Raw genomic sequence first — 55748 nt, 5'->3', positions numbered from 1 at the left:
AGCTGGGTCTGTTGTGCGTTGTAGGCGGTACGCCGCGCATCCAGCAGGGTCACGAAGCTGTCCAGGCCCGCGTCGTAGCGCGCCTGCGACAGGCGGTTGGCCTGTTCGGCCGCTTCCACCAGGCGCTGCTGTGAACGCACCTGCTCGTCCAGGCTGACATTCAACGCCAGCGCATCGGCGGTTTCGCGGAAGCCCACCTGGATCGACTTCTCGTACTGCGCCAGTGCGATATCGCGATCCGCATTGGCGATGGCCAGGTTCGCGCGCAGCTTGCCGCCCTGGAAGATCGGCAGCGTGATCTTCGGCAGGAAGCTCCATACCCGGGTTCCGCTGTCGAACAGGCCGGACAGTTCGCTGGAGCCACTGCCGATGCTGCCGGTCAGCGAAATGCTGGGGAAGAATGCGGCACGCGCAGCGCCGATGTTGGCATTGGCGGCCAGCAGCTGGTGTTCGGCGGCCATGATGTCCGGGCGCTGCAGCAGCACGTCGCTGGGCAGGCCTGCCGGCGGCGGTGCCAGTGCCAGCAGCTGCGGTTCGATGCCGTCCGGCAGCAGTGCCGGATCGAGCTGGCCACCGGCCAGCAGCGCCAGCGCGTTGCGGTCCTGGGCCAGCTGGCCACGCAGGCGCGCAGCATCGGTGCGCGCGGTCTCGACCAGCGTGCGGGTCTGGGTCAGTTCCAGTGCCGAACTGCCGCCACGCTCGTGGCGGGCCTCGGCCAGGCGCAACGAATCTTCGTAGGTCTTCAGCGTGGCCTCGGCGATCTTCAGCTGCTGCGCGTCGGCACCATACGTCAGCCACGCAGTTGCGGTCTCGGCAATCAGGCTCAGCTGCGCGTTGCGGCGGTTGGCAGCCACGGCGAAGTACTGCTGCAGCGCCGCCTCGCTGAGGTTGCGCACGCGACCGAACAGGTCCAGCTCGAACTCGGCCACACCCACGCCCGCGCTGAACTGCTCGGTGACACCGGCATCGGTACCACGGCGGTCCATCTGGCCGGTCACGGCCACGCCGGGCACGCGATCAGCGCGCTGCACACGGTACTGGCCGCGCGCGCGTTCAACGTTGAGCACGGCCACGCGCAGGTCGCGATTGTTCTGCAGCGACTGCTCGATCACCTGCTGCAGGCGCTCATCGGTGAAGAAGTCGCGCCAGCCGACGGCGGCGGCATCGGCCACCTGGCCCTGTACTGCCTCGGCCGGCCACTGCGCCGGGATCGCCGGAGCGACGGCGGTGTTCTTCGGCACCAGGGTGGAGCAGCCGGCGAGCGCGAGCACGGCGGCAATGGAAAGGAACAGGGATGCACTTTTCATGGGAATGACTTCCATCGGTACTGCCGGATGGCAGGAGGTAGTGCCGGCCGCTGGCCGGCAACCTCGTTGGATTCACATCAAGCGATCAGCAGATGCCGGCCAGCGACCGACACTACCGTTACAGGTCACATCGTGGATCTGCGCTTGAACACGCGCTGCACCACCACGAAGAACAGCGGCACGAAGAACACGCCGAGCACGGTGCCGACGATCATGCCGCCGAGCACGCCGGTGCCGATCGCCTGCTTGGCACCGGAACCGGCGCCGGTGGAGATCGCCAGCGGTACCACGCCCATGCCGAAGGCGAGCGAGGTCATCACGATCGGGCGCAGGCGGTCGCGCACGGCGTGCATGATCGACTCGATCAGGCTGGCGCCCTTTTCCAGGTTTTCCTTGGCGAACTCGACGATCAGGATCGCGTTCTTGCTGGTCAGGCCCACCGTGGTCAGCATCGCCACCTGGAAATAGATATCGCGCTCCAGGCCCTTGAAGGTGTTGGCCAGCACCGCGCCGAGGATACCCAGCGGGGCCGCCAGCAGCACCGCGGTCGGTACGCTCCAGCTTTCATACATCGCGGCCAGGCACAGGAACACGATCATCAGCGACAGCGTGTACAGCAGTGGCGTCTGCGAGCCGGCCTGGCGTTCCTGGTAGGACATCGCCGTCCACTCAATGCCGAAGCCCGCCGGAAGCTGCTTGGCCAGCTGCTCGATCTCGGCCATGGCATCGCCGGAGGCGACACCCGGGGCCGGTTCGCCCTGGATTTCCATGGCCGACACACCGTTGTAGCGTTCCAGGCGCGGCGAACCGTAATCCCAGTGCTTGGTAGCGAAGGCGCTGAACGGCACCATCTCGCCCTTGTCGTTCTTCACGGACCAGAGATCGAAGTCCTCCGGGACCATGCGGAACGCCTGGTCGGCCTGCACGAACACGCGCTTGACGCGGCCACGATCGACGAAGTCATCGATGTACGAGCTGCCCCACGCGGCGGCCAGCGTGCCGTTGATCTGGTCGATCGACAGCCCCAGCGAGGTCGCCTTGGCCGCGTCGATGTCGATGCGGAACTGCGGCGTGTCCTCCTGGCCGTTCGGGCGCACGTTGGCCAGCTTCTTGCTGCCGGCGGCCAGGCCGAGCAGCTGGTTGCGTGCGGCGACCAGTGCCTCGTGGCCCTGGCCGCTGTTGTCCTTCAGGAAGAAGGTATAGCCCGAGGCAGTCCCCAGTTCCGGAATGGCCGGCGGCGGGAAGGCAAAGATGAAGGCATCCTTGATCTGGCCCAGGGCAGCCATCGCACGACCGGTGATCGGCATCACGCCATTGTTGGCGTCACGCTCGCTCCAGTCCTTCAGCTTGACGAACGCCATGCCGGCGTTCTGGCCCATGCCGGCGAAGCTGAAGCCCTGCACGGAGAACACCGAATCCACCGCATCCTTCTCGTTCTGCAGGAAGTGGTTCTCCAATGCCGCGATCGATTCCAGCGTGCGCTCCTGGGTGGCGCCGACCGGGGCCTGCACCAGCGCCATCAGCACGCCCTGGTCTTCGTTGGGCAGGAACGAGCTGGGCAGGCGCACGAACAGCACGCCCATCAGCACGAACAGTGCCGCCACGATGCCCATGAAGCGCCACGGACGATGGATGATGCCGCGCACACCACGCTGGTAACTTTCGCTGGTGCGGTCGAAGCCACGGTTGAAACCGTTGAAGAAGCGACCGGCCAGGCCGCGGTGGGCAACATGATGCTCACCCTTCTTCAGCGGCTTGAGCATGGTCGCGCACAGTGCCGGGGTCAGCACGATCGCCACCAGCACCGACAACGCCATTGCAGAGACAATCGTGGCCGAGAACTGCCGGTAGATCACGCCGGTGGATCCGCTCATGAAGGCCATCGGCACGAACACCGCCGACAGCACCAGGCCGATACCCACCAGCGCACCGGTGATCTGGCCCATCGACTTGCGGGTCGCTTCAAGCGGCGACAGTCCTTCCTCGGACATGATGCGCTCGACGTTCTCCACCACCACGATGGCATCGTCCACCAGCAGACCGATCGCCAGCACCATCGCGAACATGGTCAGCATGTTCACCGAGAAGCCCAGCATCGCCAGCACGCCGAAGGTACCCAGCAGCACCACCGGCACGGCGATGGTCGGGATCAGGGTGGCGCGGAAGTTCTGCAGGAACAGGTACATCACCACGAACACCAGCACGATCGCTTCGATCAGGGTCTGCACCACGCCCTTGATCGACACGCGCACGAACGGGGTGGTGTCGTACGGGATCTCCGCCTTCAGCCCGGCCGGGAAGAAGCTCTTCATGTCCTCCAGCGCGGCATCCACGCCGGCGGCGGTATCCAGCGCGTTGGCGCCGGTGGCCAGGGTGACCGCCAGGCCGCTGGCCGGCTGGCCGTTGTAGCGGGTGACGAAGTCGTAGGACTCAGCACCCAGTTCGACGCGGGCGACATCACCCAGGCGCAGCTCAGCACCGTCCTGCGCACCGCGCACGATGATGTTGCGGAACTGTTCCGGGGTCTGCAGGCGCGACTGCGCGTTGATGGTGGCGTTGAGCTGCTGGCCCTTGATCGACGGTGCACCGCCAAGCTGGCCGATGGCCACCTGCGCGTTCTGTGCCTTGATCGCTGCGGTCACTTCCGCAACCGACAGGCCATAGGTATGCAGCTTGTTCGGATCCAGCCAGATGCGCATGGCGTACTTGCCACCGAATACCTGGATGTTGCCCACGCCCGGCACACGGCTGAGGCGGTCGACGACATTGGAACCGACGTAGTCGGCGATGTCGTTGGCGTCCATGCTGCCGTTCTCGGACACGAACGCGATGACGTTCAGGAAGCCCGAGCTGGACTTGGCCACGTTGATGCCCTGCCGCTGCACTTCCTGCGGCAGCAGCGGCATGGCCAGCTGCAGCTTGTTCTGCACCTGCACCTGGGCGATGTCCGGGTTGGTGCCGCTCTCGAAGGTCAGGGTGATGGTGGCCTGGCCGTTGGACGAGCTGTTGGAGGAGAAGTAGATCAGGCCATCGAGGCCCTTCATGTTCTGCTCGATGATCTGCGTCACCGAGTCCTCGACCACCTTGGCCGATGCACCCGGGTAGGTGGCGCTGATTTCCACCGCTGGCGGCGCGACGTTGGGGTACATCGAGACCGGCAGCTTGAACAGGGCCAGGCCGCCGGCGAGCATGATGATGATGGCGATCACCCACGCGAAGATGGGTCGATCGATGAAAAAGCGTGCCATGGGGTTCTCCGCTTACTTCGCGTGGCCGGCCGGGGCGGCAGGCTGGGCGACGGCCGCCGGCTTGGCCGGAGCAGCGCCCTTCTCGGTGGCCTTGACCGGCATGCCGGGGCCGATCTTCTGCAGGCCTTCGACGATGACCTTGTCACCGGCCTTCAGACCCTCCTCGACCAGCCACTTGTCGCCGACCGTGCGGCTGACCTTGACCGGGCGTACTTCGACCTTGTTGTCCTTGCCGACCACCATCGCGGTGGTGTCGCCCTTCGGATCGCGGGCGATGCCCTGCATCGGCACCAGCACCGCATCGCTGCGCACGCCGCCGCCGATCACCGCACGCACGTACATGCCCGGCATCAGCAGGCCGTCCGGGTTGTCCACCTTCACGCGCAGGCCGAAGCTGCCGGTGGCCGGATCGACGCTGACTTCGGAGAACTCCAGCGTGCCCTTGTGCTCGAAGGTGCTGCCGTCTTCCATCAGGATGCTGACCGGCAGGGTCTGGTTGTCCTGCAGGCGGCCGGCAGCCAGTTCGCGGCGCAGCTGCAGCAGCTCGGCCGAGGACTGGGTCAGGTCGACATAGATCGGATCCAGCTGCTGCACGGTAGCCAGTGCATTGGCCTGGCCGGCGCTGACCAGCGCACCCTGGGTAACGCTGGACTTGCCGATGCGGCCGCTGATCGGCGCGGTGATGCGGGCATAGCCGAGGGTGACGTTGGCCGCGTCCAGCGAGGCCCTGGCGGCACCGACATCGGCCTCGGCCTGCTTCTGCGCGGCCACGGCGTTTTCCAGGTCCTGCTGGCTGACCGCGTCGACCTTGGCCAGCTCGGTGATGCGCTTGGCGCTCAGGCGCGCGGCGTTGGCCGTGGCTTCGGCGCGGGCCAGCTGGGCGCGGGCGCTGTTGGCCTGGGCGCGGTAGCTGGCGTCCTCGATCTGGTACAGCGGCTCGCCGGCCTTGACCATGCCGCCTTCGGTGAACAGGCGCTTGGCAACGATGCCGTTGACCTGCGGGCGCACTTCGGCGACCAGGAAGGCGTTGGTACGGCCCGGCAGTTCGCGGGTCAGGCCCACGGTTTCGGACTTCAGCGTGACCACGGTGACGTCACCCGGGCCCTGCTCGGGGGCCTGGGGTTGGCCGCCGCAGGCAGCCACGGCTGCGGCGATCGCCAGCGACAGTGCAAAGGGTCGGATTCGGCTCAGCAACATGACGGAAAGGCTCTTAGGGGAAGGAATCTCAAATCGCGCTGATACAGGCCGAAAGCGCCAGCAGGCAACGCGCACCAGCGGGGAGTGGGAGCCGGACCGGCCTGCCACGCACACGACGGGAATGATGGGAGCGAAATATACATACATGCTTGTTTGTTTGTAAACCGGTACAATTCAGCCACGTTTCACCCGCACTCGTACCTACCCATGGCCCGCAAGACCAAAGAGGACACCCAGGCAACCCGGGAAGGCATCCTTGACGCCGCCGAAGCCTGCTTCCATGAACACGGCGTGGCCCGTACCACGCTGGAGATGATCGGCGCCCGCGCCGGCTATACCCGTGGCGCGGTGTACTGGCACTTCAAGAACAAGAGCGAGGTGCTGGCCGCGATCGTCGAGCGGGTGCACCTGCCCTTCATGCAGGAACTGGAGCGCACCTCCACCGACCAGCGCGACACGCCGGTGCACGACCTGCGCGCGGTGATGATCCACTCGTTCATCGAGCTGTCCGAGGACGAGCGCCTGCGCAAGACCATGGAAATCATGCTGCGCAGCGATGCGTCGGCCGACACCAGGGTCCTGACCGAAATGCAGCAGGCCGGCTTCCGCGATGCGCTGGACCGGATGGAGCGTGCCCTGCGCCGCGCCAAGGACCTGGGCCAGCTGCGCGAGGGCGCCGACCCGAAGATCGCCGCACGCATGCTGCACGCCACCGTGCTGGGCGTGCTGCACGGCGCGATGGTCGAACCGGAACTGATGGACCTCAAGCGCGATGGCATGCTCGCGCTGGACATGACCCTGGCCGCCTACGTGAAGGATGGTGTGTTCGTTCCCGGCACCGTCCCCGAGCCGCTGCCCGAGGCGTGAACGAGGCTGCTCCCATCACTGCGGCACCCCCTGCAAGGGCAGATCGATGATCCTGGACAACGTGGTGTGGGGCTTCATCGGGTGTGGCAGCGTCACCGAGAAGAAGAGCGGGCCGGCCCTGGCCAACACGCCGGGCTCACGGGTAGTGGCGGTCATGCGCCGCAATGCCGCATTGGCCGAAGACTATGCACGCCGCCACGCGATTCCGCGCTGGTACGCGGACGCCGATGCACTCATCGCCGATCCGGAGGTGAACGCGGTCTACGTTGCAACACCGCCCTCCACGCACATGCACTACGCATTGCAGGCGATTGCTGCAGGCAAGCCGGTCTACATCGAAAAGCCGATGGCCATGGACCACGACGAGTGCCAGCGCATCATCGCGGCCAGCGCCCGCAGCGGCGTGCCCGTGTTCGTGGCCTACTACCGCCGTGCCCTGCCCCGCTTCGCACAGGTGAAGCAGCTGCTGGACAGCGGCGCGATCGGTACGCCGCGCAGCGTGCGCGCCACCCTGCATCGGCCACATTCGGCGGCTGCCGCATCGCCGGACTTCTGGCGAACCAACCCCGCCATCGCCGGCGGCGGGCTGTTCGTCGACCTGGGCTCACATACGCTGGACCTGCTCGACCATCTGCTGGAGCCCCTGAGCGACGTGCGCGGCCTGGCCAGTTCGTTGACCGGCGCCTACGCCGCCGAGGACAGCGTCTCGATGTGCTTCCGCACCGGGGCGGGGGCGCATGGCGTCGCGCAATGGAGTTTCTGCGCGTTCCGCCGACAGGACGAGGTCGAGATTACCGGCGACCTGGGGCAGCTGCGCTTTGCCACCTTCGAGGACGTTCCGGTGGTGCTGGAGACCGAAGCGGGCGTGCAGGCATTCGATATCCCGAACCCGCCATCGGTCCAGCAGCCGTTGATCGCCTCCGTCGTGGACGAACTGCGCGGCCACGGGCACTCGCCCTCGAACGGCATCAGCGCCGCCCGCACCAGTGCAGTGATCGACCAGGTACTGCAGGCCTACCGCGCCCGGCAATCGCGCTGAGCGCCAACGCAAAAGGCCGCCCTGCGGCGGCCTTTTCTGTTGCAGCGGATGGAGTCAGGGCCCTCGCCACGGCGAAGGATCCGACCTCGATGCGCATTACAGGATGTAGCGGCTCAGGTCCGGGTCCTGCACCAGCTCACCCAGGTGTGCATCGACGTAGGCGCTGTCGATGGCCAGGGTTTCGCCATCGCGGTCCGGTGCCTCGTAGCTGAGCGAATCCAGCAGGCGCTCCAGCACCGTATGCAGGCGGCGCGCGCCGATGTTTTCCTGGCGCTCGTTCACCTGGAACGCGATCTCGGCCAGGCGCTCGATGGCATCGGCAGTGAAACTGACCTTGACGCCTTCGGTGGCCAGCAGTGCTTCGTACTGCTTGGTCAGCGCGGCCTTCGGTTCGGTCAGGATGCGCACGAAGTCGCCCTTGCTCAACGCGCCCAGCTCAACGCGGATCGGGAAACGGCCCTGCAGCTCCGGAATCAGGTCGCTGGGCTTGGCCAGGTGGAACGCGCCCGACGCGATGAACAGGATGTGGTCGGTCTTGATCGTGCCGTACTTGGTGGACACGTTGGAGCCTTCCACCAGCGGCAGCAGGTCGCGCTGCACGCCTTCGCGGGAGACATCGCCACCGCCCACGTTGTCGCCGCGCTTGGCAACCTTGTCGATCTCGTCGATGAAGACGATGCCGTGCTGCTCGCAGGCCTCGATCGCCGCAGTGCGGATATCGTCCTCGTTGACCAGCTTGCCGGCCTCTTCCTCGATCAGCAGCGGACGCGCGGCCTTGATGGTCAGCGTGCGCTTGTGCGCCTTCGCGCCGCCACCCAGGTTGGCGAACATCGACTTCAGCTGCTGGCCCATTTCCTCCATGCCCGGCGGGGTCATGATGTCCATGCTGACATTGGCCGCCAGGTCGAGCTCGATCTCACGCTCGTCCAGCTCACCGTTGCGCAGCATCTTGCGGAACTTGATGCGGGTCTCGTTGTCCTGCGCCGACGGTTCGTTGCGGGCGACTTCAGGATCGAAACCGATGCCGCCGCTACGACGCGGCAGCAGCGCATCGAGGATGCGGTCTTCGGCGCGTTCTTCGGCCTGGGTACGCACGCGCACCTTGGCCTGTTCGCGATACAGCTTGACCGCGGTGTCGGCCAGGTCGCGGATGATCTGCTCGACGTCCTTGCCGACGTAGCCCACTTCGGTGAAGCGCGTGGCTTCGACCTTCACGAACGGCGCGTTGGCCAACGTAGCCAGGCGGCGCGCGATCTCGGTCTTGCCGACGCCGGTCGGGCCGATCATCAGGATGTTCTTGGGCATCACTTCATTGCGAAGCTCCGGCGCCAGCTGCATGCGGCGCCAGCGGTTGCGCAGGGCGATGGCCACGGCACGCTTGGCGTCGTGCTGGCCCACGATATGCCGGTCCAGTTCCTGCACGATCTCGCGCGGGGTCATGGTGGCGGAGGATACTTCGATCTTCGACATGGATGTGCTCACGAATTCGTTGTCTACGATGCCGGAACCGAACGGCCCCGGACGGTAGCGCCGGGCCATGCCCGGCGAATCTGGAATGTCTGTGACGGGTTCCCCGTCACAGCTCCTCGACCACCACGTTGCGGTTGGTGTAGATGCAGATGTCGCCGGCGATGCCGATCGCTTCACTGGCAATCGTGCGCGCATCCAGTTCGGTATGTGCCATCAGCGCGCGCGCGGCCGAAAGTGCATACGAGCCACCGGAGCCGATGGCGATGATGCCGTCCTCCGGTTCGATCACATCGCCGGTGCCGCTGATGATCAGCGAGGTTTCCTTGTCAGCCACGGCCAACAGGGCTTCAAGCTTTCCGAGGCGGCGCTCGGTGCGCCAATCCTTGGCCAGCTCGACCGCGGCGCGCTGCAGCTGGCCGTGCTTTTCCAGCTTGGCCTCGAACAGCTCGAACAGGGTGAAGGCATCGGCGGCGGCACCGGCGAAACCGGCCAGCACCTGGCCGTCGCGGCCAAGGCGGCGCACCTTGCGCGCGTTGCCCTTCATCACGGTGTGGCCCAGCGTGACCTGGCCGTCGCCGGCAATGGCCACGTGCTCGCCGCGACGGACGCAGACGATGGTGGTGGCGTGGAAAACGTTGGGGTTCTGACTGGGGTCCATGATGCCTCCGGGGTGACAGAACCAGAGGTGGGGCCTGCGCTGCGCCCTTCAAGCCACCCGCGACCGGCCACCGCAGGGGCAACGTTCAGCTTTCTCCGCTGCCCTCGCTGCTGCGTCGGCGCTTCGCGCGCGGATGCGCGGCGTCGTAGACCTTGGCAAGGTGCTGGAAATCGAGGTGGGTATAGATCTGCGTGGTGGCGATGTCGGCATGGCCCAGCAGCTCCTGCACACCGCGCAGGTCGCCGGACGATTCGAGGATGTGGCTGGCGAAACTGTGCCGCAGCATGTGCGGATGCACATGCTTGAACAGGCCCTGGCGCTGCGCCAGCTGGCGGATGCGGATCTGCACCGCGCGCTGGCTGATCGGCCCGTTGCGGCCAGGAAACACCGGCGAGGCCGGGCCGCCACCACTTTCGGCACGCCACGCCTGCAGCGCTTCGCGTGCGGGCCTGCCGAACGGCACCCGGCGCTGGCGGTTGCCCTTGCCCAGCACGTTGACCAGGCCGCTGGCGAAATCCAGGTCGCGCCAGGTCAGTGCGCAGACTTCGCTCAGGCGCAGGCCCGAGGAGTAGAACAGCTCCAGCAGCGCGCGATCACGTCGACCGAGTTCACCTTCCGGTTCAAGCTCGACCAGCTGTACGGCTTCGTCGGCATCGAGCACCTGCGGCAACCGGCGCGGTGCGCGCGGTGCCTTCAGCGTCGCTGCAGGGCTGACCTCGATGCGGCCGTGCTTGAGCAGCCAGGTATAGAAGCTGCGGCAGGCCGACAGGCGGCGCTGCAGGCTCTTGGCCGACAGGCCGCGGCGATGCTCGTCGGCCACGAACTGGCGCAACGCATCGGCATCGAGTGCCTCCACGGCTACGCCACGCGGCTCGGCCCACGCCGACAGTGCGTCCAGGTCGCGGCGGTAGGCGTCGAGTGTGTGCGCCGACATCCGCCGCTCCACCTGCAGATGCTGCAGGAACGCCTGTACCGCGCTCATCGCCGTCGTGCCCTGCTCAGCCCGCGAAGCGCTTCAGGCCAGTGGCCAGGGCATCGCCCATCATGCGCAGGAACAACGTGCCCATGCCCGGGTAGAAACGGTTTGGATCATGGCTGCCGACCGCGATCAGGCCAACCCCCGGCAGCGGCAGCAGCGCGGTGGTCTGCACCTCCTCGCTGCGCGCGCCGTACAGCACGGCGTTCTTCTCCGGCTGCAGGCGGCCGCAGATCGGCTCGCCGTCCTTCAGGCAGTCGCGGAACGGGCCCAGTTGCGGATCATCGGCGGCGATCACCTGCAGCCAGTCGGCCTGTTCCAGCCCGGCCACCGGCGCATGCACCACCAGCCGCACCAGGTCGCCGGCGAAGTCTTCCTGCAACGAAGCGGCCATCGCACGCAGAGTGTCGGCCGCATTGTCCTGCTTCATCAGTGCCAGGGTCAGCTGGTGCGTGCGCACCGCCAGCCGCTCGTTGACCTGGGCGGTCGCGCCCAGGTCGGCCAACCGTCGCGCCAGCTCGCGGTTCTTCTCGCGCAGCACTTCCAGCTGGTAGCTGGCCAGCGATGCGGTCGGGCCGTCATCGCGCGGCACCACCAGGGTCAGGGCCAGGTCCGGGAACTGCTTGAGGAAGCCGGGATGACGCCGCAACCAGGCAGCGACTTCGTGGGCCCCGAGCTTGTCGACGGTTTCGCTCATGCCATCCACTCCCCTTCGAAGACGAATGCGGTCGGGCCGGCCATCACCACAGGCTGGCCATCGCCCGGCCACTGGATGCGCAGGTCACCACCGGGCAGGCTGATGCGGGCATCGCGCTGCAGGCGGCCGCGCTGCATCAGGGTCACCGCAGCGGCGCAGGCGCCACTGCCACAGGCCAGGGTTTCGCCGACGCCGCGCTCGAACACGCGCAGGCGGGCGTGCGCCGGGCCCATCACCTGGGCGAAGCCCACGTTCACCGAGCGCGGGAACGAGGCATGCTGCTGCAGCAGCGCACCGACGCGCTCGACCGGCGCAGCATCAATCAGGCCGACTTCGATCACCGCATGCGGGTTGCCCATCGACACTGCGGCGAAGCGCACGCTTTCGCCCTGCAGCGGCAGCAGGTATTCCTCGCGCGCGTGGGCGAAGCCCATCAGCGGCACGTTGGCCGGCTCGAAGGCAGGCACGCCCATGGTTACGGCGAACTGTCCGTCACCGAGCACCTTCACTTCATGGCTGGCCAGCGGGCTGTCGATGACGAACGCATCGCCCTGCGCACTCCCTTGGCGCACCAGCCACGCCGCGATGCAGCGCGCGCCATTGCCGCACTGCTCGGAATTGGAACCGTCGGCATTCCAGATGCGGTACGAGGCCACCGAGCCTTCCGCACGTGGCGCTTCGATGGTCAGGATCTGATCGCAGCCGACGCCGGTGTGGCGGTCGGCAAGGCGCGCGGCCAGTTCGGGCGTAGGCGGCGCGGTGCCGTCACGCAGGTCGATCACTACAAAATCATTGCCCGCGCCGTGCATCTTGCTGAAGCGCAGCGCCGTGGAACTGGCCTTACTCATCCCCGCTGCCCGCCTTCTTCGCTGGCGCGGTTGCCGGCTGAGTGGTCGTTGCAGCCGGGTCGACCGTCGTGGCGGGGGCAACGGCGCCCTGGGCCTCCGCCGCGGTCGCCTCGGTGGCGGGCTCGGCAGCGGGTTCGACGGTTTCTTCCACCGGCACCGGCTTCTGCGGCAGTACCAGCGGGCCCTTGTTGCCGCAGGCGGCGAGGAGCAGCAGCGAGGCCGCTGCCAGCGGAATCAGGATGGCGTTTCGATGGGGAATCTTCATGCCCCGAGTATAGCCATTGGCGGCTGAGCGGTTGGTGCAGGGAATCGGGTTGCCGGCCAGTGGCCGGCACTACCGCAGGCGCTCAATCCTCGGGAGGCGGAAGCGGCCGCGTCCACAGCCAGATCGCCACCACGGTCATGCTGCCGATCGAGAACCACTTCACCCAGGCAATCGGCACGCACCACAGCATGATGGCGGCGCATACCGCCATGGTGATCGTGGCCATCCACTTGCCGTAGCGGCTGACCGCCCCGTGTGCCTGCCAGTTGGCGATGGCCGGGCCGAAGCGTGGATGCTGCAGCAGCCAGTTGTGCAGGCGCTCGGAGCCACGCGAGGCGGCCCAGGCCGAAATCAGGATGAATACGGTGGTCGGCAGGCCCGGCACGAAGATGCCGACGATGCCGGTGCCGAGGCTGACATACGCCAGCAGCCACCACGCCCAGCGGAAACGCACCACGCGCGGAGGCGTGGTGGCATCGCGAGGGGCGGAAGGATCTGGCGCGCTCATGGCCGCAAGGATACCGGTTCAGGGTGCCAGGCAGCGCCCGGCACCCTGTCGCGATCACGGCTGGGCGATGCCCAGCTGCTGCAGCACGAACGCGTACGACTCGGACAGCTCGCGGTAGCGCTTGAAGCGCCCCGACTTGCCGCCGTGGCCGGCTTCCATGTTGGTGCGGAACAGGATCGGGTAGTGGCCGGTGTTGTCGTCACGCAGCTTGGCCACCCACTTGGCCGGCTCCCAGTACTGCACCTGCGAATCCCACAGGCCGGTACCCACGTACAGCGCCGGGTACGCCTGCTGCTTCACGTTGTCATAGGGCGAGTAGGACAGCATGTAGTCGTAATACGGCTTCTGCTCCGGGTTACCCCACTCGTCGTATTCGTTGGTGGTCAACGGAATGGTCGGGTCGAGCATGGTGGTGACCACGTCGACGAACGGCACCTGCGCCACCATCACCCGGTAATCCTGCGGCGCCTGGTTGGCCACCGCGCCCATCAGCAGGCCGCCGGCGCTGCCACCGGACGCGGCCACGCGATCCTTCGCCGCCCAGCCCTGTGCTACCAGGCCACGGGTGACGTCGATGAAGTCGTTGAAGGTGTTCTGCTTGTGCAGCAGCTTGCCGTTCTCGTACCAGTCGCGGCCCATTTCCTGGCCGCCGCGGATGTGGGCGATGGCATACACCACGCCGCGGTCGAGCAGGCTTACCGCGGTCTGGTTGAAGTACGGGTCCATCGACATCCCGTAGCTGCCATAGGCGTACTGGAACAGCGCGCCCTTGCCGTCCTTCTGGTAGCCCTTGCGGTAGACCAGCGACACCGGCACCTTCACGCCATCGCGCGCGGTGATCCAGACGCGGTCGGTTTCGTACTTCGACGCGTCATAGCCGATCACCGGCTGCACCTTCAGCTGGCGGCGTTCGCCGGTGGCGGTGTTCAGCTCGAACACGGTGGTCGGGGTGGTCATCGAGGTGTAGACGTAGCGCAGCCAGGGCGTATCGGCCTCGGTGTTGTCGCCCAGGCCCATCGAGTACGCTGGCTCATCAGCCTTCACGTAGTCGCTGCGGCCATCCTTGAACAGCAGGCGGATGCGCTCCAGGCCCTCGGAACGTTCGGCGATGGCGGTGTAGCTGTCGAACAGCTCGAAGCCTTCGATGAACACCGCATCGTCATGCGCGATCCAGTCCTTCCACTGCGCACGCGAAGTGGCATCGGTCGGTGCGGTGACCAGCTTGAAGTTCTTCGCGCCGTCGTTGGTGCGGATCACCCAGCGGCCGTCGTAGTGGTCGGCATCGTACTCGACGTCACGCTGGCGAGGGGCCAGCACGGTGAACGTGGTCGGGTCGCTGGCCGGTGCGTAGCGCTCTTCCGAGGACACGGTGCTGTGCACGCCGATGGTGATGAAGCGATCGTCGCGGGTGCGGCCGATGCCCATGTAGAAGCTGTCGTCCTTCTCTTCGTAGACGACGGTGTCGGCGCTGGCCGGGGAGCCCAGCACGTGCTTCTTCACGCGCACGGTGAGCAGCGTTTCCGGATCGTTCTCGACATACAGCACGGTACGGTTGTCGTCGGCCCAGACCAGGTCGCCGGAGCTGCCGGTGATCACATCGGGCAGCACCTTGCCGGTGGCCAGATCCTTGAAGCGGATCGTGTACTGGCGGCGGCCCACATCATCCTCGGCCCAGGCCAGCAGCTGGTTGTCCTGGCTCACTTCCATCGAGCCGACGCTGAAATAGCCCTTGCCGGCGGCCATGGCGTTGACGTCCAGCAGGATCTCCTCGGCGGCCTCCATGCTGCCCTTGCGGCGCGCGTGGATCGGATAGTCCTGGCCGGTCTCGAAGCGGCTGTAGTACCAATAGCCGCGCTCACGCGCCGGCACGCTGGAATCGTCCTGCTTGATGCGGCCGACGATCTCCTTGTACAGGGTGTCTTCGAGCGGCTTGAGCGGCGCCAGCACCTGGTCCGCGTAGGCATTCTCGGCCTGCAGGTAGGCCAGCATGTCCTTGTTCTCGCGCTTGTCGTCGCGCAGCCAGTAATAGTCATCGTTGCGGGTCGCGCCGAACGGCGCCTTGACCACATGCGGATGCTTGGCGGCATCCGGCGGAACAGGCGGAGTGGCGGCGGTGGCAGTAGTGGTCATCAGGCTGGCGAGCAACAGGCAGAGATTGGATTTCATGTAGTGGGGTTCCTTGAACTGCAATGCAATGGCGTCCTTGTGCCCGAGTCTGGGTTGCAGGAGGGCTGCGGGCAACCCTGCGGATCGTCATGGGGAGTGCCGGCCGCTGGCCAGCAACCTCACGAACCCGGAGACGGTCGGAATGCCGGCCGGCGGCCGGCACTACCAGAACGCATGACCCAGACGCGCGGCGTACCATGGGCACATGAACACCCTGCCCCACACGCCGGGCTACAGCCGGCGCAGCCATGAAATCGCTCCATTCCACGTGATGTCCCTGCTGGCCCGCGCACAGGCGCTGGAGCAGGCCGGCCACGATGTGATCCACCTGGAAATCGGCGAACCGGACTTCACCACCGCCGAACCTGTCGTGCGCGCCGGCCAGGCCGCATTGGCCGCCGGTCATACCCGCTACACCGCCGCACGTGGCCTGCCGGCTCTGCGTGAGGCCATCAGCGGCTTCTATCGCAGCCATTACGGGCTGGATATCGACCCTGAACGCATCCTGGTCACACCGGGTGGGTCCGGTGCGCTGCTGCTGGCCAGCAGCCTGCTGGTCGATCCCGGCCGCCACTGGCTGCTGGCGGACCCCGGCTATCCGTGCAACCGCCACTTCCTGCGCCTGGTGGAAGGCGGTGCGCAACTGGTACCGGTCGGGCCGGAGACCGCCTACCAGCTGACCCCGTCACTGGTGGAACAGCACTGGAATGCCGACAGCGTCGGCGCGCTGGTCGCCTCACCGGCCAACCCGACCGGCACCGTGCTTTCCGCCGACGATCTGGCCGCACTGTCGCAGGCCCTGCACGCGCGGGGCGGCCACCTGGTGGTGGACGAGATCTACCACGGCCTCACCTATGGCCTGGATGCGCCCAGCGTGCTGCAGGTGGATGACAGCGCGTTCGTGCTGAACAGCTTCTCCAAGTATTTCGGCATGACCGGCTGGCGGCTGGGCTGGCTGGTGGCACCGCCGGCCGCGGTACCGGACCTGGAGAAGCTGGCGCAGAACCTGTACATCAGCGCCTCGAGCATCGCCCAGCATGCCGCCCTCGCCTGTTTCAGCGAGGAATCGATGGCGATCTTCGAACAGCGCCGCGAAGCGTTCCGCCAGCGTCGCGACTTCCTGCTGCCCGCACTGCGTGAGCTGGGCTTCCGTATCGAGGTCGAGCCGCAGGGCGCGTTCTACCTGTACGCAGACGTCAGCGCGTTCACCGACGATGCGCAGGCGTTCTGCGCCCACTTCCTGGAAACCGAGCATGTGGCATTCACGCCCGGGCTGGATTTCGGCTTCCATCGTGCCAACCAGCACGTGCGCCTGGCCTATACCCAGGAAGTGCCGCGATTGCAGGAGGCGGTGGAGCGGATCGCGCGTGGGTTGAAGCGCTGGCAGGGATCACGTTGACGGTAGTGCCGGCCGCTGGCCGGCAACCCGGGAATGCGTGAATGATGCAGTTGCCGGCCAGCGGCCGGCACTACCGGCAAAGAAAAACGCCGCCCTCGGGCGGCGTTTTCCGTTCTGCTTACTTGCCGCCCAACCGCTCCCACAGGAAGCTGTAGGCCAGCGCCGACATGTGTGCGGCCTGCGCGTTGTTGGCGGCGCCGCCGTGGCCACCTTCGATGTTCTCGTAGTAGGTCACGTCCTTTCCGGCGTCGATCATCTTCGCCGCCATCTTGCGGGCATGGCCCGGGTGCACGCGGTCATCGCGGGTGGAGGTGGTGAACAGCACCGGCGGGTAGTTCTTCTTCGCGTCGAACAGGTGGTACGGCGAGAAGGTCTTGATGAACTCCCAGTCGCTGGTGTCCGGGTTGCCGTACTCGGCCATCCACGAGGCGCCGGCCAGCAGGTGGCTGTAGCGCTTCATGTCCAGCAGCGGCACCTGCACCACCACCGCACCGAACAGCTCCGGGTACTGGGTCAGCATGTTGCCGGTCAGCAGGCCACCATTGCTGCCGCCCTGCACGCCCAGGTGCCTGGCGCTGGTGATCTTGCGCTTGACCAGATCGCGCGCCACCGCGGCCATGTCTTCATAGGCCTTGTGGCGGTTCTGCTTCAGTGCCGCCTGGTGCCAGCGCGGCCCATACTCGCCACCGCCACGGATGTTGGCGACCACGTACACGCCGCCCTTTTCCAGCCAGGCGCGGCCCATGCCACCGGAATAGCTCGGGGTCAGCGAGATCTCGAAGCCACCGTAGCCGTACAGCAGGGTCGGATTGGAACCGTCCAGCTTCATCGCCCGATCGTGCACAACGAAGTACGGCACGCGGGTGCCATCCTTGCTGGTGGCGAAGTGCTGCTCGATCACCTTGCCCTTGGCATCGAAGAAGGCCGGCATGGTCTTCAGCGTTTCCGGGGCCTGGCCGATCTCGGCCAGCGCCAGCGTGGTCGGGGTCAGGTAGTCGGTGGCCGTCAGCCACACCGCGTCGCTGTCATTGCTGTCGACCGCAGCCACGCCCAGCGTGCCGAAAGCCGGTGCACCAACGAAGCGGCTGGTCTGCCAGCCATTGGCGCCCGGCGTCAGCACCGACAGGCGGTTCTTGACGTCATCCAGCACGTTCAGCACCAGATGGTTCCTGGTCCAGGTGGCGCTGGCCAGCGAGGTGGTCGCGGTCGGGGTGAACAGCACGTCGAACTCGCGCTTGCCGGCCAGGAAGTCGTCCAGCTGGGTGGCCAGCAGCGAACCGGAGGCATAGGTCTTGCCGCCCACGGTCCACGGATCGCGCAGTTCCAGGGTCAGCCACTGCTTGTGCAGGCCCTTCTCGGCCGAATTCGGCGCATCGATTTTGGTCAGCGTGCCGTCGTCGCCACGCAGGTAAAGCTCGTTGTTGTAGAACGCCAGCGTGCGGCTGACCAGGTTGCGCTCGAAGCCCGGGGTGTCATCGTGCATCGCCGCGATGTACATGTCTTCCGGCTTGCCTTCGTACACCACGGTGGCCGAGGCCATCGGCGTGCCACGCTTCCACAGCTTGGCCACGCGCGGGTAGCCGGAGGTGGTCATCGAGCCGGCACCGAAGTCGGTGTAGACGAACACGGTATCGCGGTCGATCCAGTTGAGGCCGCCCTTCGACTCCGGACGGAAGAAGCCATCCTTGATCCAGGTCTTGTTGGCCAGGTCGAATTCGCGGGTGACGTCGGCATCGGCGCCGCCGCGCGACAACGCGATCAGGCAACGGCTGTAGTCCGGGCGCAGGCAATCGGCGCCGTGCCAGACCCAGTTCTCACCCTCGGCCTTGTTCAGTGCATCCAGGTCGAGCACGGTTTCCCACTGCGGCGAGGCCTTGCGGTATTCGGCCAGGGTGGTGCGTCGCCACAGGCCACGCTCGTGCTGCTGGTCCTTCCAGAAGTTGTAGTAGTAGTCGCCGATCTTCTGCACGGCGGGAATCTTGGCATCGGAGTCGAGCACCTCGCGGATGCTGGCTTCCATCTGCTTGAAGGCCGGGGTCTGCGCAAGGCGCGCCTCGGACTTGGCGTTCTGTTCCTTGACCCAGGCCAGCGGCTTGTCGCCGGTTACGTCTTCGAGCCAGGCGTAACGGTCGGTGTCTTCAGCGGCCACGGCGGTCCCCACCGAGGCAGCGGTCATCATGCCAGCCAACAGGCAGGCGGAAGCGAATCGTGACATTGCAGCTCCAGGCAGTCATAAGCCTTGGAACGCTAGCATGGATCACCGCTGTCGCCCCCGTGTCGAAGGTCAGGCCGCGGCGGTGGCGCCGCGACGGCGGCGGGGCGCACCGCCACCGCGTCGGTCCGCCTGTCCACCGGTGTGGCGCGCCCGCCGCAGCCACGACAGGCGCGGCAACGGGAAGCGCAGCAGCGCCCACCAGGCCACCAGCGGCATGCCCACCAGCCACATCGGCAACCAGCCCAGCCACGCGCTGCTACCACGCGCGGCCGGCCAGACCAGGACCAGTGCCACACCGGCCAGGGCCAACTGCCGCACGCTGCGCAGCAGGCGCGGGTCGGCACGTTCAAGGCTGACGCGTTCAGCTGCAGGGCGACGGACGGAACGTGCGTTCATGGGGCTTCTCCGGTAGACAGTGCAACACAGCTTGGTCAATGCCCTTCTCAAAGGCTGCGACACCATTGACGGATCGCGCACGCTCAGTCGACCATGCTCACGCAAAGCCCTCCTGAGCCCGCTCCCGCATGACTTCGATCCGCCCGCTCTGCGCCATGCTCTTGGCCCTGTCCCTGGCGGGCCCCGCCGTGGCCGCCAGCGAGCCGCCATCGCCCCGTGCCAGCGCCCCACGCGTCGTCGACCCGGATGCGCCGATCGACCTGAAGCGCTTCATGGGTACCTGGTACGTGATTGGCCGCGTGCCGAACTTCGTCGAGCGCGGCCATGTGGCCAGCGTCAACGAGTACGAACTGCGCGACGCGCACAAGGTCGGCATCACCTACCGCTATCGTGATGGCTTCGGCGAACCCCTGCAGGAGATCCGCGCACGCGCCAGTGTCGACCCGGACAGCGGCAATCACGGCTGGCGCACCTGGTTCTATCGCGTGGTGCCCACCCATTCACGGGTGCTGGAAGTAGCACCAGATTATTCCTGGGCACTGATCGGCTACCCGGGCCGCGAGATGGCCTGGATCTTCTCGCGCACACCGGACATGGACAAGGGCCTCTACAAGGAACTGGCCGAGCGCCTGCGTGACGAATACGGGGTGAACACCGACAAGCTCAAGCGTGTGCCACAGCGCCCGGAGCAGGTCGGCAAGCTGGGTTACGAAGTACCCAACGTGCGTTGAGAGAGCGCCGGGCGCAGATATAGTGCCGGCCGCTGGCCGGCAGCTCCGGCATACCTGGGAGCAGCGCATCGTTGCCGGCCAGCGGCCGGCACTATCTGAGGCGGGCTACTTGCGGGTGTAGTGCGCGACCAGGCGGTCGCCGAGCATCTGCAGCAGCTGCACCAGGATCAGCAGCACCACCACGGTAACCAGGGCCACGTCGGTGCGGTTGCGCTGGTAGCCTTCGCGCAGCGCCAGGTCGCCCAGGCCGCCGGAACCGATCGCGCCGCCCATGGCAGTGAAGCCAACCAGAGCAACGGTAGTGACCGTGGCGGCGGCAATCAGGCCCGGCCGCGCCTCGGGAAGCAGCACCCGGGTGACCAGTTGCCAGGTGGTGGCACCCATCGACTGCGCGGCCTCGACCACGCCGCGGTCCACTTCGCGCAGCGCGGTTTCCACCAGGCGCGCGTAGAACGGCGCCGCACCGATGACCAGCGCCGGCAACGTGCCGAGCACGCCGATCGACTGGCCCATCAACCACAGCGACACCGGGATCAACACCACCATCAGGATGATGAAGGGTACCGAACGCAGCAGGTTCACCACGATCGCCAGCGCGCCATAGACCAGTGGCCGGCGTTTCATCTGCGGCGCGCCGAACACGTACAGCAGCACGCCCATCGGCAGGCCGATGGCCAGGGTAAGCGGCAGCGAGCCGGCCATCATCAGCAGCGTCTCGAGGGTGGCCTTGCCGATATCCACCCACTTGTCCGCATCCAGGTGGCGGAAGAAGCCGCCGGCAGTAGCGATGATCATCGACGCAGTTCCTCAACGTGCACGCCGGCGGCCACGAACGCGGCCTGCGCGGCGGACTGGTCACCGCCCACCAGGGCGACGACCAGCTGGCCATACGGGGTGTCCTTGATCCGGTCGATACGGCCGGACAGGATGTTGTAGTCGACCCCGGTCTGCCGCGCGACGCTGCCGAGCAGGGGTTCGTAGGTGTCGCCACCGAGGAACGTCAGCCGCACGATGCGGCCACCGACGGCATCGAAATCGCGATGCAGCGCACCTTCGTCCATGTGCTCCGATTCGCTGACGAAACGGCGCGTGGTCGGATGCTGTGGATGCAGGAACACCCGGGTGACCGGCCCGGTCTCGACCATCTGGCCGGCGTCGAGCACGGCGACGCGGTCGCAGACGCGGCGGATCACGTCCATCTCGTGGGTGATCAGCACGATGGTCAGGCCCAGCTCGCGATTGATCTTCGACAGCAGCGACAGCACCGATGCCGTGGTCTGCGGATCGAGCGCACTGGTGGCCTCGTCGCACAGCAGGATCTGCGGACGCGTTGCAAGTGCGCGGGCAATGCCGACGCGCTGCTTCTGGCCACCGGACAGCTGCGCCGGATACTTCTGCGCATGCGCTTCCAGGCCAACGGTCTGCAGCAGCTCGACCACGCGTGCGTCGATCTCCGCCTTCGGCGTGCCGGCCAGCTCCAGCGGGAAGGCGACGTTGCCGGCCACCGTGCGCGAAGACAGCAGGTTGAAGTGCTGGAAGATCATGCCGATGCGCCGGCGCAGCGAGCGCAGGCCGTCCGCGTCCAGTGCGGTGACATCCTCGCCACCGATCAGCAGACGCCCGCCACTGGGTTCTTCCAGGCGGTTGATCATGCGGATCAGCGTCGACTTGCCGGCGCCGGAATGGCCGATGATGCCGAATACCTCACCGGCCTCGATGGTCAGGTCCAGCAGCTGCAGCGCGCTCACTGCGCGGCCGGCAACGGCATAGGATTTGTGCAGGCGCTGGAACTCGATCACGGGCGTGGCTCACCGGCTGGGTGACGGAAGGGGGCGTGCAGCCTACCAGCGCAGGCGGTCGCGCGCCCGCGCCATGGGCCAGAATGTTATTCCTTTTGGTTCTAAGCCGCTGCCCACGGTAGCGCCGGCCGCTGGCCGGCACCTGCAGCGGTCCCTCCGGCGCGAGGGGTTGCCGGCCGCCGGCCGGCCCTACCCCGGCTCAGGGGTGGTCCAACGGCTTCGGCGGCTCCTGCCGGTTCACCCGCTCGCGATGCAGCAGGTACAGGCCGGACGCAACGATGATCGCCGCCCCACCCAGGTATAGCCATCGGGCAGCTGGCCCCAGAACGCCAGGTCCCAGCCGATCACCCAGACCAGCCCGCTGTACTCGAGCGGCGCGATCATCGAGGCCTCGCCCAGCTGGAAGGCCCTGGTCAGGGCGATCTGGCCCAGCGCCCCGGCCAGGCCCATGCCGCCGATCAGCGGCGCATGTGCCAGTTGCAGTGGCACCCAGCCGGGAAGGGCCAGCAGGCCGGCACCGATGGCCATGATCACCAGGAACCAGACCACCATCGACTGCGAGGTATCGGTGCGGGTCAGCAGGCTGACCGTGATCGCAGCTACGGCATAGGCGGTGGCCGCGGCCAGCACCATCAGCCCAGGCACCGAAATGAAGCCGTCCACGCCCGGCCGCAGCACCACCAGCACGCCGACCAGGCCGATGCCGATGGCGACCCAGCGCCGCGGCCCGACCCGTTCGCCCAGCAGCGGCACCGACAGCGCAGCGATCAGCAGCGGGGCAACGAAATAGATGGTGTAGGCAGTGGACAGCGGCAGGTCGCGCAGGGCGAACACGAAGCAGCCGATCATCGCCATGCCCAGCGCACCACGCAGCAGGTGCAGCCCCCAGCGGCGCGGCACCAGTGAACGCGGCCCGGCGCTGGCCAGCACCCAGACCAGCACGAACGGCAACGAGGCCGCGCCGCGCAGGAAGGTCACTTCCAGGGTGGGGTAGCTGGCCGACAGCTGCTTCATGCCGGCGTCCATCAGCGAGAAGCAGGCGACCGCAGCGACCATCCAGGCCACCGCGCGCGAGGGAGAGCGTTGCACGTTCATGGCCCATTATCGCCCGGTCGTCGCTTTCTGTAGAGCCGAGCCCACGCTCGGCTGCTCTTCACAAAGCAGCCAAACGTAGGCTCGGCGCTACAAAGGGCGGGCATAGGGCCCTCGCGATAGAATGGCTGTCACTGAATCCTGCGGAGCATCGCCCATGCCTTCCTTCGACGTCGTGTCCGAAGTCGACACCCACGAACTGACCAACGCCATCGACCAGGCCAACCGCGAACTGGCCACCCGCTTCGATTTCAAGGGCGTGGATGCCAAGTTCGAGCGCGATGGCGATGTGATCAACCAGTTCGCGCCGACCGAGTTCCAGCTCAAGCAGATGAACGACATCCTGCGTGCACGCCTGGCCGCGCGCGGCATCGATGTGCTCAGCCTCGAATTCGGCGACATCGAGACCAACCTGGCCCAGGCCCGGCAGAAGATCACCGTCAAGCAGGGCATCGAGCAGAAGGTCGCCAAGAAGATCGCCGCTGCGCTGAAGGAGGCCAAGCTGAAGGTCGAAAGCCAGATCAACGGCGACAAGCTGCGCGTGCAGGGCAAGAAGCGCGATGACCTGCAGGACGCCATCTCCGTGCTCAAGGCCGGCAAGTTCGAGCTGCCGCTGCAGTTCAACAATTTCCGCGATTGATCTGGCCGCCGGGCATGGCCCGGCGCCGGCACCTGCGGTACGACGGCGCGTTGCAATCGACGCGCCTACAATGTCCGCCCCGCCAGCCGACGTGCCCGCCATGACCGACGCCCAACTGCCCACCGAGGACCCGATCGCCGCCACCCGCCTGTGGCTGGAACGCATCGTCATCGGCCTGAACCTGTGCCCGTTCGCCAAGGCGGTGTATGTGAAGGACCAGGTCCGCATCGTGCTCAGCGATGCGACCACGACGGAAGCCCTGGTTGAGCAGCTGGCCGAGGAACTGGTCCTGCTGCGCGATACGCCGGCCGAGCAGATCGATACCACGCTGATCGTGCATCCGCAGGTGCTGACCGATTTCCTCGACTACAACGACTTCCTCGACAACGCCGATGCGGCGATCGAGGCACTGGACCTGCAGGGCATCCTGCAGGTGGCCAGCTTCCATCCGGACTACCAGTTCGAAGGCGTGGCGCCGGGCGATGCCAGCAACTACACCAACCGTGCGCCCTTCCCCACCCTGCACCTGCTGCGCGAAGACAGCGTGACGCGCGCGGTGGACGCGTTCCCTGATCCGGACGTGATCGTCGAGCGCAACATCCAGACCCTGGACCGTATCGGCGTGGACGGCTGGCATCGCCGCCTGCGTGGCGAAGACCTGTCGTGAGCACGGTGCCGCCGATTGCCGCTTGGCCGGCCGCGCCGCTGTCGGGCAAGGTGGTGCTGGTCACCGGCGGCGCCAACGGCATCGGCCGTGGCATCGCCCAGTGCGTGCTCGGTGCAGGTGGCCGCGTGTTGATCGGCGACCTGGACGTGGAAGCCGGCCAGGCCTGCCTGCGCGAGTGGCAACGCGGTGAGGACGCCGCATTCCAGCACCTGGACATTACCGACGAAGCCAGTGTGCGCGACTTCATTGCCACGGCCCTGCAGTGTTTTGGTCGCATCGACGGGCTGGTCAACAACGCGGGCATCGCCGGTGCGCACGGCTCGCGGCTGCAGGACATGGACTGGGATGAATGGCAGCGCCGCCTGTCGTCGCTGCACGGCGCTTTCCTGTGCAGCAAGCACGCGTTGCCGGCGCTGACAGCCAGCGCCGCCGGCGCCATCATCAACATCGCCTCGACCCGCGCCTGGCAATCCGAAGCGCACAGCGAGGCCTATGCGGCGGCCAAGGGTGGCCTGGTGGCCTTCACCCATGCGCTGGCGATCAGCGCCGGCCCGGCGGTGCGGGTGAACAGCATCAGCCCGGGCTGGATCGGCACCAGCGAGTGGCAGGCACCCTCACGGCGACACGCGCCGGAGTACTCGGCCATCGACCACGCACAGCATCCGGTCGGCCGGGTCGGCCACCCCGAGGACATCGGCGCGCTCGCGGTATACCTGCTGTCGTCGCTGTCCGGCTTCAGCACCGGCCAGGATTTCATCGTCGACGGCGGCATGACCCGGAAGATGATCTACGCCGAATGACCCACCACCGGTAGTGCCGGCCGTTGGCCGGCGTTCCGGTAGATCCACGCCATGCGTGGAGGGCGGTGAAGTGCCAACCAAGGTTGGCACCTACCCGACGCCTTACGCCATGCCCGAGTGACGCAGCAGCGCGTCGATCTGCGGTGCACGGCCGCGGAAAGCCCTGAAGTTCTCCGCCGCCGGGCGGCTGCCACCGCGCGACAGGATCTCATCACGGAAGCGTGCACCGGTTTCCGCCAGTGCCTGCGGCGCTTCCTCGAACGCGGCATAGGCGTCGGCGCTGAGCACCTCGGCCCACTTGTAGCTGTAGTAGCCCGCGGCGTAACCGCCCGCAAAGATGTGGCTGAACTGGTGCGGGAAGCGGTTCCAGGCCGGCGGGTGGTTCACCGCCACTTCCGCGCGCACGCGGTCGAGCAGCGCCAGCACGCTGTCCTGCGCTGGCTCGAACTGGCTGTGCAGCAGCATGTCGAACAGGCCGAACTCCAGCTGGCGGACGGTGGCCATGCCGCTGTGGAAGTTGCGCGCGGCCAGCATGCGCTCGTACAGCGTGCGCGGCAGCGGCTCGCCGCTGTCCACGTGCGCCGTCATCGCCTGCAGGTGGTCCCATTCCCAGCAGAAGTTCTCCATGAACTGGCTGGGCAGCTCAACCGCATCCCATTCCACGCCGTTGATGCCGGCCACGCCCAGTTCGCCGATGCGGGTCAGCAGCTGGTGCAGGCCGTGGCCCATCTCATGGAACAGCGTGGTCACTTCGTTGTGGCTGAAGGTGGCCGGCTTGCCGTTGGCGCCCCGGCCGAAGTTGCACACCAGGTAGACCAGCGGCGTCTGCACGCTGCCGTCGGCGCGCACGCGACGGTTGCGGCAATCATCCATCCACGCCCCGCCGCGCTTGCCCTCGCGTGCGTACAGGTCCAGGTAGAACTGGCCGACCAGCGCGCCCTGCGCATCGACCAGGCGGAAGAAGCGCACGTCTTCGTGCCAGACCGGCGCGCTGTCCTCCTGCACATGCAGGCCATACAGCTGCTCGATCACCGAGAACAGGCCGCCCAGCACCTTCGGCTCGGTGAAATACTGCTTCACCTCCTGCTCGGAATAGCTGTAACGCGCCTGCTTCAGGCGGTCGGCGGCGAACGCCAGGTCCCAGGCCTGCAGGGCATCGATGCCCAGCTGCTCGCGTGCGAACTGCTCCAGCTCGGCGCGGTCCCTGGCGGCGAACGGCTTGGCGCGCGAGGCCAGGTCACGCAGGAAACCGAGCACTTCGGCCGGGTCCTGCGCCATCTTGGTCGCCACCGAGTAATGGCCGTACGAATCGAAGCCGAGCAACGCAGCCAGTTCGGCGCGCAGGGCCAGGATGCGGTCGATGTTGCCGCTGTTGTCCAGTGCGTCATCGCCGAATTCGGACGCACGCTGGGCGCTGGCGCGGTACAGGATCTCGCGCAGGTCGCGGTCCTCGCCCCAGGTCTGCACTGGCAGGTAGCACGGCATCTGCAGGGTCAGTTTCCAGCCGGCCTTGCCGTCCTTCCGTGCTGCGGCATGCGCGGTGGCCTTCACGTCTTCCGGCAGGCCCTTCAGCCGCGCTTCGTCTTCGATGATCAGCGACCAGGCATCGGTAGCGTCGAGCACGTTCTGCGAGAACTTCGCCGACAGCGCCGACAGTTCTTCCTTGATCGCAGCAAAACGCTGCTGGGCCTCGGGCGCCAGCTCGGCGCCGCCCAGGCGGAAGTCGCGCAGGGTGTTGTCCAGCACCTTGCGCTGGGCTTCATCGAAATGCGCAGCCTCCGGGCTGGCGGCCAGCGCCTGGTACTGCCGATACAGCGCCAGGTTCTGCCCCAGCGCACTGGCGAAGCGGGTCACCCGCGGCAGGTTGCTGTTGTAGGCCTCGCGCAGTTCCGGGGTGTTGACCACGCCCTGCAGGTGGCCGACCAGGCTCCAGGCGCGCCACAGTCGCTCGGTCGCGTCGTCCAACGGGGTGACGAAGGTCTCCCAACGCACCGGCTGCACCTGCTCGGCCGCGCTGACGGCGGCTTCGGCCTCGGCCAGCAGCACATCCAGCGCCGGCGCGACGTGCTCGGGGCGGATCGCCTCGAAGCGCGGCAGGCCGGAAAAATCGAGCAGGGGGTTGGCAACGGTCACGGCAGATCTCCAGGATACGGGCCCGGCACCCGGGCAGCCCTCCAGATATGGCGCTGCCGGGCGCGGCTGACAAGGGGGCGCGGCATTCACATCGGCCTTACGCGCGCCCCCCGAAGCTCTGGATGCGGGGGAGTCCGCAGCGGCACGTACCGAACGAGGCCCCACATGGAAGGTCTGGCTGCAGTTGCATCCGCCTCACCGGCGCGGTCGCTGGCACTGTCTGCCAGCGCGGCCGAACTGGCCTGGATCGCCGCGCTGTGCGATGCCGGCGACGACGCCCCGCGCCACCTGCAGCAGTTGCAGGCGGTGCTGCAGCAGGGCGGCACGTTCAATGAAAGCCAGGAGTGGTACCCGTTCGAAGTGGTCGAGCGCGGCGCCAGCCAGCTGCAGCTGGGCCATGAGCGCGAGTTCGTGATCTGCGTGCTGCTGTGGTTGCAGGCATTGGCCCAGGGCCGCGCCAGCATCCTGGATCCCACCCTGCACCTGGATGACCGCGCGATGGACATCGAGGCCTTGCCCGATGCACTGCGCGACGCGGTGCTCGACGCCTTCACCGCAGCGGGTTACTGAGACACCGTCGCGGACGCCGACATGGCCCGGCGCGAGCGTCGTCCGTGCTACAGCGCTTCCAGGCTGCACCACGGCAGCTCGGGCAATCCCTGCCCGGCCACCGCAGCGGCCAGCTGTGCGTCGGCGCCGTCGACATCAATGCCCTGGCGCGCGTACCACGCCGGATAGTAGTAGCTCTGCGCATAGCGCTCGCCGCTGTCGCACAGGATGCTGACGATGCTGCCCTGTTGGCCCGCCTCGCGCATCCACTGCGCCGCCTGCAGTACGCCGATGAAGTTGGTGCCGGTCGAGCCACCGACACGGCGGCCGAGCTGGCGGCTGACATGGCGCATCGCAGCCAGGCTCAGCGCGTCGGGTACCTTGACCATCGCATCGACGCTGGTCGGGATGAAGCTCGGCTCCACCCGTGGCCGGCCGATGCCTTCCACGCGCGAACCACCACTGCAGGTCAGGTCGCGCCAGTCCTGTTCACCGGCCACGGCGGCCCGGTAGCCGTCGAAGAACACCGACACTTCCGGGTCCGCGCACAGGATGCGGGTGTCGTGGCGGCGGTAGCTGACATAGCGGCCCAGGGTGGCGGCGGTGCCGCCGGTGCCGGGGCTGCACACGATCCATTCCGGAACCGGGCTGGGCTCTTCGGCCATCTGCTTGAAGATGGACTCGGCGATGTTGTTGTTGGCACGCCAGTCAGTCGCGCGCTCAGCGTAGGTGAACTGGTCCATGAAGTGGCCACCGGTTTCACGGGCCAGCTTTTCCGAATCACAGTTGAGGTCGCAGGCGCGTTCGACCAGGTGGCAGCGGCCGCCCTGGAACTCGATCGCGGCGATCTTTTCAGGCGAGGTGGTGGCCGGGATCACCGCAATGAACGGCAGGCCGAGCAGGCGCGCGAAATAGGCTTCGGACACCGCCGTCGAGCCGCTGGACGCTTCGATCACCGGTCGCCCTTCGCGCAGCCAGCCATTGGCCAGCGCATACAGGAACAGCGAGCGCGCCAGCCGGTGCTTGAGGCTGCCGGTGGGATGGCTCGACTCATCCTTCAGGTACACATCGATGCCCTCGAACCCGGGCAGCGCCAGCGGGATCAGGTGGGTATCGGCGGAGCGGTTGAAATCGGCTTCAATCTTGCGGATGGCGGCGGCCACCCATTCACGCTGCGACATGGCGGGCAATCGTTGTCAGGACGGAACGGTGCGATCCGGCCATTGTACGTCGCGGTACCGTCAGGTGCTGGCCGGTAGAATGCCCCCATCCGGCCGGCAACGGCCCTGTCTGAAGGACCTCCCCCCATGACCATTCCCGCCCTGCGCGATGTCCCCGGCGTCGCCGCCCAGGCCCCGGCCGAAACCACCGGCTTCGTGTTCAACCACACCATGCTGCGGGTGAAGGACATCACCGCCTCGCTGGACTTCTACACCCGCGTGCTCGGCTACCAGCTGATCGACAAGCGCGACTTCCCGGAGGCCCAGTTCAGCCTGTACTTCCTGGCCTACCTCCCGGCCGGCGTGGTGGTACCGGAAGACGACAGCCAGCGCCGCCTGTGGATGGCCGGCCTGCCGGGCGTGCTGGAACTGACCCACAACCACGGCACCGAAACCCAGGACGGCGCGGTCTACCACGACGGCAACAGCGACCCGCGCGGCTTCGGCCACATCTGCGTGTCGGTGCCGGACATCGAGGCGGCCTGCCAGCGCTTCGAGGACCTCGGGGTAACCTTCCAGAAGCGGCTGACCGACGGCCGCATGAAGAACCTGGCCTTCATCAAGGACCCGGACGGCTACTGGGTCGAGATCATCGCCAACGTCTGACCCGGAAAGGGGCACAATTCCGGTAGCGCCGGGCCATGCCCGGCGGCCTTGAGCAGGCCGCGCTGCGCGCTCGCCGGGCACGGCCCGGCGCTACCGACTCCGTCCCCTTTTTGAAGAGGTACGCATGGAAACGATGGAACTGCACCGTGGCCGCCTGATCGACCACATCCAGCTGGTAGTGCGCGACCTGGCCGCCAGCCGCCGCTTCTACCAGGCAGTGTTCGATACGATCGGCATCCCACTCGGCGGCGAAGGGCCGGACTTCTTCTGGGCCGACGAGCTGTTCATTTCCAGCGCCAGCAGCCGTGCCGCCGCCGGCCAGCTGACCGGCCGCCATCATCTAGCCTTCCAGGCCCGCGACAGCGCCACGGTCGATGCCTTCCACACCGCTGCCATCGCCGCCGGTGGCACAGACAACGGCGCACCGGGCGAGCGCCCCTACCACCCGGGCTACTACGGCGCCTTCGTGCTCGACCCCGATGGCAACAACATCGAAGTGGTCTACCACGGCCCGGCGAACTACAGTGCCGACTCGGTGAAGGTGACGTTCTGACTTCACCGACGCCGTGAACGAAGAAGCCGGGCAATGCCCGGCTTCTCTGATTCCAGCGCTGCAGCCCTCAGTGGGCGGCCATGTAGATGTCCTGCAGCACGGCCTTTTCCAGTTCCAGCTCGCCCAGCAGGTTCTTCACGATATCGCCCAGGCTGAGGATGCCGACCAGCTGGTTGCCGTCGGTCACCATCAGGTGACGGCGACGCGAGTACGTCATCAGCGACATGGCCTGCTTCAGCGTGGCGTCCGGCGCAATGCCCTCCAGGCCCGTGGACGGCAGGCTGGAAATCACCCGGCGGCCGGCCTGCGGGCCATCGTCGGCCAGGGTGCGCACGATGTCCTTCTCGGAGATGATGCCGACCGGGGCATCGTCCTTCATCACCACCAGCGCAGCGATCCTGTTCGCGCTCATCTTGTGGGCGGCGGCACCGATGGTGTCTTCGGCATCGATGGTGATGACAGCTTCTTTCTTGGATTGCAGGAGTTCGCGGACGTTCATTCTTGTTTCCTGGTGCAGGTCACTGAAGTCAAAAAAGTGTGCTCTTCCGATACGCCCCCTCCCCGGGAACAGACCTTTCAGCGCACGTCTGGCGCACCCGTCTGCCGCATGGGAGGCATCGGCAGACGACGTGCTGCAACGCGAACGAGGTGGGGGTTCAACCGCTCAACCCGGACCTCGGTCAAATCGATTCTACGACTGCGACCATCGGTCACTACCGGCATCGATAGGACAGTTCGTCGTGGGAACCAGCTGACGATCCAGAGAATGGCACCGCGGCTGAAACCGCCGCTGAATACAAGCGCAGTTGCGCATTAAAGATTGATTGCCCGCTGCCGACAGCGGACAGAACACCCGGCGGCAATCCCACTTCGCACTGTCCGGCCAAACGAAAGGGCCCACGCGGGGCCCCTTCGCTTGCAGCATCCAACCGGAGCGATGGGTATTACTCCACCGTCACGCTCTTGGCCAGGTTGCGCGGCTTGTCCACGTCGGTGCCGCGTGCCAGCGCAGTGTGGTAGGCCAGCAGCTGCACCGGGATGGTGTGCACGATCGGGCTGAGCACGCCGGCGTGGCGCGGGGTGCGAATCACGTGCACGCCTTCGGACGCGTTGAAGTTGCTGTCCTGGTCGGCGAACACGAACAGCTCGCCGCCACGCGCGCGCACTTCCTGCATGTTCGACTTCACCTTTTCCAGCAGGCTGTCGTTGGGGGCGATCACCACCACCGGCATGTCCTCGTCCACCAGCGCCAGCGGACCATGCTTCAGCTCACCTGCCGGGTAGGCCTCGGCGTGGATGTAGGAAATCTCCTTGAGCTTGAGCGCGCCCTCCAGCGCGATCGGGTAATGCAGGCCACGGCCCAGGAACAGCGCATTGGACTTGCGCGCAAAGCGTTCGGCCCACGCCGCGATCTGCGGTTCCAGGTTCAGCGCGTGCTGCACGCTGCCCGGCAGGAAGCGCAGCTGCTCCAGGTAATCCGCTTCCTGCGCCGCGTCGATGCGGCCATGCAGCTTGCCCAGCACCACGGTCAACTGGAACAGCGCGGCCAGCTGGGTGGTGAAGGCCTTGGTCGAAGCCACGCCGATCTCGGCGCCGGCACGGGTGTAGCAGACCAGCTCGCTGGCGCGCGGAATTGCGCTTTCCGGCACGTTGCAGATCGACAGCGTGTGCTTGTGGCCAAGCGCCTTGGCGTACTTCAGTGCCTCCATCGTATCCAGCGTTTCGCCGGACTGGGAAATGGTCACGACCAGATGCTTCGGGTTCGCATAAGCGGCGCGGTAGCGGTACTCGCTGGCAATCTCCACGCTGCACGGCAGGCCGGCGATGGCCTCGATCCAGTAGCGCGCGGTCAGGCCTGCGTAGTAGCTCGTGCCGCAGGCAATGATCTGCACGCCCTCGATGCCCGACAGCACCGCCTCGGCGTTCTTGCCGAACAGCTCGGCCGGGAAGCCACCGGCGTCGATCGCCGCTTCGATGGTGTCGCCCAGCGCACGCGGCTGTTCGTGGATTTCCTTCTGCATGAAGTGGCGGTACGGACCCAGCTCCAGCGAGGCCAGCGACACATCGGACAGATGCACGTCGCGCTCGACCGGCTGGTCATGCTCGTCGAAGATGCGCACGCCATCGCGACGGATCTCGGCGGTGTCGCCCTCTTCCAGGAAGATCACCTTGCGTGTGGCCGAGATCACCGCCGAGACGTCGGAGGCGACGAAATTCTCGCCCTCGCCCAGGCCGATCAGCAGCGGGCAGCCCATGCGCGCGCAGACGAAGCGCTCCGGCTCGGCGCGGCTGACCACGGCCAGCGCATAGGCACCGGTCAGCTCTTTCACCGTGTGCTGCAGCGCCACCAGCAGGTCATCGCCGTCCTTCAGGTGATGGTGGATGAGGTGGGCGATGACTTCGGTATCGGTCTGCGACTCGAAGGTGTAGCCCAGCGCACGCAGCTTCTCGCGCTGCTCCTCATGGTTCTCGATGATGCCGTTGTGCACCAGCGCCACGCCATGGCTGATATGCGGATGCGCGTTGGCCTCGGTGACACCACCGTGGGTGGCCCAGCGGGTGTGGCCGATGCCCAGCACCGCATTGAAGCCCTCTGCCTCGGCCGCAGTGGCCATTTCCGACACACGACCGGTACGACGCACGCGGCGTACATCGCGGCGCTCACCCTGGTCGACTACCGCAATACCCGAGGAATCGTAACCACGGTATTCAAGACGCTTCAGCCCCTCGATCAGTACCGGCACCACGTCGCGATCAGCGATCGCACCCACGATTCCACACATGTCACGCGTTTCCTTGAAGACGATCGGCGCATTCTAGCCCGCGCGTCCGGCGTCGCCCTCCTGTCCGCTTAATGAAAGTGTCCGGAAAGGTGTCCGCGGACACCCGGACACTTCGCCTCCTCATCCAACCTGTTGAACCAAAAGGAAATAAAGTTGGCACGCAACCTGCTTGGTACTGGTTACCACCGTCAGGCACGCATCCGATGATCCGCGACACCTCCGCACAGGACCAGATCGTTTCCACCGCCCCGGCCGGCACCTCCCGCGCGGCCTGGCACCGCTATCGCTGGCCGGCGCTGGGTGCCATCGCGCTGCTGGCCGGCATCGGCTGGGCGGTACATGCCTGGTCCAATGCCAGCCGCTCCTTTGACAGCAGCCGCGTGCGCATCGCCGAAGTGAAGCGCGGCGACCTGGTGCGCGACATCGCCGCCGACGGTCGCGTGATCGCCGCCAACAGCCCGATCCTGTATGCCATCTCGGCCGGTACCGTGGACCTGAAGGTGGTCGCCGGTGACGTGGTCAAGAAGGGCCAGGAGCTGGCGATCATCGACAGCCCGGAACTGCGCAGCAAGCTGGCCCAGGAACAGGCAACGCTGGCCGGGCTGGAAGCCGAGGCCAGCCGCGCCGCGCTGGACGCCACCCTGGCCCGCGCCAAGTCGCGCAAGGAAACCGACCAAGCCACCATCGAGCGTCAGGCCGCCGACCGTGACCTGCAGCGCTACCAGCGCGGCTACGACGGCGGCGCGGTACCGCAGATCGACCTGGCCAAGGCCAAGGATTCGCTGAAGAAAGCCGACATCGCCCTGGCGAACGCCACCACCGATGCGCGCCTGCAGAGCCAGGGCGCCGACTTGGATGCCCGCAACAAGCGCCTGCTGGCCGACCGCCAGAAAGCTGTGGTGGCCGAAGTGCAGCGCCAGGTCGATGCGCTGACGCTGCGCGCGCCCTTCGATGGCCAGGTTGGCCAGGTGCAGGCCGTGCAGTCCACCAACCTGGCCGCCAACGCGCCGGTGCTGGGCGTAGTCGACCTGTCCAAGTTCGAGGTCGAGATCAAGGTGCCGGAGAGCTTCGCCCGCGACCTGGCGATCGGCATGCCGGCCCAGCTGACCGGTGGCAACGGCCAGCCGTTCCCGGGCGAGATCAGCGCGGTATCGCCGGAAGTGGTCAACGGCGAGGTCAACGCCCGCGTGCGCTTTGCCAGCGCGCAGCCGGAAGGCCTGCGCCAGAGCCAGCGGATGTCGGTGCGCGTGCTGCTCGATACCCGCAGGAACGTGCTGAAGGTCGAGCGCGGCCCGTTCGTCGAACAGGGCAACGGCATGGCCTACGTGATGGATGGCCGCACCGCCGTGCGCCGTCCGGTGGAACTGGGCGTCAGCAGCCTGGGCGAAGTGGAAATCAAGTCGGGTGTGCAGCCAGGCGACCGCATCGTGGTCTCCGGCAGCGACCTGTTCAAGGACGCCGAACGCGTCTCCGTCAACTGACACCTGAAACCTGAATCCTGGAGAGAGGACACCCCATGTACATGCTCGAAATGCGTTCGGTCGCCAAGGTCTTCCGTACCGAACAGGTGGAGACCCACGCTCTGCGCTCGCTGGAACTGCAGGTCAAGGAAGGCGAGTTCGTCGCCGTCACCGGCCCGTCCGGTTCCGGCAAGACCACGTTCCTCAACATCGCCGGCCTGCTGGAAACCTTCACCAGTGGTACCTACCTGCTGGACGGGCAGGATGTGAGCACGCTGGGCGACGACGCACGCAGCCGCCTGCGCAACCAGAAGATCGGCTTCATCTTCCAGGGCTTCAACCTGATTCCCGATCTGAATCTGTTCGACAACGTCGACGTACCGTTGCGCTATCGGAAGATGAGCGCCAACGAGCGCCGCGAGCGCATCGAGAAGGCGCTGACCCAGGTCGGCCTGGGTTCGCGCATGAAGCACTACCCGAATGAGCTGTCCGGCGGCCAGCAGCAGCGCGCGGCCATCGCACGCGCCCTGGCCGGCAGCCCGCGCCTGCTGCTGGCCGACGAACCGACCGGCAACCTGGATACGCAGATGGCGCGCGGCGTGATGGAACTGCTGGAGGAGATCAACGCCGCCGGCACCACCATCGTGATGGTCACCCATGATCCGGAACTGGCCGCGCGTGCGCAGCGCAACGTGCACATCGTCGATGGCCAGGTCACCGACCTGGTGCGCGAACCGGTGCTGGCCACCCCGCCGCGCCACATCGTCGCCGTCAACGAGTGAGGGGCCGGCCATGTTCGCCTACTACGCCCGACTGGCGGTGCGCAGCTTCCGCCGCAACAAGGTCCTGACCGCGCTGATGGTGGTGGCCATCGCCCTCGGCATCGGTGCCTCGATGACCACCCTGACCGTGTTCCATGTGCTGTCCGGTGACCCGATTCCCGGCAAGAGCGACCGGCTGTTCTACGTGCAGCTCGATGCCGCGACCGGCGCCTATGTCGCGGGCGAGGAACCGGAAACCCAGTTGACCCGCTTCGACGGTGAAGCGCTGCTGCGCGAGGCCAAGGGCGAGCGCCAGGCGCTGATGAGCGGCGGCGGCGGCACCATCGAACCGGACAACAGCACCCTCAAGCCCTTCAGCATCGACACCCGCTGGACCTCGGCCGATTTCTTCCCGATGTTCGAGGTGCCGATGCAGTACGGCCGCCCCTGGACGCGCGAGGACGATGAAGGCCGCGCACGCGTGGTGGTCATCTCCAAGGCGCTCAACGACAAGCTGTACCAGGGCGCCAACAGCGTGGGCCGCGACCTGCGCATGGAAGGCCAGAGTTACCGCATCGTCGGCGTGATGAAGGAATGGAGCCCGGAGCCGCACTTCTACGACCTGACCACCGGCAGCTACGGCAAGAACGAAGACCTGCTGCTGCCGATCTCCACCTCGTTCGACCTGAAGCTGGGCAGCAACGGCAACATGAACTGCTTCGGCGAGAATCCCGATGGCAACAGCTACTCGCTCAACGCGCCCTGCGCGTGGCTGCAGTACTGGGTGGAGATGGACCCGGCCAAGGCCACCGACTACCGCCGCTACCTGGAGAACTATTCGAGCCAGCAGCGCCAGGCCGGCCGCTTCAAGCACCCGCCGAACGTGCGCCTGCGCACCGTGATGGAATGGCTGGACTTCAACGGCGCGGTGCCCAGCGACGTGCGCCTGCAGCTGTGGCTGGCACTGGGTTTCCTGGGTGTCTGCCTGGTCAACACGGTGGGCCTGCTGCTGGCCAAGTTCCTGCGCCGCAGTGGAGAGATCGGCGTGCGCCGCGCACTCGGTGCCAGCCGTGGCCAGATCTTCCTGCAGTGCCTGGTGGAAGCCGGCGCGGTCGGCGTGGTCGGGGGCGTGCTGGGCATCGGCCTGGCCCTGCTCGGCCTGTTCGCGGTGCGCCAGCAACCGGTGGAGTACGCAAAGCTGGCCCACTTGGACGGCAACATGCTGCTGCTCGCGCTGGGCCTGACCCTGTTCGCCAGCCTTGCCGCCGGTTTCCTGCCTGCCTGGCGCGCCATGCAGGTCACTCCGGCCATCCAGCTCAAGTCGCAGTAAGCAACCGAACGAGGACTCCCATGGACATCCGCCCCATCCTCAGCACGCTGCGCCGGCACAAGACTGCCGCTGCCCTGATCGTGCTGGAAGTCGCACTGACCTGCGCCATCGTCTGCAACGCGCTGTTCCTGGTCAGCCAGCGCGTGGAGAAGATCAGCATGCCCAGCGGCATCGCCGAGAACGAACTGGTGATGCTCCGCGTCAGCGGCATCGGCAAGCAGACCGATGCCATGGCCCGCACCCGTGAGGACCTGGCGTCATTGCGTGCGCTTCCCGGCGTCAGCAACGTCACCATCATCAACCAGGTGCCTTTCCGCAACGGCTCGTCCAGCAGCAGCATCTCGCGGGAGATCGACCAGGAACGGCCGACCACCAACGCTTCGATGTACACCCTGTCCGAGAACGGGCTGGCCACGATGGGCATCAACCTGATCGCCGGCCGCGATTTCCTGCCCGGCGAGTACCAGAACTTCGAAGACGCCAGCAAGGGGGGCGCCAAGGAAAACGCCATCCCGGTCATCCTCACCCAGGCCACAGCCGCCAAGATGGAACCCAACGGCAGCGCGCTGGGCAAGACCTACTACATGGGCAAGCAGCCGCTGCACGTGGTCGGCATCGTCGACACGCTCAGCACGCCCAACGGCTGGAATGACAACTGGACGAACTCCATGCTGCTGCCCATGCGGCGCACCTTCGACGAGGGTGGCACCTATGTGCTGCGCACTTCGCCGGAACGCCGCCAGGAGGTGCTTGATGCGGGGGCTGCTGTACTGGAGCGCAACGACCCCAACCGGCTGATGCGCGACAAGCTGACCTATGAAGACCAGCGCAAGGACTTCTTCAAGAACGACCGCGCGATGGTTGGCCTGCTGATCACCGTCAGCGTCTCGCTGCTGGTGGTCACCGCACTGGGCATCATCGGCCTGGCCAGCTTCTGGGTGCAGCAGCGCAGCAAGCAGATCGGCATTCGCCGCGCACTCGGTGCCACCCGCGGGCAGATCCTGCGCTACTTCCAGACCGAGAACTTCCTGCTGGCCTCGCTGGGCATCGTGCTGGGCATGCTGGCGGCCTACGCGATCAATCTGGCACTGATGAACCTGTACGAGCTGCCACGCATGCCCCTGTACTACCTGCCGCTGGGCGCGCTGCTGCTGTGGGTGCTGGGCCAGGTCGCGGTATTCGGGCCGGCCCGGCGCGCGGCAGCGGTCCCGCCCGCAGTTGCCACGCGGGGCGCGTGAGATGCGTGCCTGCCGGATGCTGTTGATGGCACTGCTGCCACTGCCGGCGCTGGCCGGCGGTGGCAGCTCGCAGACGCTGGAATGGCGCCAGGATGATGCCCGCCTGGCGCTGCGCTCGACCGAGGGCCAGGTACGGGTGGAAGCCGCGCGTCCGGAAGCCCGCTTCGGCGTGCGCAGCGGCGACCGCATCCTGCGCCTGGACGATACGGCTGTGCGGCGGATCGAGCATCTTGCCGATGCGCTGCGGCATTCCAGTGCCCCGACTGCGTACCTGTTGCTGCGCCGCGACAAACGCGAGCTCACCGTCCCGGTGGACGCCACCTCGTGGCGGCTGGCGCTGGCCACTCCGCCACCGCCGGCACCACCGCCTCCACCAGCGCGGCACTGAAACCAGCCTGCCCTCGTCGCCACGGCTTTGGCTATGCTTGATGGGTGGCGCCGGGCTCTCCCGGCGTATGGATACGAACACGGCTCCATCGGCGCCGCCCATCCCTTTCTGCAGAACTGCTTGATGCCTTCGATCCTGATCATCGACGACAACGCCAGCGTGGGCACCGCGCTGGACGTGCTGTTCTCCCTGCATGACATCGGCACCCTGCAGGCGCAGAGCCCGGCCGAAGGGCTGGCCCTGCTCGAGTCGCAGCCGGTCGATCTGGTGATCCAGGACATGAATTTCAGCGAGGACACCACCTCCGGCGAGGAGGGCGAAGCGCTGTTCGCACAGATCCGCGCGCGCCACCCGGACCTGCCGGTGATCCTGCTCACCGCCTGGACCCACCTGAGCAGCGCGGTGGACCTGGTCAAGGCCGGTGCCGCCGACTACCTGGCCAAGCCGTGGGACGACCGCAAGCTGCTGACCACGGTCAACAACCTGCTCGAGCTGTCCGAGGCGCGGCGCGAGCTGGACCGGCGGCGCGCGCGTGAGCTGCGGCAGCGCAACGCGCTGGAAGAGAAGTACAAGCTCTGTGGCGCGGTCTTTGCAGATCCGGCCAGCGAGCGCGTCATCGCGCTCGCCTGCCAGGTCGCGCGCTCGGAGCTGCCCGTGCTGATCACCGGCCCCAACGGCGCCGGCAAGGAAAAGATCGCGCAGATCATCCAGGCCAACTCGCTGGTGGCCAAGGGCCCGTTCATCACGGTCAACTGCGGCGCATTGCCGTCGGAACTGATCGAGGCCGAACTGTTCGGCGCCGAGGCCGGTGCGTACACCGGCGCCAACAAGGCACGCGAAGGCAAGTTCGAGGCCGCCGATGGTGGCACCCTGTTCCTGGATGAGATCGGCAACCTGTCGCTGGGCGGGCAGATGAAGCTGCTGCGTGTGCTGGAAACCGGCCGCTTCGAGCGTCTTGGCTCCAATCGCGAGCGCCAGGTCAAAGTCCGCGTGGTCAGTGCGACCAATGCCGACCTGCCGGCGATGATCCGCGACGGCACCTTCCGCGAAGACCTGTACTACCGCCTCAATACGGTGGAACTGGTACTGCCACCATTGGCCGAACGCCCGGGCGACATCGTGCCGCTGGCCGAGCGCTTCCTGACCGCCGGCAAGCCGCTGTCCAGCGCCGCCACCGCGGCCCTGCAACGGCATCCCTGGCCCGGCAACGTGCGCGAACTGCGCAACGTGATCCAGCGCGCCGAGCTGCTGGCGACCGGCAACCGCATCGAAGTGGCCGACCTGAACCTGCCGCGTGCCGCACCAGCTTCGCGACCGGCACCCGGTGCCGGCAATGATCCTGACCGTGCGCGCATCGAGGATGTGCTGGCGCGCAACCACGGCGTCATCGCCCAGGCCGCCGCCGAACTCGGCCTGAGCCGCCAGGCGCTGTACCGGCGCATGGACCGGCACGGCATCCCACGCGAATGAAGCGGCGTTCGTTCACCTTCCGCCTGTTCCTGCGCCTGCTGCCGGTGCTGGCGCTGGCCGCCGCGTTGCCGTGGCTGCTGGCGTACTGGATGGACCATGGCTGGGTTGTGACCACCGTGTCGGCACTGATCCTGCTGTCGCTGATGTGGTGGACGCTGCGCCGTGCCACCGCCCCCGTGCGGTCACTGATGCGGGCCCTGGCGGGCACCACCAGCAGCTATCGCGACGGCGAATACAACTTCGGCGTGCACTGGCCCGGCAATGACGAGCTCGGCGACCTGGTGCAGGCACACCGCGAACTGGGTGATGTACTGCGTGCACAGCGGCAGGGCCTGGTGCAACGCGAACTGCTGCTGGACACAATGGTGCAGAACACGCCGGTGGCCATGCTGCTGATCGCCTCCGGCGGCGATGGCATCGCCCGCGTGGTGTTCTCCAACTTGGCCGCGCGCAAGTTGCTGCATGGCGGCTGGAAGCTGGAAGGACAGCGCCTGGAGGACGTGCTGGAACAGGTGCCGGTGGAACTGCGCGATGCCATCGCCCGCGGCGGCGACAGCCTGTTCGCGGTGCATGCGGAAGGCGAAGACAGCGACGAGGATGACGAACAGGTCTATCACCTCTCACGTCGTTCTTTCCACCTCAATGGCCGTCCGCACGACCTGTTGCTGGTACGCCTGCTCACCGCCGAGCTGCGCCGCCAGGAAGTGCAGACGTGGAAGAAGGTGATCCGGGTGATCAGCCACGAGCTCAACAACTCGCTGGCACCAATCGCCTCGCTGGCCCATTCCGGCGGCGTGCTGGTGCAGCGCGAGCGCTTCGATCGGCTACCGGAGATCTTCACCACCATCGAAGACCGGGCGCGCCATCTGGAAGGTTTCATTCGCGGCTATGCGCGTTTTGCCAAGCTGCCGCAGCCGCAGTTGCAGACCGTGCACTGGGCCCCCTTCCTGTCCAGCCTGCGCCAGCAGATTCCGTTCACCATGGAGCGCGAGCCGGACGAGGAACTGAGCAGCCGCATCGACATCGCGCAGTTTGGGCAGGCGTTGTTGAACCTGTTGAAGAACGCGCATGAGGCCGGCGCCGAAGCCGATCCGCCCAATGATGACGTGCAGGTGCAGCTGACGCGGTTGCCGCAATGGCTGCGCCTGGATGTGCTGGACCGTGGCAAGGGCATGAACGAGCAGGTGCTGCAGAACGCGCTGATGCCGTTCTATTCCACCAAGCGCAACGGCACCGGGCTGGGGCTGGCGTTGACCCGCGAGATCGTGGAGGCGCACGGCGGGCGTGTGTCACTGCAGAATCGTGGCGATGGCGGGTTGTGCGTCTCGATCCTGCTGCCGGTGGGGTGAGTTGCCGACTTGGCTCGGTCTGCCAGTAGATCCACGCCATGCGTGGATGTGCCGACCAGGGTCGGCACCTACCAGACCCGCCGCATCGCCACCCGCAGGTGCATCGGAAACCCGAGCGCAGCCTCTTCGGCCATCACCGACTGCAGCCCGGCACCCCACTCCGCCTCCGGCACTTCAACGAATCCTTCGCTGGCATAGAAAGGCGCATTCCACGGTACGTCGATCAACGTTGTCAGCACCGCTGACGCGTAGCCGTCGGCCCTGGCCTGTGCCAACGCATGGCGCAACAACGCGCGGCCATGGCCTTGCCGCCCGTGTGCAGGATCCACATCCATCTGCAGCACATGGAACTCACCTGCCAATTCTCCCGCCAGCACGTAGCCGGCAATGCCACCGCCGGCCGCATCCACCACCCACAGCTGCCCGCGCTCAAGGCCGTACTGCAGTGTCGCCAGGTCCAGGCCGTGGCCGGCGAACACCCGATAGGCTTCGTGGTCCCTGAGCAGTTCGCCAGCCCGCTGTTCAATGCCCGGCAGCAGGCCGAGCTCGTCGGCGTGCGGAATGCGTGCCTCAGGCCTTCTTGAGCGGGCGCTTCCAGCCATCGATGGTTTCCTGCCGTGCACGTGCCAGTGTCAACTTGCCATCAGGCGCGTTGCGGGTAATGACCGAGCCGGCGGCGATGGTCGCGCCTTCGCCGATCAGTACCGGCGCGACCAGCGAACTGTTGGAGCCAATGAATGCGTTGTCGCCGATGGTGGTGGTCGACTTGTTTACGCCGTCATAGTTGCAGGTGATGGTTCCTGCACCGATGTTGACCTTGCTGCCGATCACCGCGTCGCCCAGATAGGTGAGGTGGTTGGCCTTGCTGCCCACACCGAGGGTGACCTTCTTGGTCTCGACGAAGTTGCCGACGTGCACGCCATCGGCCAGCACGGTGCCCGGGCGCAGCCGTGCGAACGGGCCAATCTGCGCAGCGCCTTCGGTGACCACGCCGTCCAGATCACAGTGCGCACGCACTTCGGTGCCTGGCCCCAGGTTGACGTCCTTCAGCCTGTTGAACGGGCCTACGGTGACGCCGTCACCGAGCACGATGTTGCCTTCAAGGACAACGTCGACATCGATCAGCACATCGCTGCCCACGGTGACGGTGCCACGGATATCCAGGCGTGCCGGGTCGCGCACGCGCGCGCCCTGTGCGCACAGTGCACGCACCGCACGGCGCTGCCAGGCGCGCTCCAGCTGCGACAGCTGCCAGGGATCATTTGCCCCCTCGGCCTCCTGCGCATCGGCGACCAGCGCCATCTCGGCCGGGGTGTACTCGTTCGCGGCGAACGCGAACACGTCAGTGAGGTAATACTCGCCCTGGGCGTTGCTGTTGGACAGCTGCGACAGCCAGCGGCGCAGCGCGGTCGACTCGGCGGCGATGATGCCGGTATTGATCATGCGCACGCGCAGCTGGTCGTCAGTGGCGTCCTTCTGCTCGACGATGGAGCCGACCTTGCCCTCCGCATCGCGCAGCACGCGGCCGTAACCGGTCGGGTCATCGAGCTCGGCCACCAGCACGGACAAGCGGCCTGGCTGGGCCAGCAGGTGGCGCAACGTGTCCGCACGGATCAGCGGCACGTCGCCGTACAACACCAGCACCTGCGCCGCATCTGGCACTTCCGGCATCGCCTGCGCCACCGCATGGCCGGTGCCCAGCTGCTGCACCTGTTCGGCCCACTGCAGGTCGGGCTGGTCGGCGAAATACTGCCGCACCGCCTCGCCACCATGGCCATGGACCACGTGGATCGCCGTAGGCTGCAACTCGCGGGCCACATCGATCACATGCGCCAGCATCGGCTGGCCGGCGATCGGCTGCAGCACTTTCGGCAGCACCGACTTCATGCGCTTGCCCGCGCCAGCGGCGAGGATGATGACGTGCAGGGGTTGGGTCATGGAAAAGGCGGTCCGTGGTTCGTTGCAGATGATTCTAGAGCGTGGGCCGTTAACATGGGCATCCCGCCTCCTTCACCACGCTGATGGGCCTCGTCCGCCAGGGAAGCACCTATCTCGTCATCGGGCTCGTGCAGCTGCTGGTCGATTGGCTGGTGTTCGTGGCCGCCAGCGCGCTGGGCATGCCGGTCGCGCCGGCCAATATCACCGGCCGCTTCGCCGGCATGCTGCTGGGCTTCTGGCTCAACGGCCGCTACACCTTTGCCGAGGCCGGCACCCGCAAGCTGGGATGGAAGCGCTTTGCACGCTTCTTCGGGCTGTGGCTGCTGCTGACGGCAGCGAGCACGCTGCTGGTCAGCCTGGTCGACCAGGCGTTGGGCCTGCAGTACACGTGGCTGGCCAAGCCGCTGGTGGAAGGCGGGCTGGCCTGCGTGTCGTTCCTGTTGATGCGCTACGTGGTGTATCGCTGAGACGGGGCGGGATCCGGGATGCCGGATCGGGATCGGGATCGGCATCGGCATCGGCATCGGCATCGGTAGAGTCGACTGTCAGTCGACTGCGCTTCCATCAGGCCGCGAAATCCCGCGCTGCGCGCGGTAGTCGACTAACAGTCGACTCTACCCAGTCGGCGCTGCCCCGCCAGCACAAACAAGAACGCCGGCACGGGGCCGGCGTTCTCGTGGGTGCAGCGCGAATCTCAGTGCTTGAGATTCTTGCGCAGGCGCTCCAGCGCCTGCAGCTGGACGACGGCTTCGGCCAGCTTCTGCTGGGCTTCAGCCACTTCCATCGCTTCGCCGCGGTTGGCCAGGATGCGTTCGGCTTCTTCCTTGGCCTTGCGGACCGAGGCTTCGTCGATGTCCTGCGCGCGGATCGCGGTGTCGGCCAGCACGGTCACCACCTGCGGCTGCACTTCCAGGATACCGCCGGAAATGGCGAAATCCAGCTGCTCGCCGTTCGGCGTGGTCACCACCACCTTGCCCGGCTTCAGGCGGGTGATCAGCGGCGCGTGCTTGGGCGCGATGCCCAGTTCGCCCAGCTCACCGGTGGCCACGACCAGGGTCGCTTCGCCACGGAAGATTTCCTGCTCGGCGCTGACGATGTCGCAACGGATCGTGCTCATGCAAATCTCTTCGCTGTTCGCGGCGGCGCAATGCCACCGTGGGGGTCCACCGGCGCGGGCGGTTGCCCGGCGCCGGCGTCAGGTCGGGCAGGATCGCTCCCGCCCGTCCCGGATCAGGCCTTCTCGGCCATCTTCTTGGCCTTCTCGACCGCTTCTTCGATGCCGCCGACCATGTAGAACGCCTGCTCCGGCAGGTGGTCGTACTCGCCATCGACGATGGCCTTGAAGCCACGGATGGTGTCCTTCAGCGGCACGTACTTGCCCGGCGAACCGGTGAACACTTCGGCCACGTGGAACGGCTGGCTGAAGAAGCGCTCGATCTTACGGGCGCGCGACACGGCCTGCTTGTCCTCTTCGGACAGTTCGTCCATGCCCAGGATCGCGATGATGTCCTTCAGTTCCTTGTACTTCTGCAGGGTCTGCTGGACGCGCTGGGCGGTGTCGTAGTGCTCGTGGCCGATGACCAGCGGATCCATCTGGCGGCTGGTGGAGTCCAGCGGATCGACGGCCGGGTAGATACCCAGCGAGGCGATCGAACGCGACAGGGTGACGGTCGAGTCCAGGTGGGCGAAGGTGGTCGCCGGCGACGGGTCGGTCAGGTCGTCCGCGGGAACGTAGACGGCCTGGATCGAGGTGATCGAACCGTTCTTGGTCGAGGTGATGCGCTCCTGAAGGACGCCCATTTCCTCGGCCAGGGTCGGCTGGTAACCCACCGCGGACGGCATACGGCCCAGCAGTGCCGACACTTCGGTACCGGCCAGGGTGTAACGGTAGATGTTGTCGACGAACAGCAGGACGTCCTTGCCCTTGCCGTTTTCGTCCTTCTCGTCGCGGAAGTACTCGGCCATGGTCAGGCCGGTCAGCGCGACGCGCAGACGGTTGCCCGGCGGCTCGTTCATCTGGCCGTACACCATCGCCACCTTGTCCAGGACGTTGGAGTCCTTCATTTCGTGGTAGAAGTCGTTGCCCTCACGGGTACGCTCACCCACGCCGGCGAACACGGACAGGCCGCTGTGCGCCTTGGCGATGTTGTTGATCAGCTCCATCATGTTGACGGTCTTGCCGACGCCGGCGCCGCCGAACAGGCCGACCTTGCCGCCCTTGGCGAACGGGCACATCAGGTCGATGACCTTGATGCCGGTTTCCAGCAGCTCGGTGGCCGGGGACTGGTCTTCATACGACGGCGCAGCGCGGTGGATTTCCCAGTTATCGCTGGCAGCGACCGGGCCGGCTTCGTCGATCGGACGGCCCAGCACGTCCATGATGCGGCCCAGGGTGCCGGCGCCGACCGGCACCGAGATGCCACGGCCGGTGTTGACGGCAACCAGGTTGCGCTTCAGGCCGTCGGTGGAACCGAGGGCGATGGTACGCACCACGCCGTCACCCAGCTGCTGCTGGACTTCGAGGGTGATCTCGGTGTTTTCCACCTTCAGTGCGTCGTACACCTTCGGCACCGATTCACGCGGGAATTCGACGTCGACGACCGCGCCGATGATCTGAACGATCTTGCCCTGACTCATTGCTGCATCCTCTAATGTGTGCTTTGAACGAACGCGGTCAGACTGCTGCCGCGCCGCCGACGATTTCGGAGATTTCCTGGGTGATCGCTGCCTGGCGCGCCTTGTTGTAGACGAGCTGCAGGGTGCCGATCAGCTTGTTGGCGTTGTCGCTCGCCGCCTTCATCGCAACCATGCGTGCGGCATGCTCGGAGGCGACGTTTTCCAGCAGTGCCTGGTACACCAGCGACTCGATGTAACGCGTCATCACGTGCTCCAGCACGGTCGCGGCATCGGGTTCGTACAGGTAATCCCAGTCGTGGTGAGCGACCTGCTTCTCAGCCGGCGGCAGCGGCAGCAGCTGATCGAAGCTGGCCTTCTGCACCATGGTGTTCACGAAGCGGTTGTACACCAGGTACACGCGGTCGATCTTGCCTTCGGTGAAGGCGTCGAGCATGACCTTGATCACACCGATCAGCGATTCCAGCTTCGGCACGTCGCCGATGTGGGTCACGCTGCCGACCATGTTGACCTTCACGCGGCGGAAGAAGGTCGAAGCCTTCTGGCCGATGGTCACCAGGTCCACTTCGGCACCCTTGTCCTGCCATGCTTTGGCTTCGCCCAGCATCTTGCGGAACAGGTTGTTGTTCAGGCCGCCGGCCAGGCCGCGATCGGAGGAGATCACGATGAAACCGACCCGCTTGACCTGCTCGCGCTCGACCAGGAACGGATGCTGGTAGTCGGTGCTGGCCTGGGCCAGATGACCGATCACCTGCTTCATCGCCTGCGCGTACGGACGCGAGGTCTTCATCCGATCCTGCGCCTTGCGGATCTTGGAGGCCGAGACCATTTCCAGGGCGCGCGTCACCTTGCGGGTGTTCTGCACGCTCTTGATCTTGGTTTTGATTTCGCGTCCGCTTGCCATCTCTTGTTTCCCGTGGCGCGGGGCTGATGCCCCGCGTTGTTCAACCGTTTGTCATCTGGTCCAGCGGAGCCGGAGGCTCCGCTCTACAGGACCGCGATTACCAGCTGCCGGTGGTCTTGAACTCGGCGATGCCCTTCTTGAAGGCACCTTCGATGTCGTTGTCCCAACCGCCGGTGGCGTTGACCTTGCTGATCAGCTCGCCCTGGGTGTTGGCGAAGTGGGCGTGCAGGCCTTCTTCGAACGCCAGCAGCTTGTTGACCGGCACGTCGTCCAGGTAACCCTCGTTGACGGCGTAGATCGACAGCGCCTGGTTGGCGATCGACATCGGCGCGTACTGCTTCTGCTTCATCAGCTCGGTGACGCGCTGGCCACGCTCCAGCTGCTTGCGGGTCGCTTCGTCCAGGTCCGAGGCGAACTGCGCGAAGGCAGCCAGCTCACGGTACTGGGCCAGCGAGATACGGATACCGCCCGACAGCTTCTTGATGATCTTGGTCTGGGCCGAGCCACCGACGCGCGACACCGAGATACCGGCGTTCACGGCCGGGCGGATGCCGGCGTTGAACAGGTCGGTTTCCAGGAAGATCTGGCCGTCGGTGATCGAGATCACGTTGGTCGGAACGAACGCGGACACGTCGCCGGCCTGGGTTTCGATGATCGGCAGCGCGGTCAGCGAACCGGTCTTGCCGGTGACCTTACCTTCGGTGAACTTCTCGACGTACTCCTCGGACACGCGGGCAGCGCGCTCGAGCAGACGGGAGTGCAGGTAGAACACGTCACCCGGGTAGGCTTCGCGGCCCGGCGGGCGCTTCAGCAGCAGCGAGATCTGGCGGTAGGCGACGGCCTGCTTGGACAGATCGTCGTACACGATCAGCGCGTCTTCGCCGCGGTCCATGAAGTACTCACCCATGGTGCAGCCCGAGTAGGCGCTGATGTACTGCATGGCAGCCGATTCGGAAGCGGTCGCGGCCACCACGATGGTGTGGGCCAGCGCGCCGTTCTCTTCCAGCTTGCGCACGATGTTGGCGATGGTCGACGCCTTTTGGCCGATCGCAACGTACACGCACTTGATGCCGGTGCCCTTCTGGTTGATCACCGCATCGATCGCCATGGCGGTCTTGCCGGTCTGGCGGTCACCGATGATCAGCTCGCGCTGGCCACGGCCGATCGGGATCATCGAGTCGACCGACTTGTAACCGGTCTGCACCGGCTGGTCGACCGACTTGCGCCAGATCACGCCCGGAGCAACGCGCTCCACCGGAGCGGTCAGGTCGGTGCCCAGCGGGCCCTTGCCGTCGATCGGCTCGCCCAGCGCGTTCACGACGCGGCCCAGCAGTTCCGGACCGACCGGCACTTCCAGGATGCGACCGGTAGTCTTGGCGACGTCGCCTTCGCGCAGGTGCTCGTAGTCACCCAGGACCACGGCGCCGACCGAGTCGCGCTCCAGGTTCAGGGCCAGTGCGAAGGTGTTGTTCGGCAGTTCGATCATTTCGCCCTGCATCACGTCGGCCAGACCGAAGATGCGCACGATGCCGTCGGACACGCTGGTCACGGTGCCTTCGTTGCGCGATTCCGCGGCCAGCTTGACCTTCTCGATGCGGTTCTTGATCAGTTCGCTGATTTCGGAGGGGTTGAGCGTGGTTGCCATCGTCAAGTCCTAGTGCCGGCAGCGGGGCCGGACGTTAAATGAATTCAGTTAGCGAGCGCGGTCTGCAGACGGGCCAGCTTGCCCTTCAGCGAACCATCGATGACCACGTCGCCGGCGTCGATCACGGCGCCGCCGATCAGCGAGGCATCGACCGCGGTGGTCACGTCGACCTCGCGGTTGAAGCGCTTGCGCAGCGCGACCTTGATCGCATCCAGCTCAGCGGCCGACAGTTCGGCGGCCGAGGTGACGGTGGCCTTGACCACGTGCTCGGCTTCGGCGCGCAGGGCGTCGAACATGCCGGCGATTTCCGGCAGCAGCGGCAGACGGTGCGACTCGGCCAGGACGGCCAGGAAGCGCGAGTAGGTCTCGCCGTGCGACACCGGCGCCAGCAGGGCGACGGCGTCGTCACGACCCAGCTCCGGGTTGGCGAGCAGGGCCGCCACGCGCGGGTCGGCGGCGACGTGGGCGGAGAACGCCAGGGCGTCCGACCACGGCGCGAACGCGCCTTCGTCGCGCGCGGTCGCGAACGCGGCGCGGGCGTACGGGCGGGCAAGCGTGAGGGCCTGGCTCATCCTTAGATCTCCGAGGCCAGCTCGTCGAGCAGCGCCTTGTGGGCGTTGGCATCGATTTCGCGCTTGAGCAGCTTTTCGGCACCGGTCACGGCCAGCGCGGACACCTGCTTGCGCAGATCTTCACGGGCACGGTTGGCGGCGGCGTCGATTTCAGCCTGGGCCAGTTCCTTCTGACGGGTGGCTTCGGTGATCGCTTCGTTACGGGCAGCATCAACGATCTGGTTGGCACGCGCGTGGGCCTGATCGATGATCTCGTTGGCCTTGGTGCGGGCTTCCTTCAGCGCTTCGTTGACCTTCTCCTGCGCCTGGGCCAGATCTTTCTGGCTGCGGTCGGCAGCAGCGAGGCCCTCAGCAATCTTCTGCTGGCGCTCCTCGATCGCGTTCATCAGCGGCGGCCAGATCTTGGTCGCGATGATCCAGATCAGACCAGCGAAGGCCAGCGCCTGCGCAAGAAGGGTGAAATTGATATTCATGGTTAGCTCGATCGCTGGTTTCGGGGTGGACGCGCCGCCGTAGCGGCACATCCGGCCTTCATCCGAAACCGGGTGCATCAGCACCCGGTCGTCTCAAACCGCTGTATCAGCCGGCCAGAGCCTTGGTGACGGCGCCAGCGAAGGCAGCCGACAGCGGGTTGGCGAAGGCCAGCAGCAGGCCAACGGCGACCGAGATGATGAACGCGGCGTCGATCAGGCCGGCGGTGATGAACATGCGGACCTGCAGGACCGGGATCAGTTCCGGCTGGCGGGGGGCCGACTCCAGGAACTTACCAGCCATGATGGCCAGACCCAGACCGGCGCCCAGCGCGGCCAGGCCGATCATGATGCCGACGGCAAGGGCGGTGGAGCTCTGAATCTGCGCGAAGTTGGTCAGGACGGCGAAGTACATGGTTATCTCCAGGAACTTAAGTTGCTAAGGGTGATGAAACGGATGAAGGTTGAAACGCGTTGAAGCTTGAAACTCAGTGAGCGTCTTCCGACAGGCTCAGGTACACGATCGACAGCATCATGAAGATGAAGGCCTGCAGCGGGATCACCAGCAGGTGGAACAGCATCCAGCCGAGGCCGAACACACCACCGGCAATGGCACCGAAGAATCCGGCACCACCCAGCACCCAGATCAGCAGGAACACGATTTCGCCGCCGAACATGTTGCCGAACAGTCGCATCGCCAGCGAGATCGGCTTGCTCAGCCACTCGACGATGTTGAGGATCAGGTTGAACGGCATCATCCACTTGCCGAACGGCGCCGTCAGGAATTCCTTGATGAAGCCGCCCAGGCCCTTGGACTTGAGCGCGAAGAACAGCATCAGGAAGAACACGCTGATGGCCATGCCCAGGGTGGCGTTGACGTCAGCGGTCGGGACCGGCTTCCAGTAGTGCACGCCCGCCCATTCCAGCGGCTTGGCGATGAAATCGGCCGGGATCATCTTCAGCAGATTCATCAGCAGAATCCAGAAGAAGATCGTGATGGCGATCGGCGTGACCAGCTTGCTCTTGCCGTGGTAGGTGTCCTTGGCCTGGCGGTCGACGAACTCCAGGCAGATCTCGACGAAGGCCTGCCACTTGCCCGGCACGCCGGCGGTGGCCTTGCGGGTCCCCAGCCAGAACGCGACCACGATCACCAGGCCCATCAGGACGGCGGTGAGGAAGGTATCGACGTGGATATGCCAGAACATACCCTCACCCTTGCCGACCGGCGCGGTCAGGTTGTGCAGGTGATGCTGGATGTAGCTGGTAGGGGTTAGAGCCTCGCCCGCCATGTGTCCGGAACCTTCAGTTAATTGAATTCTGTCAACGCCTGGCCATCGCCAGGACCTGGAACATCAAGCCGACGGCGATACCGGCCAACAGCGCCAATGCAGGCAGCTTGAAGACCAGGAACCCCACCAGCAGGACGCCGAAAACCACGACCCACTTGGCCACGATCGCAATGATCAGGCGAGCCATCGCCGATCCTGCGGCCACCGCACCGCCCCCCAGCGCCATCCTTGCCGCCACCCAGCCACCGGCCGAAATGGCCACACCGGACGCCAGCGCGCCGAGGGCATATTTCGGACCCACCAGCAGGAAGGCCAGGGCCAGGACAGCGACCGCGGCCAGCGGGTAGACCGCGGCGCGCAGCATCAGTCGCCGACCCGCGTCAACGGAGTTCAGCACAGGACGTCCCGCGTGGTTGCATGTGGAGGGTTGAGGCGGCTACAGCAGGGGGGGCCTCATCGAGCCGCCAAATTATAGCAATGGGACAATTTGCGAGACAACCGCTGCCTGTTCATCCCGGGAAGGCGCAAGTTGCGGTAACGGTTACATTTTTGCGTACCACCGGGGGGACAATGACGTCCGCACGATGTTGCACCGCAGTATTGAACTTTGGTCGCAGTCGACGGAACTTTCACCGGATGCGCCGGTCCGATTACTCGACCTGCCTGCAGCATCCTCGTCGGCTCCACCCCGCAGGTCCCACGATGGCCCCGAAGCCCGTCTCCGGGGCCATCTCTTTGCATCGTCGTGACAGCGCTGAATCGTGCACACGCCGTGGACCATACGTTCACGGATGGTGGACGGGCCCGTCCCGCACAGTGGTCTTCATTCTGATGAACCACTGCAAGGACTCTTCGATGCGCCCCGTACCCACTCTGCTCGCCCTCTCCCTGCTCGCTGCCGGCGCCTCGTTCGCCAATGCCGCCCACGCCGCCGAAGGCGACGACCGTTTTGCCCTGCGCCTGGGTGCGATGAACATCGACTCGGACAACACCCTCCGCGGCAACACCAACGTGGCCGGCCAGGACATCGGCTTCTCCGAGGACTTCAAGCTGGGTGGCAAGGAGTGGGAGCCGCGCATTGACGGCATGTTCCGCATCAGCGACCGCCAGCGCCTGCTGTTCAACTACTTCAAGTACGACAAGGACCGCCGCGAAACCCTCGGCCAGGACATCTCCTTCGGTGACGTCAGCGTGCCGTCCGGCAGCTTCGTCAAGGGCGAACTGAAGTACCAGGTGGCCAGCCTTGTCTATGACTACTCGGTGGTGGACACCGACACCTTCGACCTCGGCCTGCAGCTGGGTGCCGAGTACGCCAAGGTCAGCACCAAGGCCTACGCCGATCTGGGCACTGTCTATGAAGGCCAGTTCCTCAACGAGAAGACCGACGGCGTGGCGCCGGTGGTCGGTGCACGCTTGAGCTTCACCCCGTCCGAGAAGTGGATGATCACCCTGCAGGGCCAGTACCTCAACACGCGCTGGGGCAGCTTCGATGACTACAAGGGCGACCTGAGCCGCGCCAACGCCATCGTCGACTACCGCTTCACCAGGAACTTCGGCGTGTTCGCCGGCTACGACTGGTTCAAGCTTGATGCGGACAAGAAGGGCAGCGATGGCACCATCGGCCTGAAGCAGGAATTCAAGGGCCCGGTGGCCGGTATCAGCTTCGTGTTCTGACACCCGCCCCTTCCACGGCATTCTCTCTCCTGGCGCGGCCTCCGGAACATCGGGGCCGCGCTTTTTTGTTTGCACGGTCAAGCAGAAGCGGGTTGGTCGAGCGCGGGGGGAGAGGGGCTTACGTGCGAATGTCCCCCGGCGCCGGCCTGCGGCCGTCACCTCCTCCTTTACTTCGCACGCAAGCCCCTCTCCCCCCGCGTGTCAGGCATCCGGGCGGCTTTGGCACTGGCTCTTACTATCCGCAAGCCGAGCCGCTGCGTGGGTGGCAGGCGTTTGGACAAAGTAAAGGAGGAGGCGACCGCCGCAGGCGGGTGACGGGGGACATTTGTCCAAATGCCTGCCACCCGCGCGGCGGCCCGAACGCTCGCAATGAGAGTGATCGAGGCTCAACAAAAAAACCCCGGCAAACGCCGGGGCTTTTCATTTGGAACGGCGCGGGCGCCTTACTTCTTCTTCGGCATGTACAGATCGGTGATCGTGCCGTCGTAGATTTCCGACGCCATCGCCACCGACTCGCTCAGCGTCGGGTGGGCGTGGATGGTGTGGCCGATGTCCTCGGCTTCCGCACCCATCTCGATCGCCAGGCCGATCTCGGCCAGCAGGTCACCGGCATGCACGCCGACGATCGCGCCGCCGATGATGCGGTGGGTCTCCTCATCGAAGATCAGCTTGGTGAAGCCCTCGGTGCGACCGATGCCGATCGCGCGGCCGCTGGCGGCCCACGGGAACTTGGCCACGCCGACCTTCAGGCCCTTGGCCTTGGCTTCGGTCTCGGTCACGCCCACCCAGGCGATTTCCGGGTTGGTGTAGGCCACCGACGGAATCACACGGGCGACCCATTCCTTCTTGTGGCCAGCAGCCACTTCAGCAGCCAGCTTGCCTTCGTGCGTTGCCTTGTGCGCCAGCATCGGGTTGCCGACGATGTCGCCGATGGCAAAGATGTGCGGCACGTTGGTGCGCATCTGGCGATCCACCGGGATGAAGCCACGCTCGGTGACCTGCACGCCGGCCTTCTCGGCATCGATCTTCCTGCCGTTCGGCGAACGCCCGACGGCCACCAGCACGCGGTCGAAGGTGCCCTGCGCCAGCGCAGGCGCCTGGCCTTCCTCGGCAGCTTCAAAGGTCACGGTGATGCCCTTGGCATCGGCGGTGACGCCCGAGGCCTTGGTCTTCAGGTGGACTTCGATGCCCTGCTTCTTCAGGCGGTCGGCCAGCGGCTTGACCAGGTCCTTGTCGGCGCCCGGCATCAGCTGGTCCATGAACTCGACCACAGTGACCTTGCTGCCCAGTGCGCTGTACACGGTGGCCATTTCCAGGCCGATGATGCCGCCGCCGACGACCAGCAGCGAGCCCGGCACTTCGGCCAGCTCCAGCGCATCGGTGGAGTCCATCACGCGCGCGTCGTCCCACGGGAAGTTCGGCAGCTTCACCGCCTGCGAACCGGCAGCGATGATGCACTTCTGGAAGCGCAGCAGCTGGGTGCTGCCGTCAGCGGCGGTGATCTCCATCTCGTTGGCCGAGATGAACCTGCCGACGCCCTGCACGTTGCGGACCTTGCGCTGCTTGGCCATGCCGGCCAGGCCCTTGGTCAGCTGGTTGACGACCTTTTCCTTGTACTGGCGCAGCTTGTCCAGGGTGATGGTCGGCTTGCCGAACTCGACGCCGAAATCACCGGCATGGGCCACTTCGTCGATTACCGCGGCGGCGTGCAGCAGCGCCTTGGACGGAATGCAACCGACGTTGAGGCAGACGCCGCCGAGGCTGGCGTAGCGCTCGACCAGCACCGTATCCAGGCCGACGTCGGCGGCGCGGAAGGCGGCGGTGTAGCCGCCCGGGCCGGAGCCCAGCACGACCATTTCGCATTCGATGTCGGCCGGCTTGCCGCTGGACAGCGCCGGCTTCGGCGCAGCCGGTTCAGCCGGGGCGCGGTGCGATGGGGTCACCGGCGGCTTGCTGGCCGGAGCGGCCGCAGCCGGAGTCGGCGCAGCGGCCTTGGCCGGGGCTTCGGCGGCGCCTTCAGCGTCCAGCACCACGACCACGGCGCCTTCGGACAGGGTGTCGCCCAGCTTGACCTTGATTTCCTTGACCACGCCGGCAGCCGAGGACGGCACTTCCAGGGTGGCCTTGTCCGATTCCAGGGTCACCAGACCCTGATCCTTCTTCACCGTGTCGCCGACGGCGACCAACACTTCGATCACCGGCACATCGCTGTAATCGCCGATGTCGGGAACCTTGACTTCAATCGTGGCCATGGTGGGTTTTCCTCGTGCCCGACCGGCATGGCCGGTGGGCTGTCACTGCATCTGTTCACGCGGCCGCGCCAGGGGCCGCGGCCGCACGGTGGGGGCGAAGCGGTGCTTTACAGCAGCACGCGGCGCATGTCGGCCAGTACCTGGGACAGGTACGTGGTGAAGCGTGCGGCCAGGGCGCCGTCGATGACGCGGTGGTCGTAGCTCAGCGACAGCGGCAGCATCAGCTTCGGTGCGAATTCCTTGCCGTTCCAGACCGGCTGGATGGACGACTTGGAGACACCGAGGATGGCCACTTCCGGTGCATTGACGATCGGGGTGAACGCGGTGCCACCGATGCCGCCCAGCGAGCTGATCGAGAAGCAGCCGCCGCTCATGTCGGCCGGGCCGAGCTTGCCGTCGCGCGCCTTCTTGGCCAGTTCGCCGGTTTCCTGCGCGATCTGCACCACGCCCTTCTTGTCCACGTCGCGGATCACCGGCACGACCAGGCCGTTCGGCGTGTCGGCGGCGAAGCCGATGTGGAAGTACTTCTTCAGGGTCAGGTTTTCGCCGCTGGCATCGAGCGAGGCGTTGAATTCCGGGAACTTCTTCAGCGCCGCGGCGCTGGCCTTGATCAGGAAAGCAAGCATGGTCAGCTTGATGCCGGCCTTCTCGTTCTCCTTGTTCAGCGCCACGCGCAGCGCTTCCAGGTCGGTGATGTCGGCCTGGTCGAACTGGGTGACGTGCGGGATCATCGCCCAGTTGCGGGCCAGGTTCGCGCCGGAGATCTTCTTGATGCGCGACAGCGGCTGGACTTCGGTCTCGCCGAACTTGCTGAAGTCGACCTTCGGCCACGGCAGCAGGTTCAGGCCACCACCGGCAGCGACGGCAGCACCGCCGGCAGCCGGCACGCCACCGCTGAGCGCGGCCTTGACGAACTTCTGCACGTCAGCCTTGGTGATGCGGCCGCCCTTCTCGGTGCCGTTGATCTGCAGCAGGTCCACGCCCAGTTCGCGGGCGAACACACGCACCGCCGGGGTGGCATACGGCACCTTGGCCGGCAGCACGCCATCAGCGTTGAACTGCACCGGCGGGCTGGACGGGGTACCGGCCGAGGCGATCTCGCGGGCCGCAAGCTTGTCCGGCTGCGCCGGCACGGCGACCGGCTCGACCTTGGTGGCTGTCTCAGCGGCTGCAGGCGCGGCGGCAGCGGCGGCCTTGGTCGGTGCCGGCGCGGCAGCGCCCTCGGCCTCGATGATCGCAACCACATCGCCCTGCGACAGGTTGTCGCCGACCTTGACCTTGATCTCCTTGACCACACCGGCCACCGAGGACGGCACTTCCATGGTGGCCTTGTCGCTTTCCAGCGTGACCAGGCCCTGGTCCTTCTTGACCGTGTCGCCAACGGCGACCAGGACTTCGATGACCGGAATGCCGGCGTAGTCGCCGATGTCCGGCACCAGCGCTTCAACGGCACCACCGCTGGCAGCCGGGGCAGCTGCGGCCGGGGCAGCGGCCTTGGCCGGCGCCGGAGCGGCAGCCGCCGGCTTGGCGGCTTCCGCTTCGCCT

Annotated in this window: 51 protein-coding genes and 1 pseudogene (1 of these 52 running past the window's edge); 19 read left to right on the top strand and 33 right to left on the bottom strand. The window is 66.4% G+C overall.

All coding sequences use genetic code 11. The features are described from left to right. The 3 genes from smeF to smeD all read right to left on the bottom strand — a co-directional run. Positions 1-1322, bottom strand: the 5' portion of a protein-coding gene (smeF, locus tag BN1263_RS09220; RefSeq protein WP_144435335.1) for a multidrug efflux RND transporter outer membrane subunit SmeF. 79 nt of this gene lie to the left of the window's left edge; only the first 1322 of its 1401 coding nucleotides appear in the window; the start codon lies at positions 1320-1322; its stop codon lies beyond the left edge, outside the window. 110 nt (positions 1323-1432) lie between these two features. Continuing rightward, positions 1433-4555, bottom strand: a complete 3123-nt coding sequence (smeE, locus tag BN1263_RS09215) for a multidrug efflux RND transporter permease subunit SmeE (protein WP_058980643.1) — start codon at positions 4553-4555, stop codon at positions 1433-1435. 12 nt (positions 4556-4567) lie between these two features. Then, entirely contained in the window at positions 4568-5752 is a 1185-nt protein-coding gene (gene smeD, locus BN1263_RS09210; protein ID WP_058980641.1) for a multidrug efflux RND transporter periplasmic adaptor subunit SmeD, read from the bottom strand. Positions 5753-5959: 207 nt separating this feature from the next. On the opposite strand from smeD, the gene smeT reads away from it, so the two are divergent. Both smeT and BN1263_RS09200 read left to right on the top strand, forming a co-directional pair. Continuing rightward, complete coding sequence (gene smeT, locus BN1263_RS09205) at positions 5960-6619, top strand: efflux transporter SmeDEF transcriptional repressor SmeT (protein ID WP_019660698.1); 660 nt, start codon at positions 5960-5962, stop codon at positions 6617-6619. 46 nt (positions 6620-6665) lie between these two features. Continuing rightward, positions 6666-7658, top strand: a complete 993-nt coding sequence (locus tag BN1263_RS09200) for a Gfo/Idh/MocA family protein (RefSeq protein ID WP_058980639.1) — start codon at positions 6666-6668, stop codon at positions 7656-7658. Positions 7659-7754: 96 nt separating this feature from the next. On the opposite strand, the gene hslU is transcribed toward BN1263_RS09200, so the two are convergent. The 8 genes from hslU to BN1263_RS09160 form a co-directional block, all read right to left on the bottom strand. Next, positions 7755-9128: an ATP-dependent protease ATPase subunit HslU gene (gene hslU, locus BN1263_RS09195; protein ID WP_026347094.1), complete on the bottom strand. Its 1374-nt coding sequence runs from the start codon at positions 9126-9128 to the stop codon at positions 7755-7757. 106 nt (positions 9129-9234) lie between these two features. Continuing rightward, the gene (gene hslV / locus BN1263_RS09190) at positions 9235-9786 is read right to left on the bottom strand and encodes an ATP-dependent protease subunit HslV (protein ID WP_005411093.1); all 552 of its coding nucleotides are present in this window, start codon (positions 9784-9786) and stop codon (positions 9235-9237) included. An 85-nt stretch (positions 9787-9871) separates the two neighbouring features. Then, positions 9872-10768, bottom strand: coding sequence for a tyrosine recombinase XerC (gene xerC, locus BN1263_RS09185; protein ID WP_058980637.1), 897 nt, complete (start codon positions 10766-10768; stop codon positions 9872-9874). 16 nt (positions 10769-10784) lie between these two features. Continuing rightward, a complete protein-coding gene (locus BN1263_RS09180) occupies positions 10785-11459 on the bottom strand; it encodes a DUF484 family protein (RefSeq protein WP_058980634.1) in 675 nt (224 codons plus the stop codon). After that, entirely contained in the window at positions 11456-12307 is an 852-nt protein-coding gene (dapF, locus tag BN1263_RS09175; protein ID WP_058980632.1) for a diaminopimelate epimerase, read from the bottom strand. The genes BN1263_RS09180 and dapF overlap by 4 nt, the downstream gene beginning before the upstream one ends. Next, positions 12300-12572, bottom strand: a complete 273-nt coding sequence (gene lptM, locus BN1263_RS09170) for an LPS translocon maturation chaperone LptM (protein WP_058980630.1) — start codon at positions 12570-12572, stop codon at positions 12300-12302. Before lptM ends, dapF begins: the two co-directional genes overlap by 8 nt. 82 nt (positions 12573-12654) lie before the next feature. Then, positions 12655-13080: a YbaN family protein gene (locus BN1263_RS09165; RefSeq protein WP_058980628.1), complete on the bottom strand. Its 426-nt coding sequence runs from the start codon at positions 13078-13080 to the stop codon at positions 12655-12657. Positions 13081-13134: 54 nt separating this feature from the next. Continuing rightward, positions 13135-15246, bottom strand: a complete 2112-nt coding sequence (locus BN1263_RS09160) for a S9 family peptidase (protein WP_058980626.1) — start codon at positions 15244-15246, stop codon at positions 13135-13137. A gap of 205 nt (positions 15247-15451) precedes the next feature. Between BN1263_RS09160 and BN1263_RS09155 the strand changes: the two genes are divergently transcribed. Beyond that, positions 15452-16645, top strand: coding sequence for a pyridoxal phosphate-dependent aminotransferase (locus tag BN1263_RS09155; RefSeq protein ID WP_058980624.1), 1194 nt, complete (start codon positions 15452-15454; stop codon positions 16643-16645). Between the two features lie 118 nt (positions 16646-16763). On the opposite strand, the gene BN1263_RS09150 is transcribed toward BN1263_RS09155, so the two are convergent. Further along, entirely contained in the window at positions 16764-18860 is a 2097-nt protein-coding gene (locus tag BN1263_RS09150; protein WP_058980622.1) for a prolyl oligopeptidase family serine peptidase, read from the bottom strand. Positions 18861-18929: 69 nt separating this feature from the next. Next, complete coding sequence (locus BN1263_RS09145; protein WP_058980620.1) at positions 18930-19256, bottom strand: hypothetical protein; 327 nt, start codon at positions 19254-19256, stop codon at positions 18930-18932. A gap of 128 nt (positions 19257-19384) precedes the next feature. Here BN1263_RS09145 and BN1263_RS09140 point away from each other — a divergent pair, with 128 nt between their 5' ends. After that, on the top strand, positions 19385-19987 hold the full coding sequence (locus tag BN1263_RS09140; RefSeq protein ID WP_058980618.1) for a lipocalin family protein: 603 nt from the start codon (positions 19385-19387) through the stop codon (positions 19985-19987). A gap of 105 nt (positions 19988-20092) precedes the next feature. Here BN1263_RS09140 and BN1263_RS09135 read toward each other — a convergent pair whose 3' ends face one another. The 3 genes and pseudogenes from BN1263_RS09135 to BN1263_RS09125 all read right to left on the bottom strand — a co-directional run bounded on the left by BN1263_RS09135 (position 20093) and on the right by BN1263_RS09125 (position 22881). Continuing rightward, a complete protein-coding gene (locus BN1263_RS09135; RefSeq protein ID WP_019660710.1) occupies positions 20093-20782 on the bottom strand; it encodes a methionine ABC transporter permease in 690 nt (229 codons plus the stop codon). Then, positions 20779-21786 carry a methionine ABC transporter ATP-binding protein gene (locus BN1263_RS09130; RefSeq protein WP_058980616.1) on the bottom strand — a complete coding sequence of 336 codons (1008 nt, stop codon included), beginning with the start codon at positions 21784-21786 and terminating at the stop codon, positions 20779-20781. Before BN1263_RS09130 ends, BN1263_RS09135 begins: the two co-directional genes overlap by 4 nt. Before the next feature lie 199 nt (positions 21787-21985). Then, positions 21986-22881: pseudogene (locus BN1263_RS09125) on the bottom strand (EamA family transporter). 154 nt (positions 22882-23035) lie between these two features. Between BN1263_RS09125 and BN1263_RS09120 the strand changes: the two are divergent. From BN1263_RS09120 to BN1263_RS09110, 3 genes are all read left to right on the top strand, one after another. Beyond that, complete coding sequence (locus tag BN1263_RS09120; protein ID WP_019660713.1) at positions 23036-23518, top strand: YajQ family cyclic di-GMP-binding protein; 483 nt, start codon at positions 23036-23038, stop codon at positions 23516-23518. Between the two features lie 100 nt (positions 23519-23618). Further along, positions 23619-24185: a DUF1415 domain-containing protein gene (locus tag BN1263_RS09115; protein ID WP_058980656.1), complete on the top strand. Its 567-nt coding sequence runs from the start codon at positions 23619-23621 to the stop codon at positions 24183-24185. Further along, positions 24182-24985: an SDR family oxidoreductase gene (locus tag BN1263_RS09110; RefSeq protein WP_058980614.1), complete on the top strand. Its 804-nt coding sequence runs from the start codon at positions 24182-24184 to the stop codon at positions 24983-24985. The genes BN1263_RS09115 and BN1263_RS09110 overlap by 4 nt, the downstream gene beginning before the upstream one ends. A gap of 102 nt (positions 24986-25087) precedes the next feature. Here the strand turns inward: BN1263_RS09110 and BN1263_RS09105 are convergent, their stop codons facing one another. After that, on the bottom strand, positions 25088-27118 hold the full coding sequence (locus tag BN1263_RS09105) for a M3 family metallopeptidase (RefSeq protein WP_058980611.1): 2031 nt from the start codon (positions 27116-27118) through the stop codon (positions 25088-25090). Between the two features lie 165 nt (positions 27119-27283). Here BN1263_RS09105 and BN1263_RS09100 point away from each other — a divergent pair, with 165 nt between their 5' ends. Beyond that, positions 27284-27688 (top strand): hypothetical protein, encoded by a 405-nt coding sequence (locus BN1263_RS09100; protein ID WP_005419475.1) that lies wholly within the window; start codon positions 27284-27286, stop codon positions 27686-27688. 47 nt (positions 27689-27735) lie between these two features. On the opposite strand, the gene BN1263_RS09095 is transcribed toward BN1263_RS09100, so the two are convergent. Beyond that, positions 27736-28848, bottom strand: a complete 1113-nt coding sequence (locus BN1263_RS09095; RefSeq protein ID WP_058980609.1) for a PLP-dependent cysteine synthase family protein — start codon at positions 28846-28848, stop codon at positions 27736-27738. A gap of 126 nt (positions 28849-28974) precedes the next feature. On the opposite strand from BN1263_RS09095, the gene gloA reads away from it, so the two are divergent. Continuing rightward, the gene (gene gloA / locus BN1263_RS09090) at positions 28975-29493 is read left to right on the top strand and encodes a lactoylglutathione lyase (RefSeq protein ID WP_019660718.1); all 519 of its coding nucleotides are present in this window, start codon (positions 28975-28977) and stop codon (positions 29491-29493) included. Between the two features lie 124 nt (positions 29494-29617). Further along, on the top strand, positions 29618-30046 hold the full coding sequence (locus tag BN1263_RS09085; protein ID WP_019660719.1) for a VOC family protein: 429 nt from the start codon (positions 29618-29620) through the stop codon (positions 30044-30046). Between the two features lie 67 nt (positions 30047-30113). Here the strand turns inward: BN1263_RS09085 and BN1263_RS09080 are convergent, their stop codons facing one another. Both BN1263_RS09080 and glmS read right to left on the bottom strand, forming a co-directional pair. Beyond that, positions 30114-30545, bottom strand: coding sequence for a CBS domain-containing protein (locus BN1263_RS09080; protein ID WP_014648481.1), 432 nt, complete (start codon positions 30543-30545; stop codon positions 30114-30116). A gap of 445 nt (positions 30546-30990) precedes the next feature. Beyond that, positions 30991-32829 (bottom strand): glutamine--fructose-6-phosphate transaminase (isomerizing), encoded by a 1839-nt coding sequence (gene glmS, locus BN1263_RS09075; protein WP_019660720.1) that lies wholly within the window; start codon positions 32827-32829, stop codon positions 30991-30993. Between the two features lie 203 nt (positions 32830-33032). On the opposite strand from glmS, the gene BN1263_RS09070 reads away from it, so the two are divergent. From BN1263_RS09070 to BN1263_RS09040, 7 genes are all read left to right on the top strand, one after another. After that, the gene (locus BN1263_RS09070) at positions 33033-34310 is read left to right on the top strand and encodes an efflux RND transporter periplasmic adaptor subunit (protein ID WP_058980608.1); all 1278 of its coding nucleotides are present in this window, start codon (positions 33033-33035) and stop codon (positions 34308-34310) included. 35 nt (positions 34311-34345) lie between these two features. Next, positions 34346-35071, top strand: a complete 726-nt coding sequence (locus BN1263_RS09065) for an ABC transporter ATP-binding protein (protein ID WP_014648484.1) — start codon at positions 34346-34348, stop codon at positions 35069-35071. A gap of 10 nt (positions 35072-35081) precedes the next feature. Beyond that, the gene (locus tag BN1263_RS09060; protein WP_019660722.1) at positions 35082-36380 is read left to right on the top strand and encodes an ABC transporter permease; all 1299 of its coding nucleotides are present in this window, start codon (positions 35082-35084) and stop codon (positions 36378-36380) included. 20 nt (positions 36381-36400) lie between these two features. Beyond that, entirely contained in the window at positions 36401-37618 is a 1218-nt protein-coding gene (locus BN1263_RS09055) for an ABC transporter permease (protein ID WP_019660723.1), read from the top strand. A 16-nt stretch (positions 37619-37634) separates the two neighbouring features. Continuing rightward, on the top strand, positions 37635-38006 hold the full coding sequence (locus tag BN1263_RS09050) for a PDZ domain-containing protein (RefSeq protein WP_186008958.1): 372 nt from the start codon (positions 37635-37637) through the stop codon (positions 38004-38006). A 123-nt stretch (positions 38007-38129) separates the two neighbouring features. Next, entirely contained in the window at positions 38130-39476 is a 1347-nt protein-coding gene (locus BN1263_RS09045; RefSeq protein WP_058980604.1) for a sigma-54-dependent transcriptional regulator, read from the top strand. After that, on the top strand, positions 39473-40825 hold the full coding sequence (locus BN1263_RS09040) for a sensor histidine kinase (protein WP_019660726.1): 1353 nt from the start codon (positions 39473-39475) through the stop codon (positions 40823-40825). Before BN1263_RS09045 ends, BN1263_RS09040 begins: the two co-directional genes overlap by 4 nt. Before the next feature lie 68 nt (positions 40826-40893). On the opposite strand, the gene BN1263_RS09035 is transcribed toward BN1263_RS09040, so the two are convergent. Together BN1263_RS09035 and glmU are read right to left on the bottom strand one after the other, a co-directional pair. Beyond that, positions 40894-41427, bottom strand: a complete 534-nt coding sequence (locus BN1263_RS09035; RefSeq protein ID WP_058980602.1) for a GNAT family N-acetyltransferase — start codon at positions 41425-41427, stop codon at positions 40894-40896. Then, positions 41396-42763 carry a bifunctional UDP-N-acetylglucosamine diphosphorylase/glucosamine-1-phosphate N-acetyltransferase GlmU gene (gene glmU / locus BN1263_RS09030; RefSeq protein ID WP_058980601.1) on the bottom strand — a complete coding sequence of 456 codons (1368 nt, stop codon included), beginning with the start codon at positions 42761-42763 and terminating at the stop codon, positions 41396-41398. Before glmU ends, BN1263_RS09035 begins: the two co-directional genes overlap by 32 nt. An 83-nt stretch (positions 42764-42846) precedes the next feature. Here glmU and BN1263_RS09025 point away from each other — a divergent pair, with 83 nt between their 5' ends. Continuing rightward, positions 42847-43230: a GtrA family protein gene (locus BN1263_RS09025; protein ID WP_058980599.1), complete on the top strand. Its 384-nt coding sequence runs from the start codon at positions 42847-42849 to the stop codon at positions 43228-43230. A 227-nt stretch (positions 43231-43457) separates the two neighbouring features. On the opposite strand, the gene BN1263_RS09020 is transcribed toward BN1263_RS09025, so the two are convergent. The 9 genes from BN1263_RS09020 to BN1263_RS08980 form a co-directional block, all read right to left on the bottom strand. Beyond that, entirely contained in the window at positions 43458-43880 is a 423-nt protein-coding gene (locus BN1263_RS09020; RefSeq protein ID WP_005419509.1) for a F0F1 ATP synthase subunit epsilon, read from the bottom strand. Between the two features lie 113 nt (positions 43881-43993). After that, on the bottom strand, positions 43994-45400 hold the full coding sequence (gene atpD, locus BN1263_RS09015) for a F0F1 ATP synthase subunit beta (RefSeq protein WP_005419510.1): 1407 nt from the start codon (positions 45398-45400) through the stop codon (positions 43994-43996). A 37-nt stretch (positions 45401-45437) separates the two neighbouring features. After that, a complete protein-coding gene (atpG, locus tag BN1263_RS09010) occupies positions 45438-46301 on the bottom strand; it encodes a F0F1 ATP synthase subunit gamma (RefSeq protein ID WP_005411129.1) in 864 nt (287 codons plus the stop codon). A gap of 97 nt (positions 46302-46398) precedes the next feature. Further along, a complete protein-coding gene (atpA, locus tag BN1263_RS09005) occupies positions 46399-47946 on the bottom strand; it encodes a F0F1 ATP synthase subunit alpha (RefSeq protein WP_005419511.1) in 1548 nt (515 codons plus the stop codon). A gap of 44 nt (positions 47947-47990) precedes the next feature. Beyond that, entirely contained in the window at positions 47991-48518 is a 528-nt protein-coding gene (locus BN1263_RS09000) for a F0F1 ATP synthase subunit delta (protein ID WP_019660730.1), read from the bottom strand. 2 nt (positions 48519-48520) lie between these two features. Then, positions 48521-48991, bottom strand: coding sequence for a F0F1 ATP synthase subunit B (locus tag BN1263_RS08995; RefSeq protein WP_005419512.1), 471 nt, complete (start codon positions 48989-48991; stop codon positions 48521-48523). Positions 48992-49097: 106 nt separating this feature from the next. Then, positions 49098-49403 carry a F0F1 ATP synthase subunit C gene (atpE, locus tag BN1263_RS08990; RefSeq protein ID WP_058980597.1) on the bottom strand — a complete coding sequence of 102 codons (306 nt, stop codon included), beginning with the start codon at positions 49401-49403 and terminating at the stop codon, positions 49098-49100. A 73-nt stretch (positions 49404-49476) separates the two neighbouring features. Then, positions 49477-50277: a F0F1 ATP synthase subunit A gene (gene atpB / locus BN1263_RS08985; RefSeq protein ID WP_005411134.1), complete on the bottom strand. Its 801-nt coding sequence runs from the start codon at positions 50275-50277 to the stop codon at positions 49477-49479. Between the two features lie 31 nt (positions 50278-50308). Then, on the bottom strand, positions 50309-50674 hold the full coding sequence (locus BN1263_RS08980; RefSeq protein ID WP_014648497.1) for a hypothetical protein: 366 nt from the start codon (positions 50672-50674) through the stop codon (positions 50309-50311). A 458-nt stretch (positions 50675-51132) separates the two neighbouring features. On the opposite strand from BN1263_RS08980, the gene BN1263_RS08975 reads away from it, so the two are divergent. Next, entirely contained in the window at positions 51133-51951 is an 819-nt protein-coding gene (locus BN1263_RS08975; protein ID WP_058980595.1) for a hypothetical protein, read from the top strand. Positions 51952-52394: 443 nt separating this feature from the next. On the opposite strand, the gene lpdA is transcribed toward BN1263_RS08975, so the two are convergent. Further along, positions 52395-54203, bottom strand: coding sequence for a dihydrolipoyl dehydrogenase (lpdA, locus tag BN1263_RS08970; RefSeq protein ID WP_058980593.1), 1809 nt, complete (start codon positions 54201-54203; stop codon positions 52395-52397). Positions 54204-54310: 107 nt separating this feature from the next. Beyond that, positions 54311-55748: dihydrolipoyllysine-residue acetyltransferase (aceF, locus tag BN1263_RS08965; RefSeq protein ID WP_058980591.1), on the bottom strand; the 1438-nt coding region annotated here is incomplete at its 5' end.

The sequence above is a fragment of the Stenotrophomonas thermophila genome, from assembly GCF_001499715.1.
Taxonomy (GTDB): domain Bacteria; phylum Pseudomonadota; class Gammaproteobacteria; order Xanthomonadales; family Xanthomonadaceae; genus Stenotrophomonas; species Stenotrophomonas hibiscicola.
This window is presented reverse-complemented; position numbering and strand designations above follow the sequence as displayed.

What these genes read in the sequence shown, in the direction of transcription:
- BN1263_RS09140 (WP_058980618.1), top strand. Translation starts at nt 19,385, where the DNA reads ATGACTTCGATCCGCCCGCTCTGCGCCATGCTCTTGGCCCTGTCCCTG.
- BN1263_RS09120 (WP_019660713.1), top strand. Translation starts at nt 23,036, where the DNA reads ATGCCTTCCTTCGACGTCGTGTCCGAAGTCGACACCCACGAACTGACC.
- glmU (WP_058980601.1), bottom strand. Translation starts at nt 42,763, where the DNA reads ATGACCCAACCCCTGCACGTCATCATCCTCGCCGCTGGCGCGGGCAAG.
- atpB (WP_005411134.1), bottom strand. Translation starts at nt 50,277, where the DNA reads ATGGCGGGCGAGGCTCTAACCCCTACCAGCTACATCCAGCATCACCTG.
- BN1263_RS09200 (WP_058980639.1), top strand. Translation starts at nt 6,666, where the DNA reads ATGATCCTGGACAACGTGGTGTGGGGCTTCATCGGGTGTGGCAGCGTC.
- BN1263_RS09100 (WP_005419475.1), top strand. Translation starts at nt 27,284, where the DNA reads ATGGAAGGTCTGGCTGCAGTTGCATCCGCCTCACCGGCGCGGTCGCTG.
- BN1263_RS09040 (WP_019660726.1), top strand. Translation starts at nt 39,473, where the DNA reads ATGAAGCGGCGTTCGTTCACCTTCCGCCTGTTCCTGCGCCTGCTGCCG.
- BN1263_RS09160 (WP_058980626.1), bottom strand. Translation starts at nt 15,246, where the DNA reads ATGAAATCCAATCTCTGCCTGTTGCTCGCCAGCCTGATGACCACTACT.
- gloA (WP_019660718.1), top strand. Translation starts at nt 28,975, where the DNA reads ATGACCATTCCCGCCCTGCGCGATGTCCCCGGCGTCGCCGCCCAGGCC.
- BN1263_RS09045 (WP_058980604.1), top strand. Translation starts at nt 38,130, where the DNA reads ATGCCTTCGATCCTGATCATCGACGACAACGCCAGCGTGGGCACCGCG.
- BN1263_RS09135 (WP_019660710.1), bottom strand. Translation starts at nt 20,782, where the DNA reads ATGATCATCGCTACTGCCGGCGGCTTCTTCCGCCACCTGGATGCGGAC.
- BN1263_RS09165 (WP_058980628.1), bottom strand. Translation starts at nt 13,080, where the DNA reads ATGAGCGCGCCAGATCCTTCCGCCCCTCGCGATGCCACCACGCCTCCG.
- smeT (WP_019660698.1), top strand. Translation starts at nt 5,960, where the DNA reads ATGGCCCGCAAGACCAAAGAGGACACCCAGGCAACCCGGGAAGGCATC.
- BN1263_RS09095 (WP_058980609.1), bottom strand. Translation starts at nt 28,848, where the DNA reads ATGTCGCAGCGTGAATGGGTGGCCGCCGCCATCCGCAAGATTGAAGCC.
- BN1263_RS09155 (WP_058980624.1), top strand. Translation starts at nt 15,452, where the DNA reads ATGAACACCCTGCCCCACACGCCGGGCTACAGCCGGCGCAGCCATGAA.
- smeE (WP_058980643.1), bottom strand. Translation starts at nt 4,555, where the DNA reads ATGGCACGCTTTTTCATCGATCGACCCATCTTCGCGTGGGTGATCGCC.
- hslV (WP_005411093.1), bottom strand. Translation starts at nt 9,786, where the DNA reads ATGGACCCCAGTCAGAACCCCAACGTTTTCCACGCCACCACCATCGTC.
- BN1263_RS09150 (WP_058980622.1), bottom strand. Translation starts at nt 18,860, where the DNA reads ATGTCACGATTCGCTTCCGCCTGCCTGTTGGCTGGCATGATGACCGCT.
- atpA (WP_005419511.1), bottom strand. Translation starts at nt 47,946, where the DNA reads ATGGCAACCACGCTCAACCCCTCCGAAATCAGCGAACTGATCAAGAAC.
- BN1263_RS09060 (WP_019660722.1), top strand. Translation starts at nt 35,082, where the DNA reads ATGTTCGCCTACTACGCCCGACTGGCGGTGCGCAGCTTCCGCCGCAAC.
- BN1263_RS09025 (WP_058980599.1), top strand. Translation starts at nt 42,847, where the DNA reads ATGGGCCTCGTCCGCCAGGGAAGCACCTATCTCGTCATCGGGCTCGTG.
- BN1263_RS09055 (WP_019660723.1), top strand. Translation starts at nt 36,401, where the DNA reads ATGGACATCCGCCCCATCCTCAGCACGCTGCGCCGGCACAAGACTGCC.
- BN1263_RS09080 (WP_014648481.1), bottom strand. Translation starts at nt 30,545, where the DNA reads ATGAACGTCCGCGAACTCCTGCAATCCAAGAAAGAAGCTGTCATCACC.
- atpD (WP_005419510.1), bottom strand. Translation starts at nt 45,400, where the DNA reads ATGAGTCAGGGCAAGATCGTTCAGATCATCGGCGCGGTCGTCGACGTC.
- xerC (WP_058980637.1), bottom strand. Translation starts at nt 10,768, where the DNA reads ATGAGCGCGGTACAGGCGTTCCTGCAGCATCTGCAGGTGGAGCGGCGG.
- dapF (WP_058980632.1), bottom strand. Translation starts at nt 12,307, where the DNA reads ATGAGTAAGGCCAGTTCCACGGCGCTGCGCTTCAGCAAGATGCACGGC.
- glmS (WP_019660720.1), bottom strand. Translation starts at nt 32,829, where the DNA reads ATGTGTGGAATCGTGGGTGCGATCGCTGATCGCGACGTGGTGCCGGTA.
- atpE (WP_058980597.1), bottom strand. Translation starts at nt 49,403, where the DNA reads ATGTACTTCGCCGTCCTGACCAACTTCGCGCAGATTCAGAGCTCCACC.
- lptM (WP_058980630.1), bottom strand. Translation starts at nt 12,572, where the DNA reads ATGAAGATTCCCCATCGAAACGCCATCCTGATTCCGCTGGCAGCGGCC.
- BN1263_RS09035 (WP_058980602.1), bottom strand. Translation starts at nt 41,427, where the DNA reads ATGGCTGGAAGCGCCCGCTCAAGAAGGCCTGAGGCACGCATTCCGCAC.
- BN1263_RS09145 (WP_058980620.1), bottom strand. Translation starts at nt 19,256, where the DNA reads ATGAACGCACGTTCCGTCCGTCGCCCTGCAGCTGAACGCGTCAGCCTT.
- lpdA (WP_058980593.1), bottom strand. Translation starts at nt 54,203, where the DNA reads ATGGCCACGATTGAAGTCAAGGTTCCCGACATCGGCGATTACAGCGAT.
- BN1263_RS09115 (WP_058980656.1), top strand. Translation starts at nt 23,619, where the DNA reads ATGACCGACGCCCAACTGCCCACCGAGGACCCGATCGCCGCCACCCGC.
- atpG (WP_005411129.1), bottom strand. Translation starts at nt 46,301, where the DNA reads ATGGCAAGCGGACGCGAAATCAAAACCAAGATCAAGAGCGTGCAGAAC.
- BN1263_RS09085 (WP_019660719.1), top strand. Translation starts at nt 29,618, where the DNA reads ATGGAAACGATGGAACTGCACCGTGGCCGCCTGATCGACCACATCCAG.
- BN1263_RS08975 (WP_058980595.1), top strand. Translation starts at nt 51,133, where the DNA reads ATGCGCCCCGTACCCACTCTGCTCGCCCTCTCCCTGCTCGCTGCCGGC.
- hslU (WP_026347094.1), bottom strand. Translation starts at nt 9,128, where the DNA reads ATGTCGAAGATCGAAGTATCCTCCGCCACCATGACCCCGCGCGAGATC.
- BN1263_RS09000 (WP_019660730.1), bottom strand. Translation starts at nt 48,518, where the DNA reads ATGAGCCAGGCCCTCACGCTTGCCCGCCCGTACGCCCGCGCCGCGTTC.
- BN1263_RS09020 (WP_005419509.1), bottom strand. Translation starts at nt 43,880, where the DNA reads ATGAGCACGATCCGTTGCGACATCGTCAGCGCCGAGCAGGAAATCTTC.
- BN1263_RS09050 (WP_186008958.1), top strand. Translation starts at nt 37,635, where the DNA reads ATGCTGTTGATGGCACTGCTGCCACTGCCGGCGCTGGCCGGCGGTGGC.
- BN1263_RS09070 (WP_058980608.1), top strand. Translation starts at nt 33,033, where the DNA reads ATGATCCGCGACACCTCCGCACAGGACCAGATCGTTTCCACCGCCCCG.
- BN1263_RS09180 (WP_058980634.1), bottom strand. Translation starts at nt 11,459, where the DNA reads ATGAGCGAAACCGTCGACAAGCTCGGGGCCCACGAAGTCGCTGCCTGG.
- smeD (WP_058980641.1), bottom strand. Translation starts at nt 5,752, where the DNA reads ATGTTGCTGAGCCGAATCCGACCCTTTGCACTGTCGCTGGCGATCGCC.
- BN1263_RS09065 (WP_014648484.1), top strand. Translation starts at nt 34,346, where the DNA reads ATGTACATGCTCGAAATGCGTTCGGTCGCCAAGGTCTTCCGTACCGAA.
- BN1263_RS08995 (WP_005419512.1), bottom strand. Translation starts at nt 48,991, where the DNA reads ATGAATATCAATTTCACCCTTCTTGCGCAGGCGCTGGCCTTCGCTGGT.